Source organism: Sodalis sp. RH21, from assembly GCF_047324175.1.
GTDB lineage: Bacteria > Pseudomonadota > Gammaproteobacteria > Enterobacterales > Enterobacteriaceae > Acerihabitans.
In genome coordinates, this window is record NZ_CP178732.1 from 3,452,200 (window position 1) to 3,508,501 (window position 56,302).

Annotated in this window: 57 protein-coding genes (2 of these 57 running past the window's edge); 25 read left to right on the forward strand and 32 right to left on the reverse strand. The window is 59.0% G+C overall.

The features are described 5' to 3' along the window. The 9 genes from ACL2XP_RS15795 to gap all read left to right on the forward strand — a co-directional run. On the forward strand, positions 1 to 355 hold the end of the coding sequence (locus ACL2XP_RS15795; RefSeq protein WP_413733765.1) for a LysR substrate-binding domain-containing protein. 566 nt of this gene lie to the left of the window's left edge; the window shows 355 of its 921 coding nt (coding positions 567-921); the start codon falls outside the window, past its left edge; its stop codon occupies positions 353 to 355. Positions 356 to 604: 249 nt separating this feature from the next. Further along, entirely contained in the window at positions 605 to 1,495 is an 891-nt protein-coding gene (locus ACL2XP_RS15800; RefSeq protein ID WP_413733767.1) for a glycine betaine ABC transporter substrate-binding protein, read from the forward strand. Positions 1,496 to 1,517: 22 nt separating this feature from the next. After that, positions 1,518 to 3,065 carry an HAL/PAL/TAL family ammonia-lyase gene (locus ACL2XP_RS15805; protein WP_413733769.1) on the forward strand — a complete coding sequence of 516 codons (1,548 nt, stop codon included), beginning with the start codon at positions 1,518 to 1,520 and terminating at the stop codon, positions 3,063 to 3,065. Continuing rightward, the gene (locus ACL2XP_RS15810; protein ID WP_413733770.1) at positions 3,065 to 3,715 is read left to right on the forward strand and encodes an ABC transporter permease; all 651 of its coding nucleotides are present in this window, start codon (positions 3,065 to 3,067) and stop codon (positions 3,713 to 3,715) included. The genes ACL2XP_RS15805 and ACL2XP_RS15810 overlap by 1 nt, the downstream gene beginning before the upstream one ends. After that, positions 3,712 to 4,356 carry an ABC transporter permease gene (locus ACL2XP_RS15815; RefSeq protein WP_413733772.1) on the forward strand — a complete coding sequence of 215 codons (645 nt, stop codon included), beginning with the start codon at positions 3,712 to 3,714 and terminating at the stop codon, positions 4,354 to 4,356. Before ACL2XP_RS15810 ends, ACL2XP_RS15815 begins: the two co-directional genes overlap by 4 nt. A gap of 5 nt (positions 4,357 to 4,361) precedes the next feature. Then, positions 4,362 to 5,315 carry an ABC transporter ATP-binding protein gene (locus ACL2XP_RS15820; RefSeq protein ID WP_413733774.1) on the forward strand — a complete coding sequence of 318 codons (954 nt, stop codon included), beginning with the start codon at positions 4,362 to 4,364 and terminating at the stop codon, positions 5,313 to 5,315. Positions 5,316 to 5,337: 22 nt separating this feature from the next. Then, positions 5,338 to 6,342 carry an ornithine cyclodeaminase family protein gene (locus tag ACL2XP_RS15825; RefSeq protein ID WP_413733775.1) on the forward strand — a complete coding sequence of 335 codons (1,005 nt, stop codon included), beginning with the start codon at positions 5,338 to 5,340 and terminating at the stop codon, positions 6,340 to 6,342. Positions 6,343 to 6,418: 76 nt separating this feature from the next. Then, positions 6,419 to 7,141 carry a DJ-1/PfpI family protein gene (locus ACL2XP_RS15830; RefSeq protein ID WP_413733777.1) on the forward strand — a complete coding sequence of 241 codons (723 nt, stop codon included), beginning with the start codon at positions 6,419 to 6,421 and terminating at the stop codon, positions 7,139 to 7,141. 278 nt (positions 7,142 to 7,419) lie between these two features. After that, on the forward strand, positions 7,420 to 8,421 hold the full coding sequence (gene gap, locus ACL2XP_RS15835) for a type I glyceraldehyde-3-phosphate dehydrogenase (protein WP_413733778.1): 1,002 nt from the start codon (positions 7,420 to 7,422) through the stop codon (positions 8,419 to 8,421). Positions 8,422 to 8,569: 148 nt separating this feature from the next. On the opposite strand, the gene ACL2XP_RS15840 is transcribed toward gap, so the two are convergent. The 18 genes from ACL2XP_RS15840 to ACL2XP_RS15925 all read right to left on the reverse strand — a co-directional run bounded on the left by ACL2XP_RS15840 (position 8,570) and on the right by ACL2XP_RS15925 (position 26,140). After that, the gene (locus ACL2XP_RS15840; RefSeq protein WP_413733779.1) at positions 8,570 to 9,244 is read right to left on the reverse strand and encodes a MarC family NAAT transporter; all 675 of its coding nucleotides are present in this window, start codon (positions 9,242 to 9,244) and stop codon (positions 8,570 to 8,572) included. A 354-nt stretch (positions 9,245 to 9,598) separates the two neighbouring features. Then, positions 9,599 to 10,039: an RcnB family protein gene (locus tag ACL2XP_RS15845; RefSeq protein WP_413733781.1), complete on the reverse strand. Its 441-nt coding sequence runs from the start codon at positions 10,037 to 10,039 to the stop codon at positions 9,599 to 9,601. Positions 10,040 to 10,435: 396 nt separating this feature from the next. After that, positions 10,436 to 11,593 (reverse strand): serine hydrolase domain-containing protein, encoded by a 1,158-nt coding sequence (locus ACL2XP_RS15850; protein WP_413733783.1) that lies wholly within the window; start codon positions 11,591 to 11,593, stop codon positions 10,436 to 10,438. A 204-nt stretch (positions 11,594 to 11,797) separates the two neighbouring features. Further along, positions 11,798 to 12,739 (reverse strand): oligopeptide/dipeptide ABC transporter ATP-binding protein, encoded by a 942-nt coding sequence (locus ACL2XP_RS15855; protein WP_413733784.1) that lies wholly within the window; start codon positions 12,737 to 12,739, stop codon positions 11,798 to 11,800. Next, complete coding sequence (locus ACL2XP_RS15860; protein ID WP_413733785.1) at positions 12,736 to 13,761, reverse strand: ABC transporter ATP-binding protein; 1,026 nt, start codon at positions 13,759 to 13,761, stop codon at positions 12,736 to 12,738. The genes ACL2XP_RS15855 and ACL2XP_RS15860 overlap by 4 nt, the downstream gene beginning before the upstream one ends. Further along, positions 13,761 to 14,672 (reverse strand): D,D-dipeptide ABC transporter permease, encoded by a 912-nt coding sequence (ddpC, locus tag ACL2XP_RS15865; RefSeq protein WP_413733787.1) that lies wholly within the window; start codon positions 14,670 to 14,672, stop codon positions 13,761 to 13,763. The genes ACL2XP_RS15860 and ddpC overlap by 1 nt, the downstream gene beginning before the upstream one ends. Positions 14,673 to 14,677: 5 nt before the next feature. Then, complete coding sequence (locus tag ACL2XP_RS15870; protein WP_413733788.1) at positions 14,678 to 15,694, reverse strand: ABC transporter permease; 1,017 nt, start codon at positions 15,692 to 15,694, stop codon at positions 14,678 to 14,680. 98 nt (positions 15,695 to 15,792) lie between these two features. Further along, positions 15,793 to 17,391 (reverse strand): ABC transporter substrate-binding protein, encoded by a 1,599-nt coding sequence (locus ACL2XP_RS15875; RefSeq protein WP_413733789.1) that lies wholly within the window; start codon positions 17,389 to 17,391, stop codon positions 15,793 to 15,795. Between the two features lie 53 nt (positions 17,392 to 17,444). Beyond that, positions 17,445 to 18,056 carry a D-alanyl-D-alanine dipeptidase gene (gene ddpX, locus ACL2XP_RS15880; RefSeq protein ID WP_413733790.1) on the reverse strand — a complete coding sequence of 204 codons (612 nt, stop codon included), beginning with the start codon at positions 18,054 to 18,056 and terminating at the stop codon, positions 17,445 to 17,447. A gap of 62 nt (positions 18,057 to 18,118) precedes the next feature. Further along, positions 18,119 to 18,994, reverse strand: coding sequence for a MurR/RpiR family transcriptional regulator (locus ACL2XP_RS15885; protein WP_413739181.1), 876 nt, complete (start codon positions 18,992 to 18,994; stop codon positions 18,119 to 18,121). A 423-nt stretch (positions 18,995 to 19,417) separates the two neighbouring features. Next, positions 19,418 to 20,659: a pyridoxal phosphate-dependent aminotransferase gene (locus ACL2XP_RS15890; protein WP_413733791.1), complete on the reverse strand. Its 1,242-nt coding sequence runs from the start codon at positions 20,657 to 20,659 to the stop codon at positions 19,418 to 19,420. Positions 20,660 to 20,783: 124 nt separating this feature from the next. Further along, the gene (locus tag ACL2XP_RS15895; RefSeq protein ID WP_413733792.1) at positions 20,784 to 21,746 is read right to left on the reverse strand and encodes an arginase family protein; all 963 of its coding nucleotides are present in this window, start codon (positions 21,744 to 21,746) and stop codon (positions 20,784 to 20,786) included. Positions 21,747 to 21,750: 4 nt separating this feature from the next. Then, on the reverse strand, positions 21,751 to 22,551 hold the full coding sequence (locus ACL2XP_RS15900) for an amino acid ABC transporter ATP-binding protein (protein ID WP_413733794.1): 801 nt from the start codon (positions 22,549 to 22,551) through the stop codon (positions 21,751 to 21,753). Beyond that, complete coding sequence (locus tag ACL2XP_RS15905; protein ID WP_413733796.1) at positions 22,548 to 23,276, reverse strand: amino acid ABC transporter permease; 729 nt, start codon at positions 23,274 to 23,276, stop codon at positions 22,548 to 22,550. Before ACL2XP_RS15905 ends, ACL2XP_RS15900 begins: the two co-directional genes overlap by 4 nt. After that, the gene (locus tag ACL2XP_RS15910) at positions 23,273 to 23,932 is read right to left on the reverse strand and encodes an amino acid ABC transporter permease (protein WP_413733798.1); all 660 of its coding nucleotides are present in this window, start codon (positions 23,930 to 23,932) and stop codon (positions 23,273 to 23,275) included. Before ACL2XP_RS15910 ends, ACL2XP_RS15905 begins: the two co-directional genes overlap by 4 nt. Positions 23,933 to 23,963: 31 nt before the next feature. After that, a complete protein-coding gene (locus tag ACL2XP_RS15915) occupies positions 23,964 to 24,818 on the reverse strand; it encodes a transporter substrate-binding domain-containing protein (RefSeq protein ID WP_413733800.1) in 855 nt (284 codons plus the stop codon). 34 nt (positions 24,819 to 24,852) lie between these two features. Next, positions 24,853 to 25,818, reverse strand: coding sequence for an agmatinase (locus tag ACL2XP_RS15920; protein ID WP_413733802.1), 966 nt, complete (start codon positions 25,816 to 25,818; stop codon positions 24,853 to 24,855). A gap of 175 nt (positions 25,819 to 25,993) precedes the next feature. Further along, the gene (locus tag ACL2XP_RS15925; protein ID WP_413733803.1) at positions 25,994 to 26,140 is read right to left on the reverse strand and encodes a hypothetical protein; all 147 of its coding nucleotides are present in this window, start codon (positions 26,138 to 26,140) and stop codon (positions 25,994 to 25,996) included. Positions 26,141 to 26,192: 52 nt separating this feature from the next. On the opposite strand from ACL2XP_RS15925, the gene ACL2XP_RS15930 reads away from it, so the two are divergent. The 5 genes from ACL2XP_RS15930 to ACL2XP_RS15950 all read left to right on the forward strand — a co-directional run bounded on the left by ACL2XP_RS15930 (position 26,193) and on the right by ACL2XP_RS15950 (position 32,108). Beyond that, a complete protein-coding gene (locus ACL2XP_RS15930) occupies positions 26,193 to 27,155 on the forward strand; it encodes a LysR family transcriptional regulator (protein WP_413733804.1) in 963 nt (320 codons plus the stop codon). 375 nt (positions 27,156 to 27,530) lie between these two features. Beyond that, the gene (gene rhaS / locus ACL2XP_RS15935) at positions 27,531 to 28,490 is read left to right on the forward strand and encodes a rhamnose ABC transporter substrate-binding protein (protein ID WP_413733806.1); all 960 of its coding nucleotides are present in this window, start codon (positions 27,531 to 27,533) and stop codon (positions 28,488 to 28,490) included. 74 nt (positions 28,491 to 28,564) lie between these two features. Beyond that, complete coding sequence (locus ACL2XP_RS15940) at positions 28,565 to 30,076, forward strand: sugar ABC transporter ATP-binding protein (protein WP_413733807.1); 1,512 nt, start codon at positions 28,565 to 28,567, stop codon at positions 30,074 to 30,076. Further along, positions 30,076 to 31,104, forward strand: coding sequence for an ABC transporter permease (locus ACL2XP_RS15945; RefSeq protein ID WP_413739182.1), 1,029 nt, complete (start codon positions 30,076 to 30,078; stop codon positions 31,102 to 31,104). The genes ACL2XP_RS15940 and ACL2XP_RS15945 overlap by 1 nt, the downstream gene beginning before the upstream one ends. Beyond that, positions 31,101 to 32,108, forward strand: a complete 1,008-nt coding sequence (locus ACL2XP_RS15950; protein ID WP_413733808.1) for an ABC transporter permease — start codon at positions 31,101 to 31,103, stop codon at positions 32,106 to 32,108. Before ACL2XP_RS15945 ends, ACL2XP_RS15950 begins: the two co-directional genes overlap by 4 nt. Positions 32,109 to 32,163: 55 nt before the next feature. On the opposite strand, the gene ACL2XP_RS15955 is transcribed toward ACL2XP_RS15950, so the two are convergent. The 6 genes from ACL2XP_RS15955 to ACL2XP_RS15980 form a co-directional block, all read right to left on the reverse strand. After that, positions 32,164 to 32,961, reverse strand: a complete 798-nt coding sequence (locus tag ACL2XP_RS15955; protein WP_413739184.1) for an SDR family oxidoreductase — start codon at positions 32,959 to 32,961, stop codon at positions 32,164 to 32,166. A 37-nt stretch (positions 32,962 to 32,998) separates the two neighbouring features. Further along, positions 32,999 to 34,075: an ABC transporter permease gene (locus tag ACL2XP_RS15960; protein ID WP_413733811.1), complete on the reverse strand. Its 1,077-nt coding sequence runs from the start codon at positions 34,073 to 34,075 to the stop codon at positions 32,999 to 33,001. 9 nt (positions 34,076 to 34,084) lie between these two features. Continuing rightward, entirely contained in the window at positions 34,085 to 35,680 is a 1,596-nt protein-coding gene (locus tag ACL2XP_RS15965; RefSeq protein ID WP_413733812.1) for a sugar ABC transporter ATP-binding protein, read from the reverse strand. Positions 35,681 to 35,690: 10 nt separating this feature from the next. Beyond that, complete coding sequence (locus tag ACL2XP_RS15970) at positions 35,691 to 36,308, reverse strand: DUF2291 family protein (RefSeq protein WP_413733813.1); 618 nt, start codon at positions 36,306 to 36,308, stop codon at positions 35,691 to 35,693. Between the two features lie 54 nt (positions 36,309 to 36,362). Then, positions 36,363 to 37,295, reverse strand: a complete 933-nt coding sequence (locus ACL2XP_RS15975) for a D-ribose ABC transporter substrate-binding protein (protein WP_413733814.1) — start codon at positions 37,293 to 37,295, stop codon at positions 36,363 to 36,365. A 64-nt stretch (positions 37,296 to 37,359) separates the two neighbouring features. After that, positions 37,360 to 38,157, reverse strand: coding sequence for a GolD/DthD family dehydrogenase (locus ACL2XP_RS15980; RefSeq protein WP_413733815.1), 798 nt, complete (start codon positions 38,155 to 38,157; stop codon positions 37,360 to 37,362). Positions 38,158 to 38,561: 404 nt separating this feature from the next. On the opposite strand from ACL2XP_RS15980, the gene ACL2XP_RS15985 reads away from it, so the two are divergent. After that, positions 38,562 to 39,359 (forward strand): DeoR/GlpR family DNA-binding transcription regulator, encoded by a 798-nt coding sequence (locus tag ACL2XP_RS15985; RefSeq protein WP_413733817.1) that lies wholly within the window; start codon positions 38,562 to 38,564, stop codon positions 39,357 to 39,359. 182 nt (positions 39,360 to 39,541) lie between these two features. Next, entirely contained in the window at positions 39,542 to 40,939 is a 1,398-nt protein-coding gene (gene cycA / locus ACL2XP_RS15990) for a D-serine/D-alanine/glycine transporter (RefSeq protein WP_413733818.1), read from the forward strand. A 103-nt stretch (positions 40,940 to 41,042) separates the two neighbouring features. Here the strand turns inward: cycA and ACL2XP_RS15995 are convergent, their stop codons facing one another. The 7 genes from ACL2XP_RS15995 to ACL2XP_RS16025 form a co-directional block, all read right to left on the reverse strand. After that, positions 41,043 to 41,957 (reverse strand): ROK family protein, encoded by a 915-nt coding sequence (locus tag ACL2XP_RS15995; RefSeq protein ID WP_413733819.1) that lies wholly within the window; start codon positions 41,955 to 41,957, stop codon positions 41,043 to 41,045. 78 nt (positions 41,958 to 42,035) lie between these two features. Then, complete coding sequence (locus ACL2XP_RS16000) at positions 42,036 to 42,896, reverse strand: ketose-bisphosphate aldolase (RefSeq protein ID WP_413733820.1); 861 nt, start codon at positions 42,894 to 42,896, stop codon at positions 42,036 to 42,038. A 96-nt stretch (positions 42,897 to 42,992) separates the two neighbouring features. Continuing rightward, entirely contained in the window at positions 42,993 to 43,844 is an 852-nt protein-coding gene (locus ACL2XP_RS16005) for a class II fructose-bisphosphate aldolase (RefSeq protein ID WP_413733822.1), read from the reverse strand. 12 nt (positions 43,845 to 43,856) lie between these two features. Further along, positions 43,857 to 44,948 (reverse strand): PTS fructose transporter subunit IIC, encoded by a 1,092-nt coding sequence (locus tag ACL2XP_RS16010; protein WP_413733823.1) that lies wholly within the window; start codon positions 44,946 to 44,948, stop codon positions 43,857 to 43,859. Positions 44,949 to 44,974: 26 nt separating this feature from the next. Beyond that, complete coding sequence (locus tag ACL2XP_RS16015) at positions 44,975 to 45,289, reverse strand: PTS fructose transporter subunit IIB (RefSeq protein WP_413733825.1); 315 nt, start codon at positions 45,287 to 45,289, stop codon at positions 44,975 to 44,977. A gap of 23 nt (positions 45,290 to 45,312) precedes the next feature. After that, positions 45,313 to 45,783 (reverse strand): PTS sugar transporter subunit IIA, encoded by a 471-nt coding sequence (locus tag ACL2XP_RS16020; protein WP_413733826.1) that lies wholly within the window; start codon positions 45,781 to 45,783, stop codon positions 45,313 to 45,315. A gap of 25 nt (positions 45,784 to 45,808) precedes the next feature. Beyond that, the gene (locus ACL2XP_RS16025; RefSeq protein ID WP_413739185.1) at positions 45,809 to 47,374 is read right to left on the reverse strand and encodes a BglG family transcription antiterminator; all 1,566 of its coding nucleotides are present in this window, start codon (positions 47,372 to 47,374) and stop codon (positions 45,809 to 45,811) included. Between the two features lie 567 nt (positions 47,375 to 47,941). Here ACL2XP_RS16025 and ACL2XP_RS16030 point away from each other — a divergent pair. Genes ACL2XP_RS16030 through ACL2XP_RS16050 form a run of 5 tightly spaced genes read left to right on the forward strand, consistent with a single transcriptional unit; the run spans position 47,942 to position 51,514 of the window. Continuing rightward, positions 47,942 to 48,334 carry a PTS mannose transporter subunit IIA gene (locus ACL2XP_RS16030; RefSeq protein ID WP_413733827.1) on the forward strand — a complete coding sequence of 131 codons (393 nt, stop codon included), beginning with the start codon at positions 47,942 to 47,944 and terminating at the stop codon, positions 48,332 to 48,334. Between the two features lie 17 nt (positions 48,335 to 48,351). After that, positions 48,352 to 48,828 carry a PTS system mannose/fructose/N-acetylgalactosamine-transporter subunit IIB gene (locus ACL2XP_RS16035; protein WP_413733828.1) on the forward strand — a complete coding sequence of 159 codons (477 nt, stop codon included), beginning with the start codon at positions 48,352 to 48,354 and terminating at the stop codon, positions 48,826 to 48,828. 9 nt (positions 48,829 to 48,837) lie between these two features. Next, complete coding sequence (locus ACL2XP_RS16040; protein WP_413733829.1) at positions 48,838 to 49,629, forward strand: PTS mannose/fructose/sorbose/N-acetylgalactosamine transporter subunit IIC; 792 nt, start codon at positions 48,838 to 48,840, stop codon at positions 49,627 to 49,629. Next, positions 49,622 to 50,440 (forward strand): PTS system mannose/fructose/sorbose family transporter subunit IID, encoded by an 819-nt coding sequence (locus ACL2XP_RS16045; RefSeq protein WP_413733830.1) that lies wholly within the window; start codon positions 49,622 to 49,624, stop codon positions 50,438 to 50,440. The genes ACL2XP_RS16040 and ACL2XP_RS16045 overlap by 8 nt, the downstream gene beginning before the upstream one ends. 15 nt (positions 50,441 to 50,455) lie before the next feature. Further along, a complete protein-coding gene (locus ACL2XP_RS16050) occupies positions 50,456 to 51,514 on the forward strand; it encodes an SIS domain-containing protein (protein ID WP_413733831.1) in 1,059 nt (352 codons plus the stop codon). A gap of 12 nt (positions 51,515 to 51,526) precedes the next feature. On the opposite strand, the gene ACL2XP_RS16055 is transcribed toward ACL2XP_RS16050, so the two are convergent. Continuing rightward, entirely contained in the window at positions 51,527 to 52,246 is a 720-nt protein-coding gene (locus ACL2XP_RS16055) for a GntR family transcriptional regulator (RefSeq protein ID WP_413733832.1), read from the reverse strand. Between the two features lie 293 nt (positions 52,247 to 52,539). On the opposite strand from ACL2XP_RS16055, the gene ACL2XP_RS16060 reads away from it, so the two are divergent. From ACL2XP_RS16060 to ACL2XP_RS16075, 4 genes are all read left to right on the forward strand, one after another. After that, positions 52,540 to 53,424 (forward strand): LysR substrate-binding domain-containing protein, encoded by an 885-nt coding sequence (locus ACL2XP_RS16060; protein ID WP_413733833.1) that lies wholly within the window; start codon positions 52,540 to 52,542, stop codon positions 53,422 to 53,424. Positions 53,425 to 53,667: 243 nt separating this feature from the next. Then, on the forward strand, positions 53,668 to 54,843 hold the full coding sequence (locus ACL2XP_RS16065) for an LLM class flavin-dependent oxidoreductase (RefSeq protein WP_413733834.1): 1,176 nt from the start codon (positions 53,668 to 53,670) through the stop codon (positions 54,841 to 54,843). A gap of 15 nt (positions 54,844 to 54,858) precedes the next feature. Then, entirely contained in the window at positions 54,859 to 55,845 is a 987-nt protein-coding gene (locus tag ACL2XP_RS16070; protein WP_413733836.1) for an ABC transporter permease, read from the forward strand. Next, on the forward strand, positions 55,842 to 56,302 hold the 5' portion of the coding sequence (locus ACL2XP_RS16075; RefSeq protein ID WP_413733837.1) for an ABC transporter permease. Its footprint extends 388 nt past the window's final position; only the first 461 of its 849 coding nucleotides appear in the window; its start codon is at positions 55,842 to 55,844; its stop codon lies beyond the right edge, outside the window. Before ACL2XP_RS16070 ends, ACL2XP_RS16075 begins: the two co-directional genes overlap by 4 nt.

Below are 56,302 nucleotides of genomic sequence, written 5' to 3' on the forward strand. Positions count from 1 at the left end.
CGTGGATAACCGCCATATCCCGCAGCCGTCGCCCGATTGGCGGCACTGGCGCGATCTTTATGGCCCGCCGGAGTTGAATATCGATGCCGGCCTGCATTTCACCGATGAAACCCACGCCATCCAGGCCGCCATCGCGGGGCAAGGCGTGGCCATCGTCAGCAGCTTGCTGGCCCAGGATTTTATCGATAAAAATATCCTCGCCGTGCCGTTCGAGTTTGCCCTGCCGGGCGGCAGGTATTACTTCGTCACCACCAAGGACAAGGCCCTGCGGGAAGATGTGCGGCAATTGAAATTTTGGATTACGCAGGCTATGGCCCTCATTTCCCCCGCCTCCGCCCCGGCGAACGCCCGCTAAACCAGCGGGTAAAAACAGCGCAAGATCCAATTAGTTATGAATTATTCCTAAAACGAATTTCACTTTCGCTACCCTTTTGCCCTATTTTCGTAGGTTGGGCTGCATCTTCTTAGTGCTTCAAACGGCCGATTTTCGTTCATTCACGAATCGTAAAAAACAACCCTTTGATTATTAAGTTAATAATTTCTTTGGCACAGTTATTGTATATACATGTCTATTCACAACCATCGCTCTACTTCGGGGATTACCATGCGAACCACCATAAAACAGGTTTTGGCGTTACTGGCGGGATTAAGCACTACGGTCGCGAGCTCTGCCCAGGCGGCGGATTTTATCGTCGGCAGCAAAAGCTTTACCGAGCAATACATCCTGGCGGAAATTTACGCCTCGGCCCTGGAGCAGGCCGGCATTCCGGTAGAGAGAAAAATCAACCTGGGGGGCACGCTGATTGCCCAGGGCGCCCTGGTCAAAGGCGATATCGATATGTACCCGGAATATACCGGCACCGCGCTGAGCGCGGTGGTCAAGGGCGAAATGTCTTCGGACCCCGATAAAGTCTATCAAACCGTGAAAAACGTTTATGCCGAAAAATATCACCTGACCTGGCTGGCCCCCGCCAAGCTTAACAATGGCTATGCGCTGTTAGTCAGCAAAAAAACCGCCGAAAAATATCACCTCCGCACCCTGTCCGATCTGGCGAAAGCGGCGCCGGAACTGACCATCGGCGCCGGCGCGGAATTCGGCGATCGCCAGGATGGCCTAAAAGGCCTGGAGCAGGTCTACGGCATTAAATTCAAATCATTCCGTCAGTTCGCCAAGGTAGGCCTGCGCTATGATGCCCTGGCGGCGGGGCAAATCGACGTGGCGAACGGCTTTGCCACCGACTGGCAAATCGCCGACCAGCAATATGTCTCCCTGACCGATGATAAGCACTTATTCCCTCCCTATTTCGTCGCCCCCGTGGTGCGCGAACAAACCCTGAAGGCTTATCCCAACGCCGAAGCGGTATTAAATAACGTCAGCCAACTGCTGGATAACGGCACCATGCAGAAATTGAACGCCGCCGTTGAGAAAGATAAAGAAGAGCCGGCCGACGTGGCCGCAGCCTTCCTGCGTGAAAAGGGCGTGGTGAAGTCATGATTAATACCCCGCGGGCCTTGGCATGACGTTTGTTCTCGGCGGCGACCGGCCGGTTACCCTGGCGACGGTGGTCAAGGTCGCCAGGGAACATCTCCCTCTGTCGCTGAGTTCCCGGGCGCGGCGGCGTATCGAGCAGGGTTTTGACTTGCTTTATCAGCGCATCGAGGCCGGGGACACGATATACGGCGTCACCACCGGCCTGGGCGCCGCGGTCGATACCGCGGTGCTGGCCGTTCCGGACGGGGGGCGGGATATCGATTTGCTGCACCGCATCCAGCAGCGTATCCCGCTGGCCCGGGCGGTGGGCGTGGGGCAGCCCGCCGCGCGGGATCAGGTCAGGGCCATGATGCTGGCCAGGCTTTCCGGCCTGGCGGAAGGCTATTCGGGGGTATCGCTGCCCGTGGCGCAGGGACTGATGGCCATGCTCAATATCGGCATCCATCCCCGGGTGCCGCTGATAGGGTCGATCGGCGAGGCCGATTTGGCCCCGCTGGCCCATATCGGCAGGACGCTGGCCGGCGACGGGTTGGCGGAATACCATGATGAGATGCACGAAATCCAAACGCTGGCGCGGACCGCCGGCCTGGTTTTGCCGTCGCTGACCGGCAAGGATGGCCTGGCATTGGTTTCATCCAATGCCGCCAGCGTGGGCATGGCGGCCCTGGCGCTGGCCGATATCGCGCAGGTGGTCAATGCGCAGGCGGGGGCGATCGCCCTGTCCTTTGAAGCCTTCAGGGCCAATATTTCCCCCTTGTCCCCCTGGGTTAATCAGATCCGCGACCTGCCGGGCCATCGGGAAACCTGCGCCCATTTACTGTCGCTGCTGGCCGGCGGGTCATTATGCCTGCCCGGCGGCGCCCGGCTGTTGCAAGACCCGCTGAGTTTCCGCTGCGCGGCCTCGGTGATGGCCAGCGTGCGCCAGGCCTTTATCCACGCCAGGCAGGCCACCGAACTGGAACTTAACAGCTCCGACGATAATCCGGCCTTGATACCGGCGGCGGGCGCGGCGCTGGCCAACGCCAATTTCGATGCCACCCATTTGGCGTTGGCCTGCGAAACGCTGGGGCTGGCATTGGCGCGCCAGGCCAGCTGCGCCGCTGAACGCATCATGAAGCTCATGTCCGCCGGCGCCAGCGGTTTGCCGCGCTTCCTGACGCCCCATGCCGGACAGGCCGGCTTCGCGGCCCTGCAAAAAACGGTGTCGGCCCTGGCCAGCGATATTGTCCATCATGCCAATCCGATGGCGGCCATTACCGTCGCCGTTGCCGATCGGGTGGAGGACTATGCGTCCCAGTCGATGGCGGCGGTCACCAATCTGACGCGGCTGGCGGACAGTTTGCGTTACCTGGTGGCGATTGAACTGATGGTCGCGGCCCAGGCCGTCGATTTGCGCGGCGCGCAGATAAGCCGGCCCGGCCGGGGCAGCGCGGCGATTTATCAGCGGGTGCGCGCGCTGGTCGCCCCCCTCGACCAGGATCGTTCCACGGCCGGGGATATCGAAACCCTGGCCGGCGCCCTTTGCGCCGCCGGCTGGCTGGCGCCGGGCGAATATTTGCTGGAGATAAACTAATGCGTTGGGCCCCTAAACACCTGGACGATATCGGCATGGCGCTGCTGCAACATCTTTTCCTGGTGGGCGTGTCGATGAGCTGCGCTTTTATCATCGCCATGATCCTCGGCATCTGGAGCGCCAGACGCCCCAAAACCTACGCGCTGGTGCTGACCTTCACCGGCATGCTGTTCGCCATCCCCAGCCTGGCGTTGTTCGCGCTGTTCATCCCGTGGCTCGGCATCGGCGTACTGCCGGCCATCGTCGGCCTGACGGCCTATGCGCTGATGATCCTGGTGCGCAATATCGCCACCGGCTTTCATGCCATCGCCCCGGAGGTGCTGGATGCCGCCCACGGCATGGGCTACGGCTACTGGCGCATGCTGTGGGAAATCGAGCTGCCGCTGGCCCTGCCGTTTATCATCACGGGCCTGCGCATCGCCACCACCACCTTGATCGGTATCGCCACGGTAGCGGCTTATATCAACGCCGGCGGCCTGGGAACCATTATCTTCGCCGGGCTGGATCAGCGTTATCCGGAAAAAATCCTGATCGGCGGCGGGCTGACCTCCCTGCTGGCGGTGGGCGTTGATGCGCTGTTCTTGCTGGTGCAGCGTCGCCTGGCGCGGCGCACGCCCCCGGCCTCTTCGCAGCGGGAGGCGGCGGCATGATATTCATTGAAGCATGGCGCTGGATTGGCAATAACCTGGGACAGTTTACCGAGGCGCTGCAACAGCATTTGCTGATGTGCGCGCTGGCCCTGTTGTGCTCGCTGCTGCTGGCGATACCGATCGGTATCGCGGTCGCCGCATCGCCCAGGGCCACGTTTATCGCCACCAGCATCGCCAATACCTTAAGAACCATTCCCAGCCTGGCGATCCTGGCCGCCGCCCTGCCGTTTCTCGGCATAGGCCTGATGCCCTCGGTCGTGGCGCTGATCGTGCTGGCGGTACCGCCGATCCTGCTCAATACCTGTACCAGTATTCAGTCCATCGACCAGGATATTCTGCGATCGGCCAGGGGGATGGGGCTAACCGGCGCCCAAGTGATGCGCCAGGTGATCCTGCCGCTGGCGGCCCCCGGCATTCTGGCCGGCATCCGCACCGCGGCGGTGCAGGTGATCGGCGGCGCGGCGCTGGCCTCTTTTATCGGCGGCGGCGGCCTCGGGGACTTTGTGACCACCGGTATCGCCATTATGGATATGTCGCGGCTGATGGTCGGGGCCATCCCGATTATTTTGCTGGCCATTGGCGCCGAATTACTGTTTTCCGCCGTTGAAAAGATCTGGTTCCGGCACGTCCCAAAAGGGTAAAGCATATGATTAGGCTTGAAAATATCACCAAAATTTACCCGGGCTCAGCCCACAAAGCGCTGGATAGCCTGACGCTGGAGATTCCCGAAGGCTCGACCACCGCGCTGATCGGGCCGTCCGGCTGCGGTAAAACCACCACCATGCGGCTGATTAACCGCCTGGAAGAAGCCAGCAGCGGGCGGGTTTGGGTCAACGGCGAGGACGTCACCGCCGTGGACCCGGTGCAACTGCGCCGCCATATCGGCTATGTTATCCAGAACGTCGGTTTATTTCCGCATATGACCGTGGCGGATAATATCGCCACCGTACCCCGCCTGCTCGGCTGGCGGGCGGATCGCATCACGCGGCGGGTGGATGAGTTGCTGCAATTGGTGGGGCTGGACCCGGCCGGCGATCGCCGGCGCTATCCGGCCGAACTGTCCGGCGGGCAGCGCCAGCGGGTCGGCGTCGCGCGCGCGCTGGCCGCCGATCCGCCGGTTATGCTGATGGACGAACCGTTCGGCGCCATCGATCCGCTGGTGCGCGGCCGCCTGCAGCAGGAATTTAAACAAATCCTGCAGCGGGTCAAAAAGACGGTGGTCATCGTCACCCATGATTTGGACGAAGCCATCCGCATGGGCGATCGCATCGCCATCATGCGCGACGGCCGGCTCTGCCAATATGCTACCCCGGCCGCGATTCTCAGCCAGCCGGCGGATGACTTCGTCGCGGCGTTTATCGGCAGCGACGCCGCATTAAAACTGCTGGCCTTGACCCCGGTCGCCCACGCCATGTCCCCGGCGGCGCACAGCGCTTATGTCCTGGCGATACCGGCCGCAGCGACCCTCAAGGACGCCCTGGCGCTGATGCTGGCCCATGACGCCCACGGCGTGCGGGTGGAGGACGGCCAACATAACCTGCTGGGCGAACTGGGCCGCCAACAACTTTTTACCTATCAACAAACGTTATGCGCGGCCTGAGCGCCGCCGCTAAGGGAATGTCATGACCGAACACGTCAATATAAGCTACCTCAACGGGCCGGATATCGCGCAGCTGGCGATGACCGATGCCGAAATCCTGGCGGCGGTGGAAGCCGGGCTGCTGGCGCAGGGCAATCGGCAAACGGTCATCGAACCCCGCGTGCATCTGATTCCGGACCCGGCGTTTAACGGCCATTTTAATGTTTTGCGCGGCTATATCGCCCCCCTCAACCTCGCCGGCGTCAAAGTGGTGGGGGATTACGTGGATAACTATACCCTGGGCCTGCCCTCGGAGATGGCGATGCTTAATCTGTTCAATCCGCGCACCGGCATGCCGGTGGCCATTATGGATGCCTCGGCCATAACCGATATGCGCACCGGGGCCATTACCGCGCTGGGCGCCCGGCACCTGGCCCGCAAGAACAGCAAAATCCTCGGCCATATCGGCGCGCGGGGCACCGCTTATTGGAATGTCCGCCTGCTTGACAGCCTGTTCGATTTTGATGAAATCCGCATTCATTCGCGCCGGCCCGAAAGCCAGGAGGCCTTTGGCCGCCGCCTGGAGCAGGATCTGGGTAAAAAAATCACGGTGACCACCGATTGGCGCAGCTGCGTCGAAGGCGCGGATATCGTGGTGGAGGCCTCCCGGTTGCAGCAGCCGGAGCCTTTGCTCAGAACCGCCTGGATCAAACCCGGCGCCCTGGTGGTGCCTTACGGCACCATGAGCGCGGTCGAGCTGTCGCTCACCGATATTATGGATAAAATGGTGGTGGACGACTGGGGGCAATGCAAAGGCGGGTTGTTCGGATCGCTGCGGGCCCATGTTGAAGCGGGCAAGCTCAGCGAGCAGACGCTGCATGCCGAACTGGGGCAGATTGTCGCCGGCCATAAAACCGGCCGCGAACGCGATGATGAAACCATTTTGTTCTGGCATCGGGGATTATCCCTCAGCGATATCGCCCTGGGTCATGCGATGCTGGAAAAAGCCCGCGGCTTGGGCATTGGACAGACGCTGCGCTACGCATAATCGCCTCGGACGGATGTATCGGTTGCGCCGGCGCCTGGCGTAGCCGCCCTTTCAACCACATTGTTCCGGAGATAACATGGTCCCACACGGCACCCACCTGCAAATAGGTTCCCTCCTGTTCGAGGGAATCGACCAAATTGATTTGACCGGTCCCTTCGAAGTGTTGTCGCGCATTCCGAACTCGACCTATCGCCTCTACGGCAAAACGGCCGCTACCATCCGCGATATCAAGGGACTGCGGATCGCGCCGGATGCGGCGCTGGCTGACGCCCCGCCGCTGGATGTGCTGCATATCCCCGGCGGGCGCGGCCAGGAAGCCCTGATGGAGGACGACGCGGTGCTCGGCTGGATCAGGCAGCAGGCGGCGGGCGCGCGGGCGGTATTCTCGGTCTGCACGGGCGCGTTGCTGTGCGGCGCCGCCGGCCTGCTGCGGGGCAAACGGGCCACGACGCATTGGGCGTCGTTTCACCTGCTGCCGTATTTCGGCGCAATCCCGGTCAATGAGCGAGTGGTGGTGGACGGCAACTGGATCTTTGCCGCCGGCGTCACCGCCGGGATCGATGGCGCCTTGCGGCTCGCGGCCGAACTGCGCGGCGACGATGAAGCCAAAGCCATACAGCTGCATATGGTCTACGCGCCGCAACCGCCTTTCGACAGCGGTACGCCTGAGACCGCGCCTGCCGCCATCCTCGCGCAAGCGCGGGCGTCGCTGGCCGACATTACCGGGCAGCGGGAAGCGACCGCCCGGCGCGTGGCCGCCAAGCTCGGCGTCCCTTTCCCCCCTGTGCCCGGCAAGTAAAGACCCGGCGCTACGCCGGTTGGCCTCCTTACGTCGCGTTACGAAAGGCATTTTCGGATCGGCAAAATCTGGGCTAATCTGTAAGATTATCGGATTGGCCGTCAGGACGCATCGCTTTGACAAGCATCCCTTGACTTACTCCCCTTTGGTACTCTCCACGGGTACCCTCCTCTGGTTAAGTCATCGCCGGATTGAACATGTCTTGACTAACCGCGCGCGGCGCGCGCACAAAATGCAGATGGATATTATTAACGTACTTTATTTATGAGGATTAGCTTATGAAAAAGATCGGGATTAATGGCTTTGGTCGCATTGGACGTTTGGTGTTGCGCCGGATTCTGGAGACCAACAGCGAGGTGGAGATCGTCGCGATTAACGACCTGACCTCGCCGAAGGTGCTGGCCTATTTGTTAAAGTATGATTCAAGCTATCGCCACTTCGAGGGCACGGTGGATTACACCGACGATGCCATTATCGTTAACGGCAAGAAAATCGCCGTCTATGCCGAGAAAGAGGCCAAAAACATCCCTTGGGGCACCCTGGGCGTGGAGATTGTCGTTGAATCCACCGGTTTTTATGCTTCCGGCGAAAAATCCCGGGCCCATCTGGACGCCGGCGCCAAAAAAGTGCTGATTTCCGCTCCGGCCGGGGATATCAAAACCATCGTGTTTAATGTGAACAGCGACGCCATCACGGCTGAAGACACCATCCTTTCCGTGGCCTCTTGCACCACCAACTGCCTGGCGCCGATGGCCAAAGTGCTTAACGACAGTTTTGGCATCAAAGTGGGCACCATGACCACGATTCACGCCTATACCGGCACGCAGTCGCTGGTTGACGGCCCGCGGGGTAAAGATCTGCGCGCGTCCCGCGCGGCGGCGCAAAACATTATCCCGCATACCACCGGGGCGGCGAAGGCGATTGGCCTGGTTATTCCGGAACTCAAGGGCAAACTGAAAGGCCATGCCCAGCGCGTGCCGACCCTCACCGGTTCGGTGACCGAGCTGGTTTCGGTGCTGGATAAAAAAGTCACCGTCGAGGACGTGAATGCGGCCATGAAAAAAGCGGCCGAAGGCAACGAATCTTTCGGTTATACCGCAGAAGAAATTGTCTCTTCCGATATCGTCGGCACGCACTTTGGCTCGGTATTTGACGCAACCCAGACGGAAGTCAGCGAAGCGGGCGATCTGCAACTGGTGAAAACCGTCGCCTGGTATGATAATGAGTATGGCTTCGTCACCCAATTAGTACGCGTACTGGATAAAGTGGCGGCGTACTGATTACCCCCCTCTCCCGGGTGTTCTCCGCCAGGAGAAAATTAGGGAGGGGGTTAACAGCGAAAAAACTGGCGGCGTCGATAAATAATATTTACGTCATGGCGGGATAACATCGGATAAATCGTATAATTAAAAAATAATCACGAATACGTTAATGTTCGGCGACTATTTCCAATACCCCATTGATAATAAACTGCACTCCCACGCACACCAGCAAAAAACCCATTAATCTTGAGATGGCGTCGATGCCGCTTTTGCCGATTAATCGCATAATAAAACCAGAACCGTTCAGGCAAATCCAAAGAATTAATGAAATGGTGGCAAAGGTAATAACCGGACTGATAAGCAACACCCAGCTTTCGAAACCCAGCGAATTATCTTTCAGGGTCGAAACCGAACTGATAATCATGGCGATGGTGCCGGGGCCGGCGCTGCCGGGCATGGCCAAGGGCACAAAAGCAATGCTTTCCGAACCTTCGTTCATCATCTCATGATGCTTGGCATCGACGATGCTGGATTTTTCATGCTTGGCGTGGGGAAAAAGCATGCGAAAACCGATAAATGCGACGATAAGCCCCCCTGCGATACGCAGGCCGGGAATAGAAATACCAAAGGTGTTCATGACCAGCTGGCCGGCATAAAAGGCGACCACCATGATGAAAAAGACATAAATCGAGGCCATCAACGCCTGACGTTTTACCTCTTGATAGGTCATGTTGCCGGAAAGGCTTAATAGCAGCGCAACCGATGTTAACGGATTAACCAACGGCAAAAGCAAAACCAGACCCAAGGTTACCGCTTGCAACAATTGGGAAAGTCCTAACATGAGGCCCACCTCGGAAAATTAAATGAACATACGGCTAATAGTTTATCATGAAAATTTTCACATTACCTTCCGCAGCTGCGCGGCCGTGGCCGATAGCTGCTTTAAACGCCAGCCGTCGAGATGTGATATCCGTATTATTGCCAGCGCGGAGTAATATTTATTGCGTGTTGTGATATCGCGCTAATAAATGTGAAAAATTAACTATTAATAATGCTGATTAAATAAAAAGCGCCCCGGAACGGTCCGGGACGCCGCGGCGTTTTGATGGCGCGTATTTCGCCGGCGCGCTTCAGGGGCGATACGGCCCCCGCCTGGCGGCAGCGCGCCCAAACGCCGGACCGCCGCGATGAGCGGTTACATCTGGAAGAAAATGTCGCCGGACTCGGCCTGCAAAATCTTGCCTTCGTCGTTGGTGATAAGAACATAATTGCCGCCCATATAGGTCCAATGGCTGTTTTCTTGCGGCGCCGGCAGGTTCCGTTTATTCCATTCGGCGATCTCATAGGGCTTGGTGCGATAGACGTCGGGCACCACGTCGCCGATCTTGAACTGCCGGGAATCGACATAAAAAGACTGAATCTCATAGGACTTTACGGCCGGGGGATTAGTGGGCGGCGAATCCGGTGAAGGGGTATTCGGCGAAGGCGTATTTGGTGAAGCTGCGTTCGGTGAAGGCGTAGCCGATTGGGGCAAGGCTGCGGTTTCCTGGCCGGTTTCGGCAGAGGATGAAGCGACCCAGGGCAACGCCCCAATGAATAAAACGGCTGAAAATAATGCGACCTGCGGCTTGCCCATAGTGTCTCCAGATAGTAGCTATCTTTCCCGGTAAGCAATCTTTCCCGGCAAAAAAATCATTGTAATGGCCATATAATAGAATGTTATAAAAAAAATTTGTGTTTCCGAGCCGCACTTTCGTAATGAGTGGCGTGATGATTTCGCGATCCCGGCGGCCGGCCGGTCACGTCCGTTCAGTCGCATCAAAGCTCCGGTATAGAAGATAAAGAAATATGCCGCCGGACGAAGGGAATTTTTGTAAAAAAGCATGACCAACCGATTTTGCGCCCTGCCGCCGGGTTTTATTTTCGGCGCCGCCAGCCGGGCAAAGGCCAGATAATTAAAAAATTTCCGCTCGATATTTGATGTTAACGGGCCGAGATCCGCATGGATAAAACCGGCCCCCGCATGCGGCGGCTACCGGGAAGCCGCCGCCTTTTCATCCGCGGCTTCGCCCATGCGCTGCAACAGGCGGTGGCCGATATTATTGGTCCAGTTAAAACTGTTTTGCAGCACCACGACGGCGGTTTTGTGCCGCAGATCCAGGCCGATATAACTGGAATAGCCGCCGATAAACCCCACCTGGTAGGTGATGCGCTGGTTGCCGACGTCGTCGACGATCCAGGCGATGGCCGCCGCTTGTTTGGTGCGGTCGAAACGCACGGTCAGCGAGTCCTGCAATGCGCAATCCAGCGCCGGATACCCGGTGGACCGCATATGGGCCTGGGCATAGGTCAGCAGATCGTTCGCGTTGGTATACAGGCCGGCGGCGCCCACCATGCAGGAGGAGAAATGCCAGTCGGGCACCGGCTGCCCGCGGCGGATAAATTTTGGCTGGTCGCCGGCATGGCCGATGGCGCGCTGGGCATAGCCGGGCAACAGTTGCTGATTATAGCCGGTATGGGTCAAGCCCAGCGGCTGGGTAATATTTTCCACCAGCAGCTGATTAACGTTCTTACCGGTACGCTGGCGCAAGATATAATCCAGCAGCGCATAACCTAAATTGGAGTAGCGCGGTTCAACTTTCGCCGGCTTATGGAAATCAGCCAGATAATCCAGCATCTTTTCATTATCCAATGAATGATAGAAATTCTCGCCGGTAAACAGATAATGGATAAATGAAGTCAGTATTTCCACTGACTGCATTTGCCTCGGCAAGCCCGAGGTATGGGTCACTAATTGCAGCAGCGTAATGTTGCGCGCATCGGCGCTCAGCGGCACGGTTGAAGGCAGCAATGCCGCCAGCGTTTCATCCCAGCGGAACACCCCTTTATGCACCAGGACCACCGTCACTTCGGCAATAAATCCTTTGCTCACCGAACCGACGGCGAACAGCGTATCGCCGCTGATGCGATCGCCGCGCGGATTATCGGTGACACCGTAACCAAAGGTGGTTTTTTGCCCATCCCCTTGCAACACGCCGACCACCAGCCCCGGCGTTTGCTTCGCGGCCAGCAACGGCAGGGCCAGGCTGTCCACCTGCGCGCGCAGGTCGCCGCTGGCGGCAAATTCCCGGCTGGCGGCGCTTGAGGTATCAACGGGCGTTTGCGATAACGTCCCGCAGGCGCACTGCATTAAAATTCCCACGCACGCTAATGCTACCCGCCTGATTTTTTTTATCATTACCGCCAAACACGCATGATACTAAGCTGAAACGCCATCCGCCGGAATAACGGCCGTGGCAGAAATGTGCGGCATAATAAGCTATTGTTCGAGCGATAGAAATAATAAAACGCCGCCGTAAATGGTTAGTTAATCCAGACTCCCGACATAACCGGCTCAGACCCGGTGGCAGCGCACCGAGGTCCCGGACGCATTGAGCCGCAGTTCCTGGGGCAATTGGCAGCCGGCGCCGGCATACGGGCAGCGTTCACGGAAAAAACAGCCCTGCGGCAGATGGCGGTTGCCGGGCAATTCGCTTTTGCGATCCGCCTGCCCTTCGGCCAGGGAGCGTCCGACCCGGGGCACCGAGTCGAGCAGCAACCGGGTGTAGGGATGTTGCGGCTGGCCGAGCACCCGCTGCGCGGGCCCCAGCTCGACGATTTGCCCCAGGTACATCACCGCCACGCGGTCGCTCATATGGCGGATGACCGAGACGTTGTGGGAAATCAGCACAAAGGTCAGATTGCGCTGGCGCTGTAAAGCCACCAGCAAATTCAGGATCTGCGCCTGGACCGAAATATCCAGCGCCGAGGTGGGTTCATCGAGCACAATAATATCCGGCTCGGACGACAGCGCGCGCGCAATGGATATACGCTGGCGCTGGCCGCCGGAAAATTCATGGGGCAACCGGTCCAGATACCCGGCGCGAATCCCCACCTGCGCGGCCAGTTCGGCCGCCAGGGCCCGCCGCTCGGCCGCGGGGTTATGTTTTTGCACATAGACCGGCTCGGTAATAATGCGCCAGACGGGCAACCGCGGGTCGAGGGATGACTGCGGGTCCTGGAACACCATCTGCATCCCGGAGCCAAACCAGGAGCCGTCCTGCCGGATGCGCAGCAGCCGGCCGCTGCTTGGCGTTTGCAGCCCCATCAATAATTGCGCCAGCGTGCTCTTGCCGCAGCCGGATTCACCGACAATGCCCAGCGTTTCGCCGCGCATAATCCGCAGATCCAGGCCATTGAGCGCATGCACGAACGCATTGGGTTTGCCGCGCCAGTTATAACCGGCCGGAAAATGTACCCGCACATCCTGTAGTTCCAGCAAGGATTCTTCCATCATACCCCCCGTTCCTGCCCGGTCCGCTGCGGATGCCAGCAGGCGGCCTGTTGCCGTCCGCCGTCCAGCGGCCGCAGCGCCGGCGCGTGTAAACATTGTTCATCGGCGTGGGGGCAGCGCTCGCGGAAATTGCAGCCCGGCGGCAAATCGGCCAGATTGGGCACCGTGCCGGGGATCGCTTTGAGCATGCTGCGCGGCTGCGCGTTTTCCGGCGCGGCCTGTAGCAGGCCGATCGAGTATGGGTGCGCCGGATGGGTGATAACCTCGGCGGTGGCGCCGCTTTCAATGACCTGGCCGGCATACATGACATACACCCGATCGCACAGCTGGGACACCACGGCCATATCGTGAGTGATGAACAGCACCGCCGTGCCGCTGGTACGCGCCTTTTGCTGCAACAGATACAGCACCTGGCGCTGCACGGTCACGTCCAGGGCGGTGGTGGGCTCGTCGGCGATAATCAGCTCGGGTTCGCAGGAGAACGCCATGGCGATCAGCACCCGCTGGCGCATGCCGCCGGACAGCTCGAACGGATAGCGGTTCATTACCTGGCCGGCATCGCCGATTTGCATCTCCTGGAGCAGGCTCAGGGCTTTCGCCTGCGCCTGCGCGCGATCCAGCCCCTGGTGCAGGCGGATTACCTCGCACATTTGCCGGCCGATCTTACGCGTGGGATTGAGCGAATTCATCGGTTCCTGAAAAATCATGGCCACCCGCGCGCCGCGCAGGGCGCGCATCTGTTTTTCGCTGGCGTTCACCACATCCAAGCCCAGCATGCGCAGCCTGCCGCCGGTGACGCTGAAACCGTCCGGCGGCAGCAGGCGCATCGCCATCATGGCGGTGACGGATTTACCCGACCCGGATTCGCCGACCACGCCGACGATTTCCCCGGCATTCACCTGCAATGACACCTGGTTGAGCGCGTTCACCTGCCCGCCGTAGACCGGAAAGACCAGTTGCAGGTTGTCTATGTCCAGCACCGGTTCAGGCGCGGCGGGTGGTGTTATCGTGGCCGTATTCATCATTATCGTCCCCTCCCTTTCGGGTCCAGCAGATCGCGCAGGCCATCGCCGAACAGGTTGAAACCGGTGGCGGTAATCAGGATGGCCATGCCCGGAAATGCCGAATACCACCATTGATCGAGAATATAATTACGGCCGTTGGCCACCATGGCGCCCCATTCGGCGGTCGGTTGCTGGGCGCCGAGGCCGATAAACCCCAGCGTGGCCGCCATCAGGATCGAGGTCCCGATATCCAGCGATGCCTGCACCACCAGCGGCGGCAGCACATTACGCAATACGTGCCAGGTGATAAGATGCCAGCGCGACGCGCCGAAGGTGCGGGTCGCCTGCATATAAGCCAGATGGCGCAGCATCAGCGTTTGTCCGCGGGCCAGGCGCACATAAAAAGGAATACGCACCACCGCAATCGCCAGCATGGCGTTGAACAGGCTTGGCCCGAGCGCCGCCGCCAGCGCCATGGTCAGCACCAATGACGGCACCGACAGCATAATATCCATGCAGCGCATGATCAGCGCGTCAACCACCCCGCCAATCACCCCGGAAAAACAGCCGAGCAGCGAGCCGAGGGTCCCGGCCAGGATCACCACGGCCAGTCCCGCCGTAACCGACTGCCGGCTGCCGACCAGCACGCGGCTGAACAGGTCGCGCCCCACTTCGTCGGTGCCGAACCAGTGCGCGGCGCTGGGCGCCTGCAGGCGGGCGGCCAGGTCGATGGCGTTGGGGTCGAGGGGCGCCAGCCACGGCGAAAACACCATCAGCAGCAGCACGATAAGCATAATCGCCGCGCCCATCAGCGTCAGCGGGCTGCGGCTCAGCAAATAACCGGTTTTACGCCAGCGGGCAAAACGCGGCGCGGCGGTAGGGGGGACGATCGCGCCGCGATCTCCTTTAATGCCGGGTTCAAGCATAGACATCGGGTTCATCCCTCCCTGCCGATACGGGGGTCGATCCATACATACAGTAAATCCACCAGCAGGTTGACTATCACATACGCGAACGACACCACCACCGCGAATCCCATTACCGCCGGAAAATCCAGCGCCTGGATCGAGTTCACCACATAGGCCCCCATGCCGGGCCATGCAAACACCGTTTCGGTCAGCACCGCCCCATAAAGTAAATCGCCGAGCGCCAGACCGAGCACCGTCACCGAGGGGATCAGCGCGTTGGGCAGCGCGTGGCGCAGGATCACCCGCCAGCGGGACAGGCCGTTGGCCCGCGCGGTGCGGATATAATCTTCCCCCATCTGCTCCAGCATCGCCGAACGGATTTGCCGCGCGACGATGCCCATATGCACAAACGCCAGCGTCGCCGCGGGCATCGCCAGATGCAGCAAACTATTCCACAGGGTATCCGCATTACCGGTCAGCAGGGAGTCGAGCACGTAAAAGCCGGTGATATGGCCCGGCGGATCGAGCCAATCGTCCAGCCGGCCGCTGCCCGGCAGCACATTAAGATGACCGTAAAACAACATGATCACGCCCAGCCCCAGCCAGAACGCCGGCGTTGAAATGCCGACCACCGACAGCAGACGCACGATATGATCCAGAAAACGATTACGGTACACCGCGGACAACACGCCCAGCGGCACGCCGAGCATAATGGCGAGCAACAGGGCGCTGAGCGCCAATTCCAGCGTCGCCGGGAAAAAAGCCCGCAGATCGTCCAGCACCGGCCTGCCGGTACGGATTGAGGTGCCGAGATTGCCATGCAGCAGGTCGTCGACATAATGATAGAACTGGATATAAAGCGGCCGATCCAGCCCCAGCTGCTGGCGGATATGCCGCACTATATCTTCCCCGGCGCGGTCCCCCGCCAGCAGCCTGGCCGGATCGCCCGGAATCAGGTGCGAGATGATAAAGGTGATGACGCATACCCCCAGCATCACCAGCACCAGCCCCCAGCAGCGCTGGCGGATAATGGTCCAGAACGTCATAGATGTCCCCTCGCCGGCCTGGGCGCGCGGTGCGTCCAGGCCGGGTAAACAGTGCCCGCGGATGGCTTCGCAGACTCGGGCCGCGATGTCGGGTTCGGTTATTTCTTGCTCATTTGCCCTACGTTAAACACCTGTTCCAGCATCGGGTTGAATACAAACCCCTGCACCTGCTTGTTCATCGCCACCTGATAATTTTTCTGGAACAGGTAAACATAGGCCGCTTCGTCGATCACGATTTTCTGCGCCTGCTGGTAGTAATCCGTACGCTGTTTCTGATCGGCTACCGCGACCGCCTGTTTCAACAAGTGGTCCACGGCCGGATTGCTGTAGTAAGAACGGTTGCCGGGCAGGCCTTTTTTATCGGATTCGAACCAGTAATTCATAAACATATAGGGGTCGGCGAAGTCCGGGCTCCAGTTACCGATGGAGATGTCATAATCCCCTTTGCCGATGCGATCGCGCATGGTGGCGTTCGCCAGCTTTTCCAGCTTGACGTTAATGCCCACGGACGCGAGCGTGGCTTGCATGGAGAGCGCAATGGCTTCCCAGTTGGGGTCGTTATCCGAATAGAGGAAGTCCAGCGTCTGGCCGCGGTCCGTGACTTTCGCCAGGGCTTCCTTGGCTTTGGCCGGGTCCAGCTGGTATTGCATCGCCGCGGCATCAAATCCCCACATGCCCTCGGGAATCGGGCCGCGCATTTGCTTGCCGTTGCCCCCCAGAATGCCTTTGACCATGCCCTGATAGTCCGTGGCCCAGGAGATGGCCCGGCGGAAATCGGCGTTGTCCAGCGGCGCTTTGGCATTATTGAGATAGAGATAAGTCACGCGCAGCGCCGGAAATTCCTCCACCGCCACGTTATTTTCTTTCTTCAGGGCCGCGAGTTGGTCCACCGGCAAGGAATCGGCAATATCCAGATCGCCGCGGGAAAGCTGCAGGCGGCGGGAAGAGCTTTCGCCGATAATTTTCACCGTAACGCGTTTAAACGCCGGTTTCGGGCCGTTGTAATGCGGGTTGGGCACCAATACCAACTGCTGCCCTTTCTGCCAGCGTTCCAGCTTATACGGGCCGGAACCGGCGGTATTGGCGGCCAGCCAGGCTTTGCCCCCGTCGTCGGGGTGCGCCTTGGCGATGGCGGGGTTGACGATGCCCGCGCCGTCATTGGCCAGGGTGTAGAGGAACGGCGCGAACGGCGTCGTCAGCGTGAAGCGCACGGTCATCGGGTCGATGACCGCCACCTGCATATCTTTGGGAAAGGCTTCGGACGGGCCCTGGCCGATCTGCATCAAGCGGTCGAAGGACCACTTCACGGCCTCGGCATTCACGTCGCCGCCGTCATCGAACTTCGCTCCCGGCTTGAGCTTGAAGGTCCAAACCAGCTGGTCGTCCGACGCGGTCCAGCTCGCGGCCAGTTCGCCTTCCACCTGGGTCGAGCCTCTGCCGTTTTCGGTTTTGTATTGCACCAGGCGCTGGTAGGCCGGATAGGTCACCGTCCAGTCGTTGTTATCAATAGTGACCGCCGGGTCGAGGGTTTGCGGGTCCGCCGCCTTGCCGATCGCTAAAATATCCTTAGGCACCGCGGCCTGCGCCGGCGACAGGGCCCCGGCCAGGGCGCATAGCAGGGCCGCCGGCAACAGGCGGCGGGTGAACAGGCGGCGGGCCGGGAGGGCCGGCGCGGTTATTGCTGTCGTGTTGCTCATGTGCAATCTCCTGAAATCAAAAGGATAAGATAACGGCTGTGTAGTTAAAAATCCTATGGCGGACCCGCGCGATCGGCGCGGCGCGCCGGGGGGAAGCAGCCGAAGCGGTCGGTTAACAACGGGTAGGACATGGCGTCCGGCAGTTCGAAGTGCCACCATTCGCTGGCGACGCCCCGGTACCCTCCCGCCGCCATCACCGCATTCAACAGCAGGCGGTTGCGCTGGATCTGCGGGGCGAAATCGGGATAAAAAGGGTGGGAGCGTTCATTCATCTCGTCAAAGCCCGCCCCCATATCCAGCATCTCGCCCTGCTCGTCCAGCAACGTCAGATCGACCGCCACGCCGCGGCTGTGATGGGAACCGATGCGGATATCCACCACATATTCCGGGTTCGGGAATGCCGTCCACAAGCAGACCTGCGCCTGCTGCGGGCGGTAAGCATCGAAAATGTTCAGCGTAAAGCCGGCCAGGGCGGCCACCTGCGCGCTGCGCGCCAGCGCGCGGGCGGCATCGGGGTGCAGCAGGCAGCGGTGTTCACGGTAGATCGGCCGGCCGGTCAGGTTATCGGCGGTGGCATATTTCAGATCGATGACCACCTGCGGCAGCAGCTCGGCGACATCCACCAGCACCACGCCGTCATCGTTAAGCGAACCGTTTTGTGTCACGGTAATTACCTCTGTTATTATCACGTCCGGGCGGCGGCCGCGGGACCCACGCCGGTAAAATATCAGGATTCGAACTGGCCGAACTGTTTTTGCAACAGGCGGTTATCCGCCAGCCGCTGTTCCACCTCGTTGCCGCCCAATTCCAGCACCGCCGAGATCAGCAGGTTAAACAGGCAGCTAAGGGGGGCCAGCGAGTCCCAGAACTGGCCGGTGTCGGTTTTCACCTGCAACAGATCCACCGGGTAGTCGCGGGCCCAGGGGCAATAAATGTCGGTGATCAGCGCCACATCCAGGCCGCGATCGCAGGCCGCCTGGCAATATTTGCGGGCGATGACCGAATACGCGCGGGTATCGGTGACCACCAGATACGGCGCGGCAAAGGCGGAATTCAGCGATTCCACATACGTGCCGGACAGCCCGTCTGCGAAATAAACCTTGGGGCGCAGATATTCCAGATGGCTGTAAAAAGCGTTGGCGATCCCCCGCGTGGACTGGATGCCCAGCACAAATACCGCATCCGCCGCGGCCAAACGGCGGCTGACGCGGGCAAAGGTCTCGCCCAGCGCCAGTTGATATACATGGTTGATGGCTTCCAGCTCCAGCGTCAAAGCCTGCTGCAATTTTTCCCGCTGCGGCTGCCGGCGGCGCTCCTGGTAGGCCCCCAGGCGATCCGTCACCAGCCAAGGCTGATAGATGCCGCTGCCGCCCTGCAGGCGCAGCGTGCGTTTAAAGTCATCCAGATTGCGATAGCCAAGGGTACGCAGGTACCGCCCCACCGAAATACCGCTGGTGGCGGCATAGCGGGCGATACTGTCGGCGGTTTCAAACGGCACCTGGGCCAGATTCGCCAGCAGGTAGCCGGCAATACGTTTGCCGGTGGGCGTCTGTCCCGCAAACGACGCTTCTATCTGCGCTATCACATCCCGGTTATCACTCATCATCAGCCCTTTGTTGCCCGCCTGTCATAAACGCGGCCGTTGTTAGTTGAGTAACACATACCGGGGATAAAGCACGGACCGTGCCAATAACCCGCGCAGCGCTATTTTTTTAGCGCCAAGGCCGTGCGGCAAGGGCTGTAACGGTAAGCGGCAAGGGCAGGATAAGGCGAAAGGGAAAACCGCGGCGCTTCATTGCACGGCAAACAGGCAAACCGGCCGGGCCATGGTGCATTACTTACTATAAAGGATGCGGGACGATAAACGGCGCGGCGCGGCATGGCGCAGTCCGGTCACGGCTGATAGACCACCGGCGCCTCCGTTCCGCCGTCCTTGCTCTACAGCTTGGCCGCCCGGATGCGATCGGCGCATGAAGACATGAACGGCAGCCAACGTAGTCCGGGTTTTCGTCCGGCACGGCGGGCCTCAGGCGCGATGATGCAGATAGCCGGTGGCTAAAAACGCGCTAAACCGATCCACGCCCCGATCGAGCTTTTCCAGCGAACTGGCGAAGCACCAGCGGATACAGCCTTCGCCGGCGGGACCGAACGCGCTGCCCGGCGCCAGCCCCAGCCCGGCTTCGGCCGCCAGCGCCTTGCACAGCGCCAGGCTGTCCCGCAGTCCCGCCACCCGGAAAAACAGATACATGGCGCCCGCGGGCAAAGGCGCGTCAATCCCCGGCAGCGCGCTCAAGCGCTGATATAGGAAATCCCGCGCGGTCCGGAAGCGGGACAGGGTTTCCCGCAGCACGGATTCGCCCTGGCTGACGGCCGCCGCGCCCGCCTTTTGCACAAACGCCGGCGCGCAGCTGCTGTTATATTCAATAAGTTTGCCCAAATCCTCCAGCAGCGCGGCGGGCACCACCATCCACCCCAGGCGCCAGCCGGTCATCATCCAGCTTTTGGAAAAACTATTGATCACGATCAGGCGATCCAGGGGATCGGCAATATCGAGAAAAGACGGCGCGCAGCGTTCCGGCGGCGCGTCAAACACCAGGCGCCCATAGACCTCGTCGGAGACAATCCAGATTCCATGCCGGCGGCAATGGGCCAGCACCTGCTCCTGCTGCGCGGCCGGCATAACCCAGCCGCTGGGATTATTGGGCGAGTTGATCACCAGCGCCCGCGTGCCCGGCGTCAGGGCAGCCAGCAAGGCCGCCAGATCCAGGTCCCAGCGTAATACGCCCCGCGGATCGGCGCACAGCGCCAGCGGGACTTCGGTCACGCGCGCGCCGAGGATTTTCGGGATCTCCACCAGGTTCGGCCAGACCGGCGTCACCACCACCACCCGATCGCCGGGGCTATACAGCGCCTGGGCCGTCAGCATCAGCGCCGAAACGCCGGAATTGGTGATGGCGATGCGGTTTTCTTCGATGGGCCGGTGCCAGGAAGACAAATAGCGGGCCAGCGCCCCGCGCAGCGCCGGCTCGCCCAGGTTCGGGGTATAAAACGTCTCGCCCGCCGCCAGGGATGCCTGGGCGGCGGCGCAGATAAACTCCGGCGTCTGGCGATCCGGTTCGCCGAACCAGAACGGCAGAATATCGCTGCGGCCGATACCGGCATTGGCCACCTCGCGGATGGCGGAAAAACGCAAATCCCGCGCGGCCGCCCGCATCCGCGGCACGTCGCCGGGCCCCTGCGCCATACCGCTATCGTCTAACATGGACATAGTATCCGCCTTGCATAACAGAGGAAAAGACGCGACCGCCGCCGCGGCATCAACGCCAGCTTACCAAGCCCGGGCCGCAAAAGGGAGCCCTATTGGCGCGATGCATGCCCGGCGGCCAATATCATTATGCCGCCGGCGCCCAGCGTTCGCGCCAGCGCGGCTGATCGCAAATATTGCCGAGAAATTCGATCACCACATGCGCGCCGAGATAGGACGTCACGCCGGAACCCACATCCAGCAGCGGGTTCACTTCGACAAAATCAAAACCCACCACCCGGTAGCGCTCGGCAATCGCCTTGAGACTGTCGCGCAATTCGGCATAGGTCATGCCGTCCGGCTCCGCCGATACGCAGCCCGGCACCAGGGACATATCCAGCACATCCACATCAATGCTCACATAAACCTGCGCGTTTTCCGGCAGCAAGGCGCCGATCCCCTGCGGACCGATGCGGCGGAATTCCCCCATCGGAATCACCCGGTTGCCCCCCTCGATCACCTGCTCCACTATTTCCGCGCTGTGGCGCAGGCTGCGGATGCCGATCTGGGTCAGGCTGCTGGCGCCGGCGCGCTCAACCACATGGCGGAAAGCGTGGCCGTTGGTATATTGCATATCCTGTTCCAGCGTACCGTAATCGGTATGGGCATCAAAATGCAATACGTGAATATCGCCTTCAAAGGCGCGGAATACCGGATAGGTAATCGAATGATCGCCGCCGAGGATCACCGGCAGCGCGCCGCTGGCCAGGATAGCTTGCACCGACTCGGTAATCAGTGCGAAGGTTTTCTCCACGTTGGTGGGATGGACATCCACATCGCCCACATCCGCTATCAGCCCGCGGCGGATCTCCTCGCCCAGGAACTCCCGCCTGGCTTCGGGGGAGTAATAACCGCGGTGTTCGCTGCAAAAGCGCAGCGAGTGCTCGCGCAGGGAGCGCGGCGCCATGCGCGTGCCGGGCATAAAAGGCGAACCTTCATCAAAAGGAATGCCCAGGATGGCGATGGCGGCGTCCAATTGCGTCACATCAGGCTCGATCCGGGAGCGCAAAAAAGAGGGAATACCGACAAACGGCCGGTTGACTCGGGCCATGGTTTTACTCCTTGGTAGCGGGATTAACGTGTCCTGACGCAAAGGTCAGAGCCAGAAATTGTTGCAGGCGGGCGTCGCGCGGGGAAGCCACCACGCGATCCACCGGCCCTTCCTCGATAATGCTGCCGTCGCACATAAACGCGATACGCCCGGAAACGTTGACCGCAAAACGGATATCGTGGGTGACAATCAGCATGGTCATCCCGTTTTGGGCCAGGGAGCGCAGCAGCGTTTGCACTTCGCCCACCAGTTCGGGGTCCAGCGCCGAGGTGGGCTCGTCGAACAACATCACCTCGGGGTCCATCGCCAGCGCCCGGGCAATGGCGGCGCGCTGTTTCTGGCCGCCGGAAAGCTGCCAGGGATGGCGATCGGCCACGGCGGTCAGGGCAAACTGCGCCATTAGCCGTTCGGCCCGCCCGTGCGCCTCGTCGCGGCCGCGCCCCAGCACCACCCGCTGCGCCTTGACGATATTGTCGCGCAAGGTCAGGTGCGGCCACAGATTGAACTGCTGGAACACCAGCCCCAGCCGGGGGCGTAAACGATCGATCTGCCGGCGGGATTGATGGCGGATGATTTCCCCTTCCAGCTGGCGGCCGAAAGGCGTGCCGTTAATCTCGACAAATCCTTCATCCGGCGGTTCCAGCCAGGTCATGCAGCGCAGCAAGGTGCTTTTGCCGCAGCCGCTGGGGCCGATAAGCGAAACAATCGACCCCTGGGGGACATCCAGATACACCTGATTGATGGCGCTGACCTGCCGAAAGCGTTTACTCAGGCCGGTAACGCGCAGTGCGGGCGTGGGATTCATGGTTTTTTCCGCCAGTCCAGGGAAAGATAACGCCGGGCGATGGCGCTGCGTTCAATCGCATCGCGGCCGGTTTGCTCCCCGCCCAGTTCAACGCGGCGGGCGGCTTCGGCGATCGCCGCGGCGATCGTCCAATACAGGGCGGTAATGGCCAGGAACACTTCGAAAGGCGCAAAGGTGGCGCCCTGCACCACCAGACCCTGGTAGGTTAATTCCCCGACGGTGATCGAACTGAGCACCGCCGATTCTTTCATCATGGTCAGCGTCATATTGGTGGACGGCGGCACCACCGCGCGCAGCACCTGCGGCGCGATAATGTGACGCATCGCCTGGGCCGGCGACATGCCGATCGCCCGGGCGGACTCGAATTGGCCGCGGGGCAGCGCCATGATGCCGGCGCGCAGGATCTCGCCGTAATAAGCGCTGGCATACAGCGCCAGCGCCACCGTGCCCACCGCCTCGGCCGGCAGGCGCAGCCCGGAAAACGGCAGCCCGTAATACACCACGAACAGAAAAATAATAAACGGCGCGCTGCGCAGGCATTCAATATAGACCCCCACCAGCACGGCCACCGCCCGCAGCGGCACCAGGCTCAGCAGCGCCACCGCCATGCCCAGCAGATAACCGATAACAAAGGCTATCAGCGTAATTTTTATGGTCAGGCCGGCCCCTTGCAACAAGATCGGCCAGTACTGGTTAAGCACGGTGAAATCTATCTGCATAGTCATACCCGGGCGTCCGCCACGCGGGCCTCCAGATATTTGCCGAACAGGCTGCACGCCAAATTGATCGCCAGGAAAATCAGCGCCGCGCCGAGCAGCGTTTCAAAGGGGCGGTAATTGTTGCCGGCGATTTGCTGAGCGGTGCGCAGCACGTCAACCACGGTGATCGCCGACAATAACGCCGTGCCTTTAACGATAATCGTGGCTTCGTTAACGATGACCGGAATCATCCGCCGGAACAGTTGCGGTAATACCACGCACTGCCAAATGGCCCGCGGGGGCAATCCGAGCGCCGCGGCGGCTTCGATATGCCCCGGGTCGAGGGAAGCCAGGCCGCCGCGCATGGCCTCGCCGAGGAAAATGGTGCTGTTAAGCGTAATGGCGAGCACCCCCGCCGCCGCGGGACTGAGATCCAGCCCGAGGGCCGGCAAGACGTAGTAGCAGATAAAGATCTGAATCAGCAGCGGCGTGCCGCGCACAAAGCTGATCAATACCGCGAACGCCATTCCCAGCCAGGGGATTTTCATCGCCCGCAGCAGGGTAAATCCGGTTGAGAATATCAGCACCAGTATAAAAATAACCACCGCCAGACCGAGATTGACCCAGGCCGCCTCCAGCAGCGGCGGGATACTGGAAAATAACGCATGCAGGCTGAATTTCATCGCCGGATCTCCGTACTCGGTTCAACGTGGGTTATTGCGCGCCGGGGGGAAGATAACCGCTGGCGGGGATCTCCATGGTGAAACCGAACCATTTCTGCTGGAGTTTCGCCAGACGGCCGTCAGCCTGCATTTTGCGGATCACGCCGGAGATAACATCGCGCAGGTCCTTATCCTCCGGGCGGGTGACCCAGGCCAGATAGTCATAACCGCCCTGATTGGGCACCGCCGTCATCAGTTCAAAGGTATCCGGCCGCTCTTTCACCAAGACCGCCAGGCTCGGCAAGGATTGCACCACGGCGTCCACTTCGCCGTTGGCCAGCGCCATATAAGCCCCCTGGAAATCGGTAAACAGCTTGAGTTCTTTATAACCCGCGCCGCCGCCGGCTTTCAGTTTGGCATCCAGGCCGCGCGCGATGGGCTCGGTGGACGACGCCAACTGGGTGGCCACCACTTTACCGTTGAGATCGTCGAGCTTGGCCAGTGAATCCCCTTTGCGTTTGAGCAGATACGGCGCGCCGTTGGCGATCGGCGCGGTATAGGCATAACGTTTGGCGCGCTCTTCGTTGATGCCCACCGTCGTCGCCACGAAATCAAACTTGCCGGCCAGCAGGCCCGGCAGGATGCCCTGCCAGGGTAGATCCAGCTGTTTGACGTTCACTCCCAGTTCCTTGACCACTTCGGCCAGGATGTCCGACCCATAGCCGACGATTTTGCCGTCTTTGACAAATTCAAAGGGGGGAAACGCCGCCTCGGTGCCCACGGTGACGGTACCGGTGCGCTTGATTTTTTCCAATGTGGTTTCGGCGCCGGCCTGGCCGGCGAGCAGGCCCAGGCCGGCGGCCAGCAAAACTATCCGGACAATAAGCGTGTGATAGGTAGTGCGCATGATTAACTCCCATTCAGGACCGATAAGGTGGATATCAGGATTGCGGCGCGGTGAAATAATCCGCTCGCACCGCCGCGCCGATCAAATTCACCATCAGACGCGCGGCGGTAATACAGCTGATCCGGTTCACATCCGTGGCGGGGGTGATTTCAACGATATCCATGCCCACCACTTTCCCTTTACGCACCAGGGCATGGATCAGGCGGCGCACTTGATGAAAAGTCAGGCCGCCGGGAGCCGGGGTTTCCACCGCGGGCATGACCGTCGGGTCCAGGCCGTCCGCATCGATGGTGATATAGAACTGGCCGCCGTCGGGAATGCGATCGATAACCGCGTCGATGCCCGAATCATGGACTTCAAAAGCGGGAATAATATGCGCGCCGTAGGCCAGGGCCGCCGCCACTTCCTCGGTGCGGGCGCTGCCCTGGGCGCGAATGCCGATTTGGAATATTTCGCCGATATGGGCCATTTCCGATGCGCGGCGGATGGGACTTGACAGGCCGTTGCGCACGCCGTTGACCTCATTGCGCCAGTCGATATGCGCATCGATCTGAATCAGGGTAATCGGCCCCCGGCCTTCGAAGGCGGTAAGAATGGGGATCGGGATGCCATGGTCGCCGCCAAGGGTGATGGGCAGCGCGCCGGCCGCCAGGATTTTACGGATCGCCTGCTCGGCGCGCAGCGTATGGCTGCCCAGATCGGCGGGGTCCGCCAGCACATTGCCCACATCCACGATTTTTATCGGCCGGTTGTCGAGAATCGGCCCGCCGACGTCGAAATCGTACTGATCTTTGCCTTTGGTAATGATATCGCTCACCGAACGCACGGCATCGGGCGCATAAATTTGATCGTTGCTGATGGCATGGGGGGCATAGGCATTGCCGTAAGGCAGGCCGATGATGGCGATATGCGCATCCAGGTTATCCAGATCGGTGGAAACCGGCGAACGCAGAAAGCCCTGGGGCCCGTGGGTCGGCGGAACGGTAAGGGGACGCTGCATGGTTGGCTCCTGACGTAATGGTGAGGCATGTACGGGTGAGGCATGAGTATAAACCGGCCGGCCGCCGCCTTTGGTAACCGCCGGTGAACCTATGCGTGTATGGCATACACCCTTTTGGCGCGCAGTATGTATCCGGCCCGGTGATTGCCCCATCGCGGAGCGCCCGTGCTCATTTTTAGCGCAGCCGCGGCGCGGCGGGAGAAGCGCGGCGCACCATGGGCGCGCGCCCGGCATGGCATTTATCTTGCATGGTTTTCTGGCGCATGGCGTGTTGCCGCGGGGTGGTCGCATGGTCTATTTGACCCGCTCTGGCCACTCTCATGGCGCCGCCGGGCTCGCCATCCGATGTAACCCTTCACGGTAGGTAGCGAAACATGAGTCAATCCGGAAAAAATCTTAAACCCGTGCCGCCGCTGACGGAGAGCGATCTGAAACTGCTGCGCATCTTCCGCGCGGTGGCCGCCGCCGGCGGACTGACCGCGGCCGAAGCGGCCCTGAATATCGAGCGTTCGACCATCAGCCGCCATTTGCAAAACCTGGAAGCCAGGCTGGGTGAAAAACTGTGTTTTCGCGGACCGGCGGGTTTCCAACTGACGATGTTCGGTGAAAGCGTGTTAAAGGCCTCCAGCCTGGCGGACGATACGCTGAAAAAAATCCGCGACGACCTGAACGATGCGCGCAATATCCTGGCGGGGGATTTGAATATCGGCATCGCCGATAACTGCCTGTCCAATTCCGGCTCCAAAGTCTCTGCGGCGCTGGCGGCGTTCCGCTCCATGGCGCCCGACGTGACCGTGCATCTGTCCATTCACCAGCATGAGTCGCTGCTCGCGCAAATGCTTGACCGGCAATTGCATATCGGCATCAGCGGCATGCCCGATAGCCATGGGCAACTGCAAAGCGTGCCGTTATTCAACGAAGCGTTTCGCCTGTATGTGGCGATCCCGTTCGGCGCGCCATCGCCCAGCATCGCGGATTTGATTGAACAAAATTATGTGCTGGTCACCCGGGATCGCGATCCCTACAGCACCCGGTTGGGCCAGCGCCTCGATATGCAGCGCCAGGCCATCGCCTCCGGGCTGGAAGCGGTGGCCACGCTGATTGCCGCCGGCGGTTATGTCGGGTTGCTGCCCACGCATTACGTGCAGACCCTGTCCCAGTTCTATTTTTTTGTGGAAGTGGCGGATGCGCAGGCGTTCGCCTATGAAGTGACGTTTTCGCTGCTGTCGCTGCGCGGGCATCCCCTGCCCCCCAGCGGCCAGAGTTTTATGCGGTTATTGCTTAATCTCATGCACCAGGACACCACCGCGGGTTTCTCCCTTAAGGCGGCCAGTTAATCCCGCCGCGGCTGAGCATCATGCCGTCCCAAGTCAAGCGGCCGGGGCCAGCGTATCCGGCCATCGCGCCATGCCCCCGACGATCCGCGCCAATCCCGCGCGCGCGTTGATATTTGGGCCTTCAATCACACTTTTCCGGAGCTGAATTCCGTGCTTACCGCGCGGACAAAGGCCCTTTAAAAGAATGTTATGGATTTGTGATACTGCGCATCCGCACCTTCATATTACTGCCACGATCTGGCCAACAGTGGCAATAGCGCAAAGGCGGCGTTCACTACCAGGCTCTAGAGTCATGATAATTCCCTGTAGCTGGGGTGATGATCATCAGCTGGAGTAAACACAATGACCTTCAAAAAAATACTCAGTTGTGCCCTTATGGCAACCTGCTTCGCATTGGCGGGACAGGCCTGCGCCGAAATCAAAATCGCCCTGGTGGCGAAATCGCTGGGCAATGGTTTTTTCGAGGCGGCAAACGTCGGGGCGCAGCAGGCCGCCAAAGAGTTGGGCGATGTTAAAGTCATTTATACCGGGCCCACCACCACCACGGCGGAAGCGCAGATAGAAGTGCTAAACGGGCTGATTGCCCAAGGGGTGGACGCCATCGCGGTGTCGGCAAACGATCCGGACGCCCTGGTGCCGGTGCTGAAAAAAGCCATGCAGCGCGGGATAAAAGTGGTTTCCTGGGACTCCGGGGTGGCCAAGGAGGGGCGCCAGATCCATCTTAATCCGTCCAGCAACGATCTGATTGGCCAGATGAACGTCCAGCTGGCGGCCGACGCCATCAAAGCCCTGGGCCTGCAAAAAGGGGATACGGCCATATTAAGCGCCACGCCCACCTCCACCAACCAGAATCTGTGGATTGCGGAAATGAAAAAGGTATTGCCGCAATATCCCGCGGTAAACCTGGTTACGGTGGCCTATGGCGATGACTTGTCGGATAAAAGCTATCGCGAGACCATCGGCTTGCTCAAGACCTACCCCAATTTGAAGGTAATCATTTCCCCGTCTTCCGTGGGCATCGTCGCCGCGGCGCAGGCGGTGAAGGATCAGGGCAAAATCGGCCAGGTGTATGTGACCGGGCTGGGCCTGCCGTCGGAAATGGCCGGGGCGGTGAAATCCGGCGCCACCAAAAGTTTCGCCATTTGGAACCCCATCGATCTCGGTTATGCGGCGACCTATATCGCTTATGATTTGGTGAAAGGCAAAACCACCGCCACGCAGGCCGGCATGGGGAAACTGGGCAACGTGCAATTGGATGCCGACGGCAATGGCGCCATGGCTAAACCGTTTATCTACGACGCCGGCAATATCGATCGATTCGCCAAAATATTCTGATGCGCCCGCCGGTTTTGCCGCACCGCAGCAGAGCCGGTGGTTAACGGCAGCAATAAAGTAGCGCGGAGGACGCGATGACCGATGCCATACCGTTATTGTCACTACAGGGGATTACCAAGATATTTCCGGGGGTGCGTGCACTCGAACAGGTCCGGCTTGATCTTTATCCCGGCAAAGTAACGGCGCTGATTGGGGAAAACGGCGCGGGTAAATCAACGCTGGTCAAAGTCATGACCGGCATTTACCAGCCGGATGAAGGGGAAATCCTGTATAAAAATATCCCGGTGAAACTGGTCAATCCGCAATCCGCCCACAAGCTCGGCATTACGGCCATCCATCAGGAAACCGTACTGTTTGACGAGCTGTCGGTGACGGAAAATATCTTTGCCGGGCATTATCTGCACCGCGGTTTATTCAACCGCCTGGATTGGCCGGCCATGCAGCGCAAAACCGGGGAAATCCTGACCCGGCTGGACGTGCAGATTGACCCGCGCGCCGTATTGAAAGAATTGAGCATCGCCCAGCGCCATATGGTGGCCATCGCCCGCGCCCTGTCGTTCGACGCCCAGGTGGTGATTCTCGACGAACCGACCGCGGCGCTGTCACAGCACGAAATAATCGAATTTTATCAAATCATTGCGCGCTTAAAACAGGAAAAGAAAGCGATCCTGTTTATCTCCCATAAGTTTGACGAGATTTTCGCCATTTCAGACTATTACACCGTGCTGCGCGACGGCGGCTATATCGGCTCGGGCCATATCAGCGATATGACCGAGGCCAAAATGGTTACCATGATGGTCGGGCGGGAAATCAGCCAGGCTTATCCCAAACCCGCCCGGACGCCGGGCGAAACCGTGCTGCAAGTCGTCGGGCTGAGCCATCCGACCGAATTTTCCGCCATCAGTTTTTCGCTGCGCAAAGGGGAAATCCTGGGTTTCTACGGCCTGGTCGGCGCCGGGCGCACCGAACTAATGAAAGCCCTGTTCGGCGTAACCCAGCCCAGCCGGGGGCAAATCCTGATCGGCGGCCAGGCGCGGCATTTCGCCAATCCCACCGAGGCGATCGCCGCCGGCATCGTGTACGTACCGGAGGAGCGCCAGCAGCAAGGGGCGATTATCGCGCTGCCTATCTATCAAAATATCAGCCTGCCGCAGTTGGGCCGGCTTAATCCGCACGGTATCCTGAACCAAACCAGAGAGTGGGCGCTGGCCGACGAATACGCCAGGCGCCTGCAGGTAAAAGCGTTTAGCTGGCGGCAATCGGTGGAGACATTATCCGGCGGCAACCAGCAAAAAGTGGTGATCGGCAAATGGCTGGCGACCCAGCCGCAAATCATTATTCTCGATGAACCCACCAAAGGCATCGATATCGGATCGAAAGCCGCGGTGCACCAGTTTATGGCGGAACTGGTGGCGCAAGGGCTGGCGGTGATTATGGTGTCTTCGGAGCTGCCCGAAATCATGGGCATGGCGCACCGGATTATCGTAATGCACGAAGGCTTGCTGGCGGGGGAATTCAAGGCCGGGGAAGCGTCGGCGGAAATGATTGTGAGCGTCGCCAGCGGCGCCGGCGAGGACGTGGCGTAATCATGAAAAATCTACTCAAACACCGCGAATGGTTCCTGGCCGTGGTAATCCTGCTGATGATCCTGGGGGTCGGCAGCCGATCGCCGGAATTTATCGCCCCAGGCAATCTGCTGGAAATGTTCAACGATACTTCGATCCTGATTATTCTGGCCCTCGGGCAGATGATGGTGCTGCTCACCAAAGGCATCGATTTATCCATGGCCGCCAACCTGGCGCTGACCGGGATGATGGTGGCGTTATTGAACTTTCATCATCCGGAACTGCCGGTCTGGCTGCTGGTGGCCATCGCCACGGCGAGCGGTTTGCTGATGGGCGCCATTAATGGCCTGCTGGTTTGGCGGCTGGGCATTCCGTCGATTGTGGTCACCCTCGGCACCATGAGCATTTACCGCGGCATCATTTTTTTGCTCTCCGGCGGCGGCTGGATCAACGCCCACCAAATGAGCCCGCAGTTCCTTGGCCTGCCGCGCACCCGGTTTCTGCATCTGCCGATTTTGGGGTGGTGCGCGATAGCCGCGCTGATCGCGGTGGGCTATTTTATGCGCTACAGCCGTACCGGGCGCGCGTTATACACCGCCGGCGGCAACGCCACCGCCGCCTATTACACCGGCATTGATGCCGGCAAAATGCAGTTTATCAGTTTCTGTTTATCCGGCACGCTGGCCGGGTTCTGCGGCTATTTGTGGATTACCCGGTTCGCGGTGGCCTATGTGGATGTGGCCAATGGTTTCGAATTGCAGATCGTCGCCGCCTGCGTTATCGGCGGCATCAGCACCATGGGCGGCATCGGCACCGTGCCGGGCTGCCTGCTGGGGGCGCTGTTTTTGGGGGTGATCAATAACGCCCTGCCGGTGATCGGCGTATCGCCATTTTGGCAAATGGCGATTTCCGGCGGGGTGATCGTCATTGCCGTGATCATGAATGAACGGGCCAATAAACGTAAAGGGCGGTTGATCCTGCGCGACGCCGTCCTGGCGCCGCCGCCCCCCTCCCCAGGACCCGATAGCGATAAGAGGCCGGTATCATGAACAAGACCCTAGTCTCGTCCACGCCTCCCGAATCCGAGCCGACGCGGCATACCGCTTTTTGGCGGCGCCTGGTCTGTTGGGAAGGTTTTTTACTGGCGGTGACGGTGGCGGTATTCGCCATTAATGCCGCGGCATCCCCTTATTTCCTCAATATCTGGAACCTGTCGGACGCCACGTTTAATTTTACCGAAAAAGCGATTATCGTGCTGCCGATGGCGATGCTGATTATCGCCCGGGAAATCGACCTGTCGGTGGCGTCGATTATGGCGCTGAGCTCCACCATCATGGGTTTTTGCGCCCAGGCCGGTCTGGCCACCCCCTGGCTGATCTGCGTCGGATTGGGGGTCGGGCTGCTATGCGGCGCCATTAACGGCCTGCTGGTGACGCGGTTAAATTTGTCCTCCATCGTTATCACCATCGGCACCATGAGTTTATTTCGCGGCATCACCTACGTATTGCTGGGCGACCAGTCAATCAACCACTATCCGGCCAGCTTCGCCTATTTTGGCCAGGGTTATGTATTCGGCGCGCTATCGTTTGAGTTCGCGTTATTTATCCTGCTGGCGCTGCTGTTTTACTGCCTGCTGCATAAAACCAATTTTGGCCGCCGGACCTTCGCCATCGGCAATAATCCCGTCGCGGCTTATTATTCCGGCATCAATGTAAAACGCCATAATCTTATTTTATTTGTGCTGGTGGGATTATTGTCCGGCCTGGCGGCGGTGCTGCTGACGTCCCGCCTGGGCAGCACCCGGCCCACTCTCGCCCTGGGCTGGGAGTTAAGCGTGATTACCATGGTGGTGCTGGGCGGGGTGAGCGTGCTGGGCGGGTCGGGCAGCATGATCGGCGTAATTATCGCCGCCTTCCTGATGGGGCTGGTGACCTTTGGCCTGAGCCTGCTGAACGTGCCGGGCATCGTCATGTCCATTATCGTCGGCCTGATGCTGATAGCGGTAATCTCGCTGCCGGTCCTGACCCGGCGTTTTATGGCGCGCCGCCGGTAGCGCCGCCCAGCGGCACGGCCCGGCGCCGGACCATGCCGCTGGGCGGCCGTCCCGGTCAGGACATAATCAGCCCGCCGTCGATATTAATGGTTTGTCCGGTCAGGTAGCGGGCGTCGTCGGACGCCAAAAACGCCACCAATCCGGCGACGTCCGCCGGCTGTCCGGCGCGTTTGAGCGGAATGCCCTGCACCCACTCCGCCATCAGTTCCCCTTTGCCGTAGCGTTTCTGGTCGGTGCCGAGGATCTGGCCCCAGACCCTATCGTTGTATTCCCACATTTCGCTTTCGATAATACCGGGGCAAAAAGCGTTGACGGTAATATTATGCGGGGCCAATTCATGGGCCAGGCTTTGGGTGATGCCGATAACGCCCATTTTACTGGCGGCGTAATGGGGGGTGTAAATAAAGCCCTGGCGCCCCTGGCCGGAAGACGTATTGATCAAGGAGCCGGACCCTTGCTTAACCATGATTTTCGCCGCTTCGCGGCAGCATAACCATACGCCGGTGGTATTCACCGCCAGCACTTTTTCAAAATCGCTTTTCGGCATGGCGTCAAAATAATCGATGGTTATCACCCCCGCATTTTGAATCGACACATCCACCGTGCCGAACCGCTCCACCGCCTGGCGGTACATATCCCGCACCTGCGCCTCGTCGGTCACGTCGACCCGCAGGGGTAAAATGTCCGCGCCATATTGCTGCGCCAGTTGCCCGGCGGTGGCGAATATCCGTTCGGCATTCGATACCATGACCAGGTTGGCGCCATCGCGGGCGAAGCGCTCGGCGATGCCGGCGCCGATGCCGCGGCAGGCGCCGGTAATGACCACGGTCTTGCCACTGAAATCTCGTTTCATCACATCATCTCCAGGGTATTAGAGCTTGGGTTCAGGTTTAACCATGACTCGCATCAGGGAGCGGCGGCTGCGCCGCCTGCTGCTTTTTTTCGTGGCGGCGCATCAGCGTGACCTTGCTTTGCAGGCGCTGCTGGAACTGGTCGATCACCACGGCGGTGACGATCACCAGGCCCTTAATCACCATTTGCCAAAATTCGCTGACCCCCATCATTACCAGCCCGTCGGCCAGGAATACGATGACAAACGCGCCGATAATGGAGCCGAACACCCGGCCGCGGCCGCCGGCCAAAGCCGTGCCGCCCAGCACCGTGGCGCCGATGGCGTCCATCTCGAACATATTGCCGGTCATCGGATGGGAGGTTTGCAGCTGCGAGGCCACCACCAGCCCCACCAGCGCCGCGCACAGGCCCGAAAAGGCGTAGACGAAAATTTTCACTTTATTGATCGGCACCCCGGCCAGGCGCGCGGCCGGTTCATTACCGCCAATGGCGTAGATATAGCGGCCCAGCGGCGTTTTTTTCGTCAGGTAAATGCCGAATAAAACGATAATCGCCATCAGCCATATCGGGTTATATACCCCGAGCAGGGTACCGGAACCCAGGGTGGCGAAACCGGTGTTGCCCAGGGCCGCCACGCCGGACAGGTTGGGAAAGGTTTTGCCGTCGGTGGTCAGCAGCGCCGCGCCGCGGGCCACGTACATCATGCCCAGGGTGCAGATAAAGGGCGCGACGCCCAGGCGGGTGATCACCAGGCCGTTAATCGCGCCGATGGCAGTACCGGCGATCGCGACCACCACCATCACCTCCGCCACATTCAAAAACAGCAGGTTGTCGCCCCATAACGGCACGCCCAGCGTCAGCAGCGCGCCGCCAATCATGCCGCACATGCCGGCCACCGCCCCCACCGACAGGTCGATGCCGCCGGTCAGGATCACCAGCGTCATGCCCACCGCCAGCAAACCGGTGATGGCCACATGCTGGGTCATGATCAATAGGTTGGAGGTGGTGATAAAATTCGGCACCATCGCGCTGAAAAAACCGACCACGATCAGCAGCGCAATAAAGGTGCGCGCTTTGAGCAGGTACATGTAAACCAGATATTTTTGACTTTGCATAACCGTTCCTTAATCGTGAGGCGTCGATGCGCTAATCAGCGTTTCCCGGTTCACCCCGGCCCGCGGCAGGTCGGCGGTGATTTTACCGTCGGCCATGACAATCACCCGGTCCGCCAGCTGCATCACTTCGTCCAGTTCGGACGACGAGAACATCACGGCCAACCCTTGCTGCGCCATAGCGCCGATCAAATGGTACACATCGGTTTTCGCCCCCACGTCGATGCCCCGGGTGGGTTCATCGAGCAACACCACCAGCGGCTGGGTCAGCAAGGCTTTGCCTAGCACCACTTTTTGCTGATTGCCCCCGGAGAGCGAGGTCACCGCCGAATCCACATCGCCGACTTTGATCGCCAGCTTGTCGATCATCCGCCTGACGGTGCCGGACTCCTGTTCATCGCGGATCGGCAGCAGCGTTTGCCAAAACCGTTTGCTGCACAGCGTGGAGAGCGTCATATTGATTTTTATCGATAACAGCTGCACCAGCCCTTCCGCCTGCCGGTCCTCCGGCACCAGCGCCATGCCCTGCTCCAGGCGATGGCGAAACGGCCGGTGCTCCACGCGCCGCCCGTTCAGCGTGATTTCGCCGGCGTCCTGTTTCAATAAACCGAGCAGGGTCTTGAACAGCTCGGTGCGTCCGGCGCCCAGCAAACCATACACGCCGACCACTTCCCCGCGCCGCAGGGTCAAACTGACGCCGTTAAGGGCGTAGCCGCCGTTTTGGTGCAATAGGGTGAGTCCGTTGGCGCTCAGCACTTCCTCCCCCTGCGCCGCCGGGCTATAGTCGAAATGCTTGGTTTTTTCACCCACCATGCTGGAGATGATCCATGCAATATTCGCCTGGCCGATCTCGCGCTCGTCGACGAATTTGCCGTCGCGAAACACCGTAATGCGATCGCCGATGGCCATCAGCTCCTCCAAGCGGTGGGAAATATAAATAATGGTGACGCCGCGGCGTTTGAGCTGGGCGATGACATTAAACAGCACCTTGACTTCGGATTGGCTGAGCGCCGAGGTCGGTTCATCCATAATCAGCACCCGGGTGTCCTTGGACAGCGCGCGCGCGATCTCCACCAGTTGCTGATGGCCGATGGCCAGTTCCTCCAGCGGCGTCAGCGGGTCCACATCCAGTTCCAGGCGCTCAAGCAAGGCTTTGGCCAATTGATACTGGTAGTCCACGTTGATGCGCCCGCGCTGGAAAAACTCGTTGCCGATGAAAATATTGTCCATCACCGTCATATTGGGGAACAGGTTAAGCTCCTGGAAAATAATACTGATGCCCAGTTTTTCCGCCTGATGGGTCGAACCGAGGGAGACCGGCTCGCCGTCGAGCAGGATTTGCCCGCTGGTGGGCGTTTCGACCCCGGCCAGCATTTTCATCATGGTGGATTTGCCGGCGCCGTTTTCCCCGATCAGCACATTGACCTGGTTGCGGAACACCCGGTAATCAACGTTATCCAGGGCAACCACGCCGGGATATAACCGCGACACTGCGCGGGTTTCAATAATCACCGGCCCCCCTTCCCGCAGGGATGCCCGCGGCGTCGACCGGTCGTTGACGTAATGGGATCGCGGTTCGGCAGCGGCGGTGATGCGTGGGTTGACCATGGCTGTCTCCTTACTGCGTAATGTTGACGGGCGTAATCAGCAGCGGCGGCTGCGGCGTATCAAACGCGCTGAACACCCCGTACACCGTCACGTTGCCGCCCACGGTAAAGGTCTGTTTCGCCAGCGTATTAATCGCCTGCTGGTTAATTGCTTTCCCAAAATCGCCGAACAGATTCTGATCGTTGAAATCGCCATAACCCAGGCCGCGGTAGCTATCGCGCAAATCGGTGCCGCGAAAGGTCGGTCCAATCTGCACTTTCACCTCGCCCACCTGGTTATCGTCGCTTTTCACCACGATTTGGCCGTTACGCGACGCGGTATTTACTTGGCTGATGGCGCCGCTGAACGAAACGGTAAACACACAGGGGTTTTCATCCTGGCTGCGATAGCCGTATTGCCGGCAGGCGGTGTCGAAATCCTTGGCCTGGCCGATTTGCGTCAACAGGGTGCCCAGGGGGGTGGCCGAATTTTTTACCTGCGGCGCAATGTTCCGATCAAACAGCTGCGCCGCCTTGGCCAGGTTGGCGTTGGGCGGATTTTTCAGCTCCGCCAGCTGCTGCCTGGTGACGATGCGGCAGCCGGATAACAGCAGGGACGCGATCACCACCCACATAACGCGATTGATCATGACATTGCTCCTTACGCGCCCCGCGCTGCCACGGGGCGCGGCGAATACCGGCGGTTATTGCTGATAATTGAAGTTATTGACTTTGTCGGCGTTGCCCTGCTGGATCAAAATGCCGCGGAACATGATGCGTTCCTTGCCGGTGTAATTGCCTTTTTGCAAATAGCCGTCAAGGATTTCCACCCCCTGCGAGGCGATGGCCTGGGCCTGCAGCATTACGCTGGCGTAAAGATCGCCGGCCTTGATGGCGTCGCGTTCATCATTGCTGCCGTCGATACCTACCACGGTCACGTCGCTGCGGCCCGCCGCTTTTAACGCCGCCACCGCGCCCAGGGCCACCGGGCCGTTGCCGGTAATCACCCCTTTGATATCCGGATGCGCCTGCAAAATGCTGTCCATGATGCGTTTGCCTTCCAGCAGATTGCCTTTGGCGTCCTGGCGGGCGATCATTTTCATATCGGGATATTGGTCGAGCACATTGTGGAACGATTTGGAGCGGGTGACGCAATTGTTATCCGCCAGGTTGCAGGTCAATTCGGCATAGTTGCCTTTTTCGCCCATTTTCTCGACGAAGACGTTGGCCACATCGGAACCTGCCTGGAAATTGTTATGGGTGATTTGCGCCAGCGCCACGCCGTCCACCGGTATTTCGCGGTTGATCAGCACCACCGGCACGCCGGCGTCCTTGGCCTGTTTCACCGCGGCGACGCTGGCCTGCGAATCGGCGTTGTCCAGAACAATCCCCTGCACTTTACGACCGATAACCAGGCTGATGAGCTCCCCCTGGCGTTTCACGTCTTCGCCGTGGGACAACACCAGGGTTTTATATCCCATCGATTGCGCCTTGGCTTCGGCGCCTTTGGCCTCGGCGGAGTAGTACGGGTTATCCAGCGAATTGACCAGAATGGCGATGGTGCCTTTTTCGGCGGCCAGGGCGTGCGGCAGGTAACAACTGGCGAGGAGGGCTAACAGGGTCAGATGTTTTTTCATGGTAGGGTCTCTCTGTCATTGTTTTTTATCGTAGGCACAGGGCATGGGTACAACGGCGGACCGGCTACCAGATGGTAAAACCCCCATCGATCATCAGGTCGGCGCCGGTGATCATGTCGCTGCCATTGCTGGCAAAAAATACAATGGCGGCGGCAATTTCGTCGGTATAGGCAAAGCGTCCCAGCGGGATCAATTTTTTCATTTCCTCCCCTTTCTCGCCGCGCCAGGCTTTTTCGCCCATGGGCGTCAGCACCACGGTGGGCGACAGGGTATTGACGTTAATACGATACGGCGCCCACTCTTTGGCCATCACTTTGGTCATGCCCAGCAGGCCGGCTTTGGACGAGGTGTAGGCGCAATGCCGGTCGATGGCGATGGACGCCGCCTGCGAGGCGATATTGATGATTTTCCCGCCCTGGCCGCGGGCTATCATGCTGCGGGCGGCGGCCTGCGAGCACAGGAACGGGCCGGTCAAATTGACCGCCAGATGCTGTTGCCATTGATCGAAGGCGGTATCCGCCGCGGGTTCCAAGTGCACATAACCGGCGCAGTTGACTAAAATATCGATTTGGCCCCAGCGCTGCTCCACCTGATTAAACGCCTCGGCCACCTGGGCCGGGTCGCTCACATCGCATTCGGTATAACTGACGCGCTCGTCCCCCAATTCCGCCGCCGCCGTCGCCTGCACCGCGCGTTCAAACGCCGGATACAGCAGCGCCAGGGTCGCGCCTTTGCCGAGCATCATGCGGTTGGCGGCCATGGCGATACCGCCCAGTCCGCCGGTGACCACCGCGACTTTGCCGGCCAACGACAGCGAAGGGTCCACGCCATAACGCAGATTAACGTCATATTGATTACTCATTCCTGGGTCTCCAAAGGTGAAAGGGCCGCCGGTGGGCTTACGGCGCCGATCGGGCCGGCGTTATCAATGGAAAACCGACGGCGCCAATGGCTGTTGGCGGTTTAATTCATTTTCGAATAAAACTATATATGGCCGTTTTGATCGAATATGAGGCGCAGATCAGGTTTCGAACAAAAACCATTGGTTGTAAAAACTCTATTTTTATCAATTAATTAGTTTTTTAAGGTGGTCATGCATGAGGACTAACCTGCTGAAAATTAGTATTTTTTAGCTATTAAATTTACATTGATTTTCATTTGAAAATGATAAAAAAGAACCGCGGCGCAACTCGCTTTAGCCTGCGGGCAACGTTACTATTTGCCTCTACGTCTCTGAGAACGCCAATGCTGACGGGAGAATCATGATTGAAAAGCAAAAATGAACAGCGGGCGGACATGCAGCATCGTCGCAATAAGATATTGGAAATGATAAAAGAGGATGGCACCGTGTCGGTGAAGATGCTTACCGATGCCTTCGATTTGACCGAAGCGACTATCCGCTCCGACTTACGCATGCTGCAACAGCGCGGCTATATCCAGCGCTATCACGGCGGGGCCACGCTGCTCGACGGTAAGCAAAATACCCACGCGCTGCTGCTGGCGCGCCAGACGCAGCTGGACGAAAAGGACGCGATTGGGCAACTGGCGGCCAGTTTTATCGAGCCGGGCGACACCATTATCCTGGATTCAGGCTCCACCACCACGGCCATCGCCAACCATCTGAGCCACATCAAAAAGCTGTCGGTGATCACCACCTCGGTGAATATCGCCCTGCAGCTGGGAGGGGAACCGGAAGTGAATATCCAGCTGACCGGCGGAACCTTTAAATTCCCGACCCTTTCCACTTCCGGCGAGAAAGCCGCCAATTTTTTCCATAATATGCTGGCAGAAAAACTGTTCCTGGCCACCGCCTGCATTTCGCCGCGCGCCGGGCTCAGCTATCCCAGCGAAACGGATATCAAGGTGAAAACGGCGATGATCAACTCGGCCAATACGGTATTCGTGGTGGCGGATTCCACTAAAATCGACAAAGTGTCGATGTTCGCCCTGGCCTGCGACTGGGGGAAACTGCACTATCTTATTACCGACAGCGGCATCACCGCCGAGGCCAAAGCCGCATTTGAAGCGCTGGGCGTCACGGTGCTGGTCGCGCAGGCGTCATAACTGCATCCGGCGCAGGCCGGCCAGTCAATACAGCCAATAAAAACGCATAACGTTATATTAGGAGAAAAATAGTTACCCGCCCGCGGCATTATTACATTATCGTATGCCGCCTTAGCGGGCATAACGACGCAATCAAGATCGGCCAGCAGAGCCGGTACTTTTTTATCGACAGGAACCGTCATATGGTTGACCAAGTAAGGGAAGCTCTTGATATCCCCAAGAGCACGGAGAAACTCCAGCGCAATCTGCACAACCGCCATATCCAGCTGATCGCCATCGGCGGCGCTATCGGCACCGGCCTGTTTATGGGTTCCGGTAAAACCATCAGCCTGGCCGGCCCCTCCATTATTTTCGTGTATATGATCATCGGCTTTATGCTGTTTTTCGTGATGCGCGCCATGGGCGAACTGCTGCTCTCCAACCTCGACTATAAATCCTTCAGCGATTTCGCCGCCGATCTGCTCGGCCCCTGGGCGGGGTATTTTACCGGCTGGACCTACTGGTTTTGCTGGGTGGTGACCGGCATCGCCGACGTGGTGGCCATCAGCGCCTATTTTCAGCTGTGGTTGCCCAACTTCTCGGTGTGGATGAGCGCCTTGCTGTGCGTCGCGGTATTTTTGTCGCTTAATCTCGCCACCGTCAAACTGTTCGGCGAAATGGAGTTTTGGTTCGCCATCGTCAAGATTATCGCCATCGTCGCCCTGATCGCCGCCGGCGTCGTGTTGGTGGCGCTGCACTATCCGTCTCCGGCCGGCGGTACGGCGGCGCTGTCGAACCTCTGGCAGCATGGCGGCCTGTTTCCCAAGGGCCTCGGCGGCTTTTTCGCCGGTTTCCAAATCGCGGTGTTCGCTTTTGTGGGCATCGAGCTGGTGGGGACCACCGCGGCTGAAACCCAGAACCCGCACCAGGTATTGCCCCGCGCCATTAACGCCATTCCGCTGCGGGTGATTATGTTCTACGTATTGGCGCTGGCGGCCATCATGGCGGTGACGCCCTGGAATAACGTCCTGCCCGATCGCAGTCCGTTTGTCGAGATGTTTATGCTCACCGGGCTGCCGGCGGCCGCCAGCGTGGTGAATTTCGTGGTGCTGACCTCCGCGGCGTCCTCGGCCAATAGCGGCATTTTTTCCACCGGACGCATGCTGTACGGCCTGGCGGAGCAAGGGGTTGCCCCCAGCCGGTTCGCCAGGCTCTCGCGCCGCGCGGTGCCCACCGCCGGGCTGGTCTTCTCCTGCCTGTGCCTGCTGGCCGGGGTGGCGCTGATCTACCTGATTCCCAACGTGATGACGGTATTTACCCTGGTGACGACGGTGTCCGCGATTTTGTTTATGTTCGTCTGGACCATCATTCTGTGCTCTTACCTCGCTTACCGTAAAAAGTATCCGCAGCGCCACCGGCAGTCGGCGTTTAAAATGCCGCTGGGCAAGACCATGTGCTGGGTCTGCATGGGGTTCTTTCTGTTTGTGCTGGTATTGCTGGCCCTGCAGCCGGATACCCGCCAGGCGCTGATGGTGACGCCGCTTTGGTTCGCGATCCTGGCCGCGGGCTGGATGCTGCGCGCTAAAAAATCCGCCGGATGACGATAGGCAAGCTACCCCTCGGACCCCGACCCGCCGCCTTTCGCCCGGCCGCGGGCAGGGACGCGGGTATAGCGCGGGTACGGCACGGGCATAGCTCCGCCGGTCAGTCCCCCGGCGCGTCGCGGCCAAGCCAGGCCGCGCCACGTACCCCGCTGCTGTCGCCGTGCATCGCCGGTACGATATGCGTGGTAAAACGATCGGTAAACGCATAGCGGGCCACGCGCGACTCCAGATCCGTACGCTGCGCCAGGGCATTTGACAGCCCGCCCCCCAGCACGATCGCCCCGGGGTCGACAAGATTGCAGATGGCGGCCAGCACCCGGGCCAATTGGTCGAGGTAGCGTTCGAAATGCCGCGCCGCCGCGGGCTCCCCCGCCGCCGCCAGGGTGATGATCTCGTGGGCGGCGGCCGTGGTCCCGGTTGATATTGCATAGCGTTGCGCGAAACCGGTGCCGGAAATAAAAGATTCCGCGCAGTTTTGCTGTCCGCAATAGCAGCGCGCCGCCGCGCCGTCCGTACTCGCGCAATAACCCGGCAACGGGATATGGCCGCATTCGGCGGCATTGCCGTTATGGCCGGCGATAAGCCGCTTATCGATCACCAGCCCTCCGCCGCAGCCGGTGCCGAGGGTGATGCCAAACACAATGTCATGGCGCCGGCCGGCGCCGTCCACCGCCTCCGACAGCGCGAAACAATTGCCGTCATTGCCGATGGCGACGGGCTGGCCGAGATAGCGGCGTAAATCCCGCAACAAGGGTTGGCCGTTGAGGGGCAGAATATTGGAGTTTTTAATCAGGCCGCTCAGCGGCGATACGCTGCCGGGCAAGGCGATGCCCACCGACATCGGCGCGCCGAAGCGCCGTTTGAGCGTAGCGATATGCCGGCCGAGATGGGATAAAAATTGCTGGTAGCCGTCTTTTTGCGTGGCGGCCCGGTGGCGGTACAATTCCGTCCCCTGCCCGTCAAGCACCAGGGTTTCGGTTTTGGTGCCGCCGATATCCAGTCCCATATGTATCATGGTGGTATCCTGTCGCTGATAAAACCAAGCGTTCCGGGGTATGGGTTCGGGCAGGCGCCTGACGCCTGCCCGAGGGGATTAATACAGCGTGGCTTTACCGGTGGAGCCGAATAATGACATTTTATAGCGAATCACGTCTTTAGCGGCTTCGATCGGTTCCGGATAAATGGCGTTGGGGTCCCACCAGGTTTCACGGCCCAGGACCTCGCGGGCTTTTTTAAAATAGGCGAACTTCATATCGCTGGAGATATTGATCTTGCCGACCCCCAGCGTTACCGCTTCGGCGATTTCGGCGTCGGGGTTGGCGGACCCGCCGTGCAGCACCAGCGGAATCGCTACGCGCTGCGAAATATCCCGCAGAATATGCATTTGCAGTTCCGGCTTCAGATCCTTGGGGTAGATACCGTGCGCGGTGCCGATCGCCACCGCCAGCGAATCGATGCCGGTACGTTTGACGAAATCCTCCGCCTGCGCCGGCTCGGTATAAATAACCTTGCTGACGCCGCCTTCCACCGAGGTGCCGGTGTCGCCAATGGTGCCCAGTTCGCCTTCCACGGATACGCCCACCGCGTGCGCCAGTTTCACCACTTCCGCGGTCAGCGCCACATTCTCTTCATAAGGCAGCAGCGAGCCGTCAATCATCACCGAGGTGAAACCGCACTGGATCGCCCGCATCACGTGGGCGATGGAGGCGCCGTGATCGAGATGAATCACGAAGGGCACCGGGCTGCGCAGGGTCCTTTCCCGCACATAGGCAAAAAACGCGTCGGTCACAAACTCCAGCTCGCTGGGATGAATGGAAATAATCGCCGGCGTATTGGTGGACTCCGCCGCCTCGACCACCGCGCGGATAAAACAGCTGTCGGCCACGTTGAACGCGCCGATGGCAAAACGGTGCTCGCGGGTCGGTTTAAGCATGTCGTGCATGGAAATCAACATCGTTATTCTCCTGTAAAGGTTGAATTTGGGGTAAAACGTCCCCGCACCGGTGAATATCACCGATGTGAACTGCGAAAAATCAGATTACGGCCGGGATCAGGCTTGGTTTGCCGCCCCTGACCAGGTGAGGTACTCGGACACCACCTCCCGGCAGGCGGATTCCATCACCGCCAGCACGTCCGCCAGTTCGGCGGCGGGATGTTGTTTCAGCGCCTGTTGCAGGGCGGTTTTGCCGGCATCGAACACCGCGGCGCCGACGTTGATTTTGGCCACGCCGTGCCGGCTGGCGCGGCGGATATCCTCGGCCCGAGTGCCGCTGCCGCCGTGCAGCGCCAGGGGGACGGGCGATGCGCGGTGCAGCGCCGCCAGACGGTCGAAATCAATGGTCGGCGTCACCCCCTTGGGATAAATACCGTGGGCGGTGCCCACCGACACCGCCAGCAAGTCGATGCCGGTCTGGGCGATAAAGGGCGCCACGTCTTCCACCCGGGTCATTTTCACCGCCGCATCTTCCAGGTCGTACACCGGCGCATCGGCGATATGGCCCAGTTCCCCTTCCACGCACACCCCATCGGTGGCCGCCATGCGCACCACCTGCCCCGTCTGGCGGATATTATCCGCGAGCGGCTGGCTTGACGCATCGATCATCAGCCCGGTAAAACCGGCGCGAAAAGCCTGGCCGATCAAGCTGAAATCCTTGCCGTGATCCAGGCTCAGCGCCACCGGCACCTCTGCCCGCTGCGCCAGCGCGCTCACCAGCGGCACGGCGACCCGCGGCGGAAAGTGACCGCAATGGCCCTGATAGACATTTAATATCAGCGGCGCATGCCGCTGCTCGGCGGCGGCGATCGCCGCCCGGGCGGTTTCCAGGTTAAAGCAGTTAATCGCCAGCACCGCGTAGTGCCGCTGATAAGCACCGTCAATCAGGGTTTTCATTGAGCTGTACATAATGTCTCCCGTTTATTCGAGGGTGAATTTGATGTCTTCGTCGCGCACGCTGCGATCCTCCACATCGTCGAACTCTTCGTCCGCCTGGGTGACGGGCTTTTTAATCAGCGAGAGCATGACGCCGCACACCACCGTGCCGATGCCCAGCGCCAGGCAGAACATCAGGGGTTTGGTAAATAACGGCACCACAAACAGGCCGCCGTGCGGAACCGGCGCTTCCACGCCCCACACCATGATCAGTCCGCCGGCCAACATCGAGGCGACCACGCAGCTGGCCACCACCCGCAGCAAATCCCGCGCGGCGATGGGGATGACGCCTTCGGTAATCATGCAGATACCCATCGGGAACGCCGCTTTCAGCGCCTCTTTCTCCGCCCGGGTATACTTATTGCGGGTCAGCAGGAACGAGAGCGTGATGCCGAACGGCGGAATAATGGAGCCGACGAACTTCACCGCTTCCGGACCGTAGATGCCGTCGACCAGCATGCCGTCGGCAAACAGCGACATGGTTTTATTAACCGGCCCGCCGAAATCGAAGGTGGCCATGGCGCCGAGAATGGCCCCCATCATAAACTTCGAGCCGCCCTGCATGGATTCCAGCAGATGGATCAAGGTTTTTTGCAGCCAGATAATCGGTTGGCCGATAAAGGTCATCATCAGCAGGCCGGCGATAATGGTGCTGAGCACCGGCAGGATCATCACCGGCATCAGCCCCTGCATCGACGGGGGCAGCTTGATGGTTTTACGTAATAGCAACACGGTGTAACCGACTAAAAAACCGCCTAGGATACCGCCGATAAAACCGGTCTGGATCTGACCGCAGATAAAACCGACGATCAGGCCGGGGGCAAAGCCCGGCCGGTCGGCGATGGAGTAGGCGATAGCGGCGCTAATCAGCGGCACGATCAGGCCCATGCCCCAGCCGCCGATTTGATTCAACATCCAGGCGAAGCTGCCGGTTTTATGCGCCACGTCGGTTCCGCCGATGACCTGGCCGAGGGCGATGCAAATGCCGGCGGCGACAATCAGCGGAATCATCCAGGAAATACCGGTAAGCAAATGCCCCTTTATTTCCTGGCCAAGTTGACTTTTATTGTTTCTCATTATGTTGGTCCCGAAAAAATTAATATTCAGGCGCGTTCCAATGAATTCGCCACTTTTTCCAGAAATTTAGCCGGGGACTTAATCACGATATCGGTTTTCACCCGGACGACCGGTTTTCCTTTAAATCGCTCCTCGCCTTTAATTTTGATATCCACGGCTAATATAACGACATCGGCGGCAGAAATTTCTTCAGGGGTTAATTCATTTTCGGTACCGATAGTACCTTGCGTTTCAACCCTGATATCGTAATTTAGCGCCCTGGCGCCTTTAATTAACTTTTCACGGGCGATATAGGTATGGGCAATCCCCGCCGTGCAGGCGGCTACACAAACTATTTTCATTTTGTGCCTCGTCTTGATATGGGTTAACAGAGGTCTGTTTCCGCGTATTGGCTGAACAGTCGAATAATATTATCGGGATCGGTCTCGCTTAATAGCCGAGCAATCACCTCATCATCGGCCAGCGCGCTGGCAACCTGAGACAACAGGCGGATATGCGTGGTATTTTGATCTTCCAGGCGTACGGCAAACAAAATAATGCAGCGGACATGGCTGCCATCCAGCGTTTCCCAGGGAATATCCCCACGCGTGCGGCCGATGGCCAGCGTCGTCTGCTTTACCGCCGAGGATTTGCCATGGGGGATGGCGATATGGTTCTCAAAGCCGGTTGAGCCTTCCGCTTCGCGCAGCCAGACATCACGGATAAATTCTTCTTTAGAGATAATGGCGCCGTCGTCATACAGCACATCGGTCAATTCCTGAATGACCTCTTCTTTATTGCTGGCGGTCATGGTTAATTTAACGCGATTCGCATTGAGAATTTTCGTAATGTCCATCTACTTCACCTCGAATGATAAAAAATTAATGTTCAGCTGCGGAAAACTGCCCCACCGCCTGATGCAGTTTACTGACGATCACTTTCTCGGTGACGCGCCTGATGTCATCGTCATTAAAAAAAGCCGAGACATAAATAATCGGGATTTTCTGCTCTTCCAGGTGAATAGTGGAAATAACCAAATCAATCTCTTCCTGCTGGCAAAAAGCCAGCATATTGCTGGCGGACACCACGCCGACAATGGTCCAGGAAGGGAACGCGCGCAGGATGCGGCTTTTTAATAAATGGGAAGTGCCGACGCCGCTGGAGCACACCACCAGAATGCGCTTGCTGGCAATTTGCCGTTCCATGGCCGCCTGGAAATGTACCGTCAAATAACCCACCTCGTCCCCGGCGATGGGCTGTAGCTGATTGCTGCGGGAAAGTTGCTCCGTGGCGCGCCCGGTAATTTGATAAATATCATGTAACTCATTTTTGATATCATCCAATAACGGATTCCGGATGCGAATGTCATATTTGAGCCGATTAAGCAGCGGCCGGATATGGATAAGCAACCCGTCGTACAATAATTTGTCGGTCCGTAAATCAACATTGATTAAATCAGAAAAAATGGCAATCAGGCCCATCGTCAAACGCCGGGATTCGCCGTCAAAGAATTGATACCGGGCGGCGGGATGATCGGCGCGCTCCTCCATGACAATGCCGGATGAGATGATATATTGATAAATAAACCATACTTCATCGGACGGCAGGCGGTGGTCGGCCCGCCGTTCGATTTGCCGGATCATTTTTTGCGCGATGGCAAAAATATGCCGGTCCACCTGCTGGCGCGCCCGATCGTCTTCCAGCGTCAGGGCGTTACCCAGCGCCATGCGGTGCATCATGATCAGGATATGGGTAAAAATATTAATATAATAGGGTTCCCCCAGCGGATACGAGAGCTGCTGCTCCATGTCCTGCAATAATTGCTGGACGAAATCGACATCGTCCGCGCCGGAATATTGGGTTAACGCCCGGTAGCTGCCGGGATCGAGGCGCGAATGGTTGACATTGCCCGGTTCTTTATGGTTCATCACGCCGTTAATCAGCGATACAATCGCCCGGCGCACGTTACTTTCGCTGCCTTCAATATGGGTGCCGCTTTGACTGCGGATCAACGTCAGCCCCAGCGGCTGTATCCAGCTTTCAATCAGCTTCAAATCATTGACAATCGACGCGCTGCTGATGAAATAGCGCTCGGATAATTTGCTGATCGAGGTTTCCCGCGGCGTGTCGCTCAGCAGCTGGGAGGCAATTTTCACCCGGCGCGCGTTATTGACCAGGGCATCGAACCCCTCGTCGTCAAACACAATCTGCTGGTCGAGCAAGATCCGGCATTGCTCGTCGTCGGCGGTCAATATGATGCCGGCGCCGACTTTTCTCTCCGGGTAAATATTCCAGGCCGCCAGGTAGGATTCAACGTACTGCATGTCGCGCTGGACGGTTTTTTCGGACACCTCCAGATATTCCGCAATGTGCTTAATAGTGACGTGTTCTTGACGTTGCAGTAAGTATTTTAATAATCTATTTTGTCGCGAGGTAAGTGGTTGCATCATATTACCCTTTCATTATGCGTCAAATTTGCTGGTGATTATTTTTTTAAGCCTGCGGTTAAAAATCCTCCGTGATTGTTCATTGCCAGAGGAGCACTCCAGCCAATCAATGATTGTGAATATAGTGGCCCTGGAAAATAACAACAATACTAAAAATTGTCCGCCTAATTGGACAATTTTAAAACATCAAGCCGCAGGGTTAATTAATTGCGAGTGAGATCACATATTGAATAAGAATATTATTGTGACGCCGATCTCGTTTGTGTTTTCGTTCGAGCATCATCGATGGCGGCGCCGCGCACAGACTGCGCGGCGACCCACCCGCGACGGCGCAAATCCCCCCCCCGCCAGCGGCCGTTATCTTCGCCGCGCGTCGCGGCGTCCGCCGTCGGCAGCGGCTTGCGTCCCTCAGGCGGATATCGCCCGGCCTGGCCGCTTGATGCCTTTTCCCCGCCCCTCCCCGGCGGATTTTAGCCATGGTCGATAAATTTTGCGTAAATTTTGACTATCTTTTACCGTTTTTATGTAATATAAATCTGTATATACAGCTTAACGGAACCCCTACTTATGATTACCCTGATAGTAACCGGACATATTCAGTTTGCCAGCGCGATGCAAAGCGTCGTGAATGCCATAGTGGGTGAAAGCGAACGCATCGCCTGGATTAATTTTGCCGAAGGCGATACCCGCGAACGGCTGGCGGAAAACGTGCGGCAGGTTATCGCCGGCGTACCGGACGGCGCCGGGATTTTGCTGCTGACCGATGTACCGTCGGGCACGCCGTTTCAAATAGCCCTGACGCTGGGTATGGAACGTGCGGATATTGCGGTCGTTACCGGCACCAATGTCAGCATGATCACCGAAGCGCTTTTCGAGCGCGAGAATATGGCGACGGCTGACGAACTGGCTGAGCATGTGGTTAACGCGGGGCAACAGGCCGTTGGAAAATATCGCCTTTAATGAGGAATTGACTGCTTATGATCTCTTTTGTGCGTATCGATCATCGTTTGCTGCACGGCCAGATCGTGTATTCCTGGCTAAAAACCATCGATTTTCAGGCGGTGCTTATTTGTAATGACGCGGTGGCCGAAGATCAAACCCGCCAGCGTTTAATGCAGCTTTCGGTGCCCGATAATAAAAAGTTCCTGGCGCGCGGCATAACCGCCACCGCCGCTATCCTCAACAATCCCAAAAACCAGCCGGTGAAGTTTTTCATCATTTTGGAAAATTTGCAGGATGCCGCCGCGCTGGTGGCGCAGGTACCGGGGATTAACAGCCTGAACCTGGGCAGTATCAAAAAATCCGACGGCGCGGTGAAAATGTCCAATTCGGTATTTTTAACGCCGGAAGACAAAGCGCTGCTGCTCGACTTTCATCGCCAGCAGATCAAGCTGGATGTCCGGCAGCTCGCCAATGACGAACCTATCGATATTTATCCTCAGCTTTCACGTTAAGGAGTGGAAATGGACATAGCGACACTGCCCATCCTGCCGGCGTTCCTGGTTTCGCTGGTGACGCTGCTGGGCTATTGCGATTATGTATTCGCCGGTTCGATGCTGAACCGCCCGCTGGTATTGGCGCCCCTGGTGGGATGGGTGCTCGGCGATATTAACGCGGGCATTCTTATGGGCGCCAGCCTGGAACTGGTATTTATGGGCGTGGTGACCATCGGTTCGGCGACCCCGCCCGACACGGTTACCGGCTCGGTTCTGGGCACCGCCCTGGCCATCATGACCCACCAGGGCGTGGAAATCGCGCTGACGCTGGCGCTGCCGATTTCCATGTTGACCCAATCGCTGAAGATCTTTATTTATACCCTGCGATCGTCGCGTATGTCGAAAGCCATGCGCCTGGCGGAGCAGGGAAATTACCGGGCCATGGAGCGCATGCACTGGGGGCTGTTTTTCCTGCTGGCCATTCCCATGATGCTGGTGACCTGGTTTACCGTCATGCTCGGGCCCAACGCGGTGCGCCAGGTCTTGGGTTATGTACCGCAGGTGGTCATGGACGGCATTGCCGCCGCATCGCAGATTCTGCCGGCCATTGGGTTCGCGCTCCTGCTTAAGCTGTTGTGGAATAAAAGCATCATTGCTTTCTTTTACCTGGGCTTTCTGCTGTCCACGCTATTCCATACCTCAATTCTGGGCATCGCCTTATTGGGCGCCATTATCGCGCTGGTTATGACGCAAAACGGCGCCAAGCCCAATAAAAATAACCCAACCGACGATGACGGGGAGATTACCATTTATGAGTAACCAGTCGGATAAACGCGCCGATAACAGCATGCTGCGGCGTATTTTCTTTCGTTCCTGCGCGCTGGAGCTATCTTATAATTATGAAAAAATGCAGGCGCTCGGGGTGTGTTATTGCATGATGCCGGCGCTGAAACGCTTTTATGGCCGCGATTCCCCGGAATTTACCCAGGCGTTGATGCGGCATATGGCATTATTTAATATCACCCCGTCCATGGTGCCGTTCGTCCTGGGGATCAGCGCCTCCCTGGAACAGGAAAAAAGCCGTAATCCCGCCATGGACGAGGGCATAATCAACCGGCTGAAAACCTCGCTGATGGGGCCGCTGTCCGGCATTGGCGATTCGTTCTTCTGGGGGACGTTCCGGATTATCGCCGCCGGCATCGGCATCAGTATGGCGCAAAGCGGTTCCATACTCGGACCCATCATCTTTTTCCTGCTGTTTAACCTGCCCAATATATTGGTGCGGTGGTTTGGTTTAAAACTGGGCTTTTCGCTGGGGACCAAATTGATCGATCGCATGGCGGATAGCAATATCATGGATCGGGTTAATAAAGTTTTCGGGATTATCGGATTAATGTGCGTGGGCGGCATGACCGCCACCATGGTGGACCTGAAATTGGCGTTGAATTTCAGTATGGCCGGCGCCGAAGTCAGTATTCAGCATATTATCGATGAGATCCTGCCCAACTTATTGCCCCTGGGGATAACGCTGCTTTGTTATCGGTTTATTCAAAAAGGTATATCGGTTAATAAAATATTAATCGGTTTGGTGGTTTTCGGCATTGCCGGTAAAGCCATCGGATTAATTTAACGAGGAAATAACCCTATGTTGACTATGCTTGATTATATTGAGCAGCAGCCCGCTATTCTCAAAAACATGACCAGCGCCCATTTTCGCGACCAGGTCGCCGACGCGGTAAATAAAATAACCGACGGCAAAGATCGCCGGAATTGTAAACTGGTGCTGATTGGATCGGGTACGTCTTATAATGCCGCCGTGGCGGCATCCCACTCCATTAGCGTCGAGACGGAAATTCATTTTCCTTATCATTTTACCGAATACGTTTCCCTTGAGGGTTATGACGACAACGCCCTGTTCGTTTTTATCTCCCAGGGCGGGAAAAGTCTTTCCACCTACCGGGCGCTGGAGAAGGTGCGCGCCTGGCGGGGAACGCGTTTCGCCACGCTGGCGCTGGTGGGCGAGCCCGATACGCCGCTGGCGCTGTTGGCGGACGGGCAACTGCCTTTTGGCTGCGGGCTGGAGGAAGTGATTTACCGCACCAAAGGTTTTACGTCGTCGCTCCTGACGCTGATTCTGCTGGGGGAAGCGCTGGCCGGACCGCGCCACCCTTCCGTGGCGCAGGAATACGCCGCCGCCTGCGACCTGCTGGGGCCGTGGATTGAGCAATCAAAACATTTTTTCAGTACCCACCGGGCGGAGTTGCACGATCTCAGTTCGCTGATGTTTATCGGCAGCGGCCCCAATGCCATCGTGGCGCTGGAAGGGTCGCTCAAAGCCATTGAAACCGTGCGCCGCCCCGCCATGTGCTTCGACCTGGAAGAGTTTATCCACGGGCCGCAAAATGCGGTGGAGGATAGTACGGCGCTGGTGATCGTGGAAAATCAGCAGGATAACGGCGATAAGGCCTACTTACTGTTTAAAACCCTGCGTCAATTGGGCAAACGCGCCTACCTGATCGCCGCCCGGCCGCCGCGCGAATTCGCCGATTTCAGCCTGACCCGCCCGGTGACCGCCATTGATGAGCTGACGGCGGTGATCCCGCTACAGGTGCTGAGTTATCTTACCGCCTGCGATATCGGCGTGGATCTGACCCGGCGGGGTTTTGCCGAACTGACCCAGGTCATCGCCAAAGCGCTGCCGTAGCAGCGCGCGGCGTTAATGACGGCGGGCGATCTGGGTGATTTTCAGGTATTTGGGATTGGTGATCGAGGTATTGAATTCGAACGCCACCCCATCGGCCAGTTTACCCACTTCGGTCTGGCATAATACCGGCTGCAATTTTTCCAGCCCCAGCAGGCGGGTGGTTTCTTCGTCGCTGACCAGTATCGGCTCCAGCGTCAGGCGGCTTTCGGCGACGCGCTGCCCGGTGCGCGACTCCACGTATTCATATTTGGATTGTTCCAGCGCCGTGGGGGAAAGGTCTGGAAACAGCCGCGCGGGCATATAAAAATTCTCCAGGGTGACCGGTTGCTCGTCAAAGGAAATCAGCCGGCGGATATGAAATACCGGGCTGGCCGGCGCAATCTCCAGTTTATAGGATACGCGCTGGCTGCACTGTTCGATCAGCTCAAGGGTCAGCACCTTGCGATGGATCTGTTTGCCCACCTGGGCGGCCCGTTCGGCATGGCTGCTCAGATAATGGTAGTGGGTTTGCTTGAACGACTCGCCGCTGCCGACAAACACCCCCGACCCATTCACCCGATATAAAATACCTTCATCGATAAGCCGCCGCGTGGCTTCCCGCACCGTTCCGCGGCTGACCCCCAAATCCCGCGCCAGGGCGCTTTCGCTCAATAGGCGATCGCCTTCGGTTAAATTTTGCTGGCGGATAAGATTGCGCAAATAACTGACCAATGCTTCTTTCTTTGTATTCACCCGCACAACTCCTTTATTGGCGTAATAGGCCGGTGGATTACCCGGCGGCGCAAAGTCAATCAGGGATGGTTCCCATTGGGCGCAATGCGTGGTAATTAGCCGGATTATAACCTGAACCGGCGGATATGGGGCAGAGAAATGACCGCCGCGTCGCGTTCGTTGCCGTTGGCGTGCCATAAGGCCGCCGTTGGCAATTAGTTAGTTAATTATGTTCTTTGACTTTTTTTACCTTACCCGCCGACAATCCCCGCGGGCGGATGCCAATCCGCGAAAAGCAATGGCCGATACTGACTATGACGAATACTGAAAGTCTGGATATTGAATTATTAAGAACCTTTGTGGCGGTGGCGGATTTGCAAACCTTTTCCCGGGCGGGCGCCCAGGTCGGCCGCACCCAGGGGGCCGTCACCCAGCAGATGCAGCGGCTGGAAACGCTGGTGGGCACCACCTTGTTTCAAAAAGAAGGGCGCAATAAGCAGCTCACCCAGCAGGGCCGGCAATTATTAAGCTACGCGCGCGATCTGTTGATCCTCAACGACGACGCCTTCCGATCGCTGAAAGACAGCCGGTTTTCCGGCGTGCTGCGCATCGGTTCCCCGCACGATGTATCGGAAACGCTGCTGCCCCCGCTGTTAAGCCATATCGCCCGCTGGGCGCCGAAACTGAGTCTGGAGCTGGACGTCGGGCGCAGTCCGTTTTTAATGGAAGCGCTGCACCGGGGCGAAATCGACATGACCATTTCCACCCGGCTGGACCCGGCGCTGGACGGCATTTTGCTGCGCACCTCCCCCACCGTCTGGGTGTGCGCCGCCCAGTATGTGCATGTGCCGCAGGAACCGCTGCCGCTGGTGCTGGCGGATTATCCCAGCATCTTCCGCCGGGTGGCGGTGGAGGCGCTGGATGCGGCCCAGGTGCGCTGGCACCAGGCTTACACCACCTCCAATTTGCTGGGGATCAAAGCGGCCATCAAAGCGCGCCTGGGCATCACCGCGCGCAGCATCGAGATGCTGGACGGCGATATGCGCGTGCTCGGCGAAGGGGATGGTTTGCCGCGCCTGCCGGACACGCAGTTTTATCTGTGGTGCCGCCCGGGCAGCGGCAATAGCCTGGTGCGGCAAGCGTTCGATGTGCTGGCCAACAGCCTGGCGGGGCAAAAACGGCTGCATGCCAATCGATAAAGGAATCGTTAAGGGAAATAAATTTATCTATTAGCATTCCGGATGTTTATCTGCGGCGGGCCGCCGGGCCGACTTTATTTTTATTCAATAAAAACATCTTGTTAATAAAAATATGTTCCAGGGCGGCGGTGTTATACGGTAAAAACGCATAAATATAGCCGTTATTCGCATTTTCCGCTTTTCCCGGCCGCCTCTAGTATTGCTTCACCTTAAAAAAGGCCAATGTTGGCCGTGTGGAGCGGTATGAACAGACACTTATCCGGCGCAGAACGTGCATCCCGCGCCAGGACACCCGCGGAGATCCCGGGTAGTCCGCTTTATGAAGTGCTTAAACAGCCTTTCCTGCTGGGGTTATTTCTCCCCATCCAAAGCGGCGGCTGGAGTCCGTCGACGCTGCCCCGCACCACCGACTGGCACTTTGAATACAATAAAGCCCTGACCCTGAAAGCCGAGGCGCTCGGCCTGGATCTGGTGTTCGGCCTGGCGGAATGGAATCAAAAAGGCGGTTACGGCGGCGAGATCGGCTACCGGGCCAACAGCCTGGACCCGTTTATCACCACCGCGGCCCTGGGCGCGGTAACCAGCCGCATCCTGCTGATATCCACCCTGCATATTCTTTATGGACCCTGGCATCCCCTGCATCTGGCCCGCTTCGGCGCCACCCTTGACAGCATTACCGGCGGCCGCTGGGGACTGAATATGGTCACCGGCAACCAGGACAGCTATGCCAGAATGTTCGGCAGCCCGCAGATTGAACATGATACCCGCTACCGCATGGCGGAAGAATTTATCGATTTTCTCAAGGCCTACTGGAGCAGCGAGGGCAACCTCACCATGACCGGGGAGTTCTGGTCCACCGAGCAGGCGTACATTTCGCCGCAGCCCAAATTCGGCCGGCCGCTGCTGGTTAACGCCACCGGCTCGGCGGCCGGCATCGACTATGCGGCGCGCCATTCCGATCTGGTGTTTATCACCAGCCCGGCGGGCGCGGAGATCGAAGCCTCCCTGGCCGCGCTGCCCGCCCATACCGCCAAAATCCGGGCCGCCGCCGCGGCCCGGCACCGCACCCTGCGCACGTTAATCAACCCCATGGTGATTTGCCGGCCGACGGAGCGGGAAGCCTGGGAGTATCACGACGCCATTGTCGCCGCGCAGGATCGCGTGGCGGTGGACAACTTTTTCGCCTCGTTGCAAAAGCGCGACAGCCAGGCGTTCCTCGGCCACCAGCGCGATCAAAAAGCCGTCGGCGGCAATATCCAGCTGGTGGGCGACCCGGCGCAAATCGCCGGTTATCTCCAGCGCCTGAAAGCCGCCGGATGCGATGGCGCGCAGCTGACGTTTTATGATTTCGAACCTGACCTGGCGTATTTCGGCGAGGCGGTACTCCCCCTGCTTAAAGACGCGGGTTTACGGTTCTGAACCGGCTGGGTAACCATGATGACAGCATTATATTTCATAGCACGGCGGATATTGCAGGCCGTTCCCATCGCCCTGATGGTGGTGGTGCTTAATTTTTTCCTGCTTAAAAGCGTACCCGGCGATCTGGCGGATGTCATCGCCGGCGAGGCCGGTGCGGCGACGCCCGAATTTATGGCCCAGCTGCGCGCGCAGTTCGGCAGCGACCAGCCCCTGGCCGTGCAGTTCGTTTCGTATTTAAAACACATCGCGCAGTTCGATTTAGGCTGGTCGTTCCGCTATAGCGCGTCGGTCAGCCAGCTGATCCTGGAACGGCTGCCCGCCACGCTGCTGCTGATGGGGGTATCGCTGGCGCTGGCGGTGATGCTGGGCATTATTCTGGGGGTGATATCGGCGGTCACCAAACGCCCGTATGTTGAACGGCTGATCGCGCTGCTGGAGACCGTGGGGTTTTCCATGCCGGTATTCTGGCTGGGCCTGATGATTGTCGTACTGTTCACCGTGCGCCTGGGCTGGCTGCCGTCCAGCGGCATGAGCGAAATGGGGGCCGATCACCGCGGCTTCGCCCGCATTGCCGATACCGTAAAACATTTGGCGATGCCCGCCGGCTGCCTGACCTTCAGCTATCTGGCGCTGTATATCCGGCTAATGCACGAATCCGTGCTTACCGTGGCGCTGCAGGATTTTATCCGCACCGCCCGGGCGAAAGGCTGTAGCCGCCGGCGCTTGATTTGGCGCCATATCGTGCCCAACGCCCTGCTGCCCATCGTCACGCTGACCGGCCTGCAATTCGGCGCCATGCTCAGCGGCTCGGTGACCATTGAAACCGTGTTTGCCTGGCCGGGTCTCGGCCAGCTGGCGCTGTCCGCCGTCAGCACGCGGGATGTCAATTTGCTGCTGGGCATTTTGTTCGTCACCTCGCTATTCGTGGTGATGGTGAACGTGCTCACCGAGGTGGTGCACGCCGCGCTGGACCCCCGCACCGGATTGGCGGGTAGCCGATGACCGGACTACTGAGCGCCCTGCCCGGCGCATTAAGCAAACGGCCCCGCGCCTGGCTGGGGGGATTGGGCCTGCTGCTGGTGGTGGCTATCGCGGTGTTCGCCCCGCTGCTGGCCGGCGACGATCCGCAGGCCATGGTGGCGCGTCCTTACCTGCTGCCCGGCCAGGATGTCGCCCATTTGTTGGGCACCGATACGCTGGGGCGGGATATCTGGGCCGGCATCGCCTACGGCGCGCGGCTATCGCTGCGGATCGGTTTAACCACCGGCTTGCTCACCGCGCTGGTCGGGCTATTGATCGGCGCGGTCGCCGGCTATTTCGGCGGCTGGGTCGACAATCAGCTGATGCGGCTCACGGAGCTGTTTCAAATTATGCCGTCGCTGATTTTTACCCTGGTGCTGGTGATTATCCTGGGCCCGACGGTCAATACCCTGACGCTCGGCATCGCCGCCACCTCCTG

Bases quoted from the DNA above. Each gene is read 5' to 3' on its own strand.
- ACL2XP_RS15890 (WP_413733791.1), bottom strand. From the start codon at position 20,659: ATGTCCATGTTAGACGATAGCGGTATGGCGCAGGGGCCCGGCGACGTG.
- ACL2XP_RS15955 (WP_413739184.1), bottom strand. From the start codon at position 32,961: ATGAAACGAGATTTCAGTGGCAAGACCGTGGTCATTACCGGCGCCTGC.
- ACL2XP_RS16060 (WP_413733833.1), top strand. From the start codon at position 52,540: ATGACGAATACTGAAAGTCTGGATATTGAATTATTAAGAACCTTTGTG.
- ACL2XP_RS16070 (WP_413733836.1), top strand. From the start codon at position 54,859: ATGATGACAGCATTATATTTCATAGCACGGCGGATATTGCAGGCCGTT.
- ACL2XP_RS15960 (WP_413733811.1), bottom strand. From the start codon at position 34,075: ATGCAAAGTCAAAAATATCTGGTTTACATGTACCTGCTCAAAGCGCGC.
- ACL2XP_RS16020 (WP_413733826.1), bottom strand. From the start codon at position 45,783: ATGGACATTACGAAAATTCTCAATGCGAATCGCGTTAAATTAACCATG.
- ACL2XP_RS15860 (WP_413733785.1), bottom strand. From the start codon at position 13,761: ATGATGAATACGGCCACGATAACACCACCCGCCGCGCCTGAACCGGTG.
- ACL2XP_RS16010 (WP_413733823.1), bottom strand. From the start codon at position 44,948: ATGAGAAACAATAAAAGTCAACTTGGCCAGGAAATAAAGGGGCATTTG.
- ACL2XP_RS16025 (WP_413739185.1), bottom strand. From the start codon at position 47,374: ATGCAACCACTTACCTCGCGACAAAATAGATTATTAAAATACTTACTG.
- ACL2XP_RS15895 (WP_413733792.1), bottom strand. From the start codon at position 21,746: ATGGCCCGAGTCAACCGGCCGTTTGTCGGTATTCCCTCTTTTTTGCGC.
- ACL2XP_RS15830 (WP_413733777.1), top strand. From the start codon at position 6,419: ATGGTCCCACACGGCACCCACCTGCAAATAGGTTCCCTCCTGTTCGAG.
- ACL2XP_RS15825 (WP_413733775.1), top strand. From the start codon at position 5,338: ATGACCGAACACGTCAATATAAGCTACCTCAACGGGCCGGATATCGCG.
- ACL2XP_RS15875 (WP_413733789.1), bottom strand. From the start codon at position 17,391: ATGAGCAACACGACAGCAATAACCGCGCCGGCCCTCCCGGCCCGCCGC.
- ACL2XP_RS15850 (WP_413733783.1), bottom strand. From the start codon at position 11,593: ATGCAGTGCGCCTGCGGGACGTTATCGCAAACGCCCGTTGATACCTCA.
- ACL2XP_RS15950 (WP_413733808.1), top strand. From the start codon at position 31,101: ATGAACAAGACCCTAGTCTCGTCCACGCCTCCCGAATCCGAGCCGACG.
- ACL2XP_RS15970 (WP_413733813.1), bottom strand. From the start codon at position 36,308: ATGATCAATCGCGTTATGTGGGTGGTGATCGCGTCCCTGCTGTTATCC.
- ACL2XP_RS16030 (WP_413733827.1), top strand. From the start codon at position 47,942: ATGATTACCCTGATAGTAACCGGACATATTCAGTTTGCCAGCGCGATG.
- ACL2XP_RS15800 (WP_413733767.1), top strand. From the start codon at position 605: ATGCGAACCACCATAAAACAGGTTTTGGCGTTACTGGCGGGATTAAGC.
- ACL2XP_RS16005 (WP_413733822.1), bottom strand. From the start codon at position 43,844: ATGTACAGCTCAATGAAAACCCTGATTGACGGTGCTTATCAGCGGCAC.
- ACL2XP_RS15870 (WP_413733788.1), bottom strand. From the start codon at position 15,694: ATGACGTTCTGGACCATTATCCGCCAGCGCTGCTGGGGGCTGGTGCTG.
- ACL2XP_RS16015 (WP_413733825.1), bottom strand. From the start codon at position 45,289: ATGAAAATAGTTTGTGTAGCCGCCTGCACGGCGGGGATTGCCCATACC.
- ACL2XP_RS15815 (WP_413733772.1), top strand. From the start codon at position 3,712: ATGATATTCATTGAAGCATGGCGCTGGATTGGCAATAACCTGGGACAG.
- ACL2XP_RS15805 (WP_413733769.1), top strand. From the start codon at position 1,518: ATGACGTTTGTTCTCGGCGGCGACCGGCCGGTTACCCTGGCGACGGTG.
- ACL2XP_RS15925 (WP_413733803.1), bottom strand. From the start codon at position 26,140: ATGAGAGTGGCCAGAGCGGGTCAAATAGACCATGCGACCACCCCGCGG.
- cycA (WP_413733818.1), top strand. From the start codon at position 39,542: ATGGTTGACCAAGTAAGGGAAGCTCTTGATATCCCCAAGAGCACGGAG.
- ACL2XP_RS15820 (WP_413733774.1), top strand. From the start codon at position 4,362: ATGATTAGGCTTGAAAATATCACCAAAATTTACCCGGGCTCAGCCCAC.
- ACL2XP_RS15930 (WP_413733804.1), top strand. From the start codon at position 26,193: ATGAGTCAATCCGGAAAAAATCTTAAACCCGTGCCGCCGCTGACGGAG.
- ACL2XP_RS15840 (WP_413733779.1), bottom strand. From the start codon at position 9,244: ATGTTAGGACTTTCCCAATTGTTGCAAGCGGTAACCTTGGGTCTGGTT.
- ACL2XP_RS15845 (WP_413733781.1), bottom strand. From the start codon at position 10,039: ATGGGCAAGCCGCAGGTCGCATTATTTTCAGCCGTTTTATTCATTGGG.
- ACL2XP_RS15885 (WP_413739181.1), bottom strand. From the start codon at position 18,994: ATGAGTGATAACCGGGATGTGATAGCGCAGATAGAAGCGTCGTTTGCG.
- ddpC (WP_413733787.1), bottom strand. From the start codon at position 14,672: ATGTCTATGCTTGAACCCGGCATTAAAGGAGATCGCGGCGCGATCGTC.
- ACL2XP_RS15855 (WP_413733784.1), bottom strand. From the start codon at position 12,739: ATGATGGAAGAATCCTTGCTGGAACTACAGGATGTGCGGGTACATTTT.
- ACL2XP_RS15995 (WP_413733819.1), bottom strand. From the start codon at position 41,957: ATGATACATATGGGACTGGATATCGGCGGCACCAAAACCGAAACCCTG.
- ACL2XP_RS16035 (WP_413733828.1), top strand. From the start codon at position 48,352: ATGATCTCTTTTGTGCGTATCGATCATCGTTTGCTGCACGGCCAGATC.
- gap (WP_413733778.1), top strand. From the start codon at position 7,420: ATGAAAAAGATCGGGATTAATGGCTTTGGTCGCATTGGACGTTTGGTG.
- ACL2XP_RS15910 (WP_413733798.1), bottom strand. From the start codon at position 23,932: ATGAAATTCAGCCTGCATGCGTTATTTTCCAGTATCCCGCCGCTGCTG.
- ACL2XP_RS15900 (WP_413733794.1), bottom strand. From the start codon at position 22,551: ATGAATCCCACGCCCGCACTGCGCGTTACCGGCCTGAGTAAACGCTTT.
- ACL2XP_RS15905 (WP_413733796.1), bottom strand. From the start codon at position 23,276: ATGACTATGCAGATAGATTTCACCGTGCTTAACCAGTACTGGCCGATC.
- ACL2XP_RS15810 (WP_413733770.1), top strand. From the start codon at position 3,065: ATGCGTTGGGCCCCTAAACACCTGGACGATATCGGCATGGCGCTGCTG.
- ACL2XP_RS16040 (WP_413733829.1), top strand. From the start codon at position 48,838: ATGGACATAGCGACACTGCCCATCCTGCCGGCGTTCCTGGTTTCGCTG.
- ACL2XP_RS16065 (WP_413733834.1), top strand. From the start codon at position 53,668: ATGAACAGACACTTATCCGGCGCAGAACGTGCATCCCGCGCCAGGACA.
- ACL2XP_RS15965 (WP_413733812.1), bottom strand. From the start codon at position 35,680: ATGGTCAACCCACGCATCACCGCCGCTGCCGAACCGCGATCCCATTAC.
- ACL2XP_RS15940 (WP_413733807.1), top strand. From the start codon at position 28,565: ATGACCGATGCCATACCGTTATTGTCACTACAGGGGATTACCAAGATA.
- ACL2XP_RS16045 (WP_413733830.1), top strand. From the start codon at position 49,622: ATGAGTAACCAGTCGGATAAACGCGCCGATAACAGCATGCTGCGGCGT.
- ACL2XP_RS15975 (WP_413733814.1), bottom strand. From the start codon at position 37,295: ATGAAAAAACATCTGACCCTGTTAGCCCTCCTCGCCAGTTGTTACCTG.
- ACL2XP_RS15915 (WP_413733800.1), bottom strand. From the start codon at position 24,818: ATGCGCACTACCTATCACACGCTTATTGTCCGGATAGTTTTGCTGGCC.
- ACL2XP_RS16000 (WP_413733820.1), bottom strand. From the start codon at position 42,896: ATGTTGATTTCCATGCACGACATGCTTAAACCGACCCGCGAGCACCGT.
- rhaS (WP_413733806.1), top strand. From the start codon at position 27,531: ATGGCAACCTGCTTCGCATTGGCGGGACAGGCCTGCGCCGAAATCAAA.
- ACL2XP_RS16050 (WP_413733831.1), top strand. From the start codon at position 50,456: ATGTTGACTATGCTTGATTATATTGAGCAGCAGCCCGCTATTCTCAAA.
- ACL2XP_RS15980 (WP_413733815.1), bottom strand. From the start codon at position 38,157: ATGAGTAATCAATATGACGTTAATCTGCGTTATGGCGTGGACCCTTCG.
- ACL2XP_RS15920 (WP_413733802.1), bottom strand. From the start codon at position 25,818: ATGCAGCGTCCCCTTACCGTTCCGCCGACCCACGGGCCCCAGGGCTTT.